Annotated in this window: 52 protein-coding genes and 2 pseudogenes (2 of these 54 running past the window's edge); 32 read left to right on the plus strand and 22 right to left on the minus strand. The window is 71.4% G+C overall.

Going from position 1 to position 56,205, the window contains the following annotated elements; all coding sequences use genetic code 11:
• Together K7G59_RS12950 and K7G59_RS12955 are read right to left on the minus strand one after the other, a co-directional pair.
• Window positions 1–8, minus strand: the 5' end (the start) of a protein-coding gene (locus K7G59_RS12950) for a DUF4232 domain-containing protein (protein WP_225833632.1). 598 nt of this gene lie to the left of the window's left edge; 8 of the gene's 606 nt are visible here — the first part of the coding sequence; its start codon is at window positions 6–8; the stop codon falls past the left edge of the window.
• Window positions 9–78: 70 nt separating this feature from the next.
• The gene (locus K7G59_RS12955) at window positions 79–1,665 is read right to left on the minus strand and encodes an alpha/beta hydrolase (protein WP_225833634.1); all 1,587 of its coding nucleotides are present in this window, start codon (window positions 1,663–1,665) and stop codon (window positions 79–81) included.
• Window positions 1,666–1,946: 281 nt separating this feature from the next.
• On the opposite strand from K7G59_RS12955, the pseudogene K7G59_RS35005 reads away from it, so the two are divergent.
• The 5 genes and pseudogenes from K7G59_RS35005 to K7G59_RS12985 form a co-directional block, all read left to right on the plus strand.
• A pseudogene (locus K7G59_RS35005) lies at window positions 1,947–2,513 on the plus strand (chaplin); the annotation flags it as partial.
• A 27-nt stretch (window positions 2,514–2,540) separates the two neighbouring features.
• Window positions 2,541–3,188, plus strand: a complete 648-nt coding sequence (locus tag K7G59_RS34695; protein ID WP_374114223.1) for a chaplin — start codon at window positions 2,541–2,543, stop codon at window positions 3,186–3,188.
• Between the two features lie 240 nt (window positions 3,189–3,428).
• Window positions 3,429–4,289, plus strand: coding sequence for a GNAT family N-acetyltransferase (locus tag K7G59_RS12975; RefSeq protein ID WP_225833635.1), 861 nt, complete (start codon window positions 3,429–3,431; stop codon window positions 4,287–4,289).
• Between the two features lie 72 nt (window positions 4,290–4,361).
• Window positions 4,362–5,149 (plus strand): annotated as a pseudogene (locus K7G59_RS12980) (GNAT family N-acetyltransferase).
• A 150-nt stretch (window positions 5,150–5,299) separates the two neighbouring features.
• Window positions 5,300–6,754 carry an immune inhibitor A gene (locus K7G59_RS12985; protein ID WP_225833637.1) on the plus strand — a complete coding sequence of 485 codons (1,455 nt, stop codon included), beginning with the start codon at window positions 5,300–5,302 and terminating at the stop codon, window positions 6,752–6,754.
• A 346-nt stretch (window positions 6,755–7,100) separates the two neighbouring features.
• On the opposite strand, the gene K7G59_RS12990 is transcribed toward K7G59_RS12985, so the two are convergent.
• A complete protein-coding gene (locus tag K7G59_RS12990) occupies window positions 7,101–7,538 on the minus strand; it encodes an SPW repeat protein (RefSeq protein WP_225833639.1) in 438 nt (145 codons plus the stop codon).
• 496 nt (window positions 7,539–8,034) lie between these two features.
• Between K7G59_RS12990 and K7G59_RS12995 the strand changes: the two genes are divergently transcribed.
• The 3 genes from K7G59_RS12995 (at window position 8,035) to K7G59_RS13005 (ending at window position 10,878) form a co-directional block, all read left to right on the plus strand.
• The gene (locus K7G59_RS12995; protein WP_225833641.1) at window positions 8,035–9,357 is read left to right on the plus strand and encodes an aldehyde dehydrogenase family protein; all 1,323 of its coding nucleotides are present in this window, start codon (window positions 8,035–8,037) and stop codon (window positions 9,355–9,357) included.
• 50 nt (window positions 9,358–9,407) lie between these two features.
• On the plus strand, window positions 9,408–10,313 hold the full coding sequence (locus tag K7G59_RS13000; protein ID WP_225833643.1) for an aldo/keto reductase: 906 nt from the start codon (window positions 9,408–9,410) through the stop codon (window positions 10,311–10,313).
• Window positions 10,314–10,497: 184 nt separating this feature from the next.
• On the plus strand, window positions 10,498–10,878 hold the full coding sequence (locus tag K7G59_RS13005; protein ID WP_225833645.1) for a BlaI/MecI/CopY family transcriptional regulator: 381 nt from the start codon (window positions 10,498–10,500) through the stop codon (window positions 10,876–10,878).
• A 129-nt stretch (window positions 10,879–11,007) separates the two neighbouring features.
• Here K7G59_RS13005 and K7G59_RS13010 read toward each other — a convergent pair whose 3' ends face one another.
• On the minus strand, window positions 11,008–11,889 hold the full coding sequence (locus tag K7G59_RS13010) for a GNAT family N-acetyltransferase (RefSeq protein ID WP_225833647.1): 882 nt from the start codon (window positions 11,887–11,889) through the stop codon (window positions 11,008–11,010).
• Window positions 11,890–12,745: 856 nt separating this feature from the next.
• Between K7G59_RS13010 and K7G59_RS13015 the strand changes: the two genes are divergently transcribed.
• Both K7G59_RS13015 and K7G59_RS13020 read left to right on the plus strand, forming a co-directional pair.
• Window positions 12,746–13,186 carry a VOC family protein gene (locus K7G59_RS13015; RefSeq protein WP_225833649.1) on the plus strand — a complete coding sequence of 147 codons (441 nt, stop codon included), beginning with the start codon at window positions 12,746–12,748 and terminating at the stop codon, window positions 13,184–13,186.
• Entirely contained in the window at window positions 13,183–14,253 is a 1,071-nt protein-coding gene (locus tag K7G59_RS13020) for an adenosine deaminase (protein WP_225833651.1), read from the plus strand. The genes K7G59_RS13015 and K7G59_RS13020 overlap by 4 nt, the downstream gene beginning before the upstream one ends.
• Here K7G59_RS13020 and K7G59_RS13025 read toward each other — a convergent pair.
• Both K7G59_RS13025 and K7G59_RS13030 read right to left on the minus strand, forming a co-directional pair.
• Entirely contained in the window at window positions 14,235–14,750 is a 516-nt protein-coding gene (locus K7G59_RS13025) for a DinB family protein (RefSeq protein ID WP_225833653.1), read from the minus strand. The genes K7G59_RS13020 and K7G59_RS13025 overlap by 19 nt on opposite strands.
• A 52-nt stretch (window positions 14,751–14,802) precedes the next feature.
• Entirely contained in the window at window positions 14,803–15,711 is a 909-nt protein-coding gene (locus K7G59_RS13030; protein WP_225833655.1) for a LysR family transcriptional regulator, read from the minus strand.
• 110 nt (window positions 15,712–15,821) lie between these two features.
• Between K7G59_RS13030 and mgrA the strand changes: the two genes are divergently transcribed.
• On the plus strand, window positions 15,822–16,814 hold the full coding sequence (gene mgrA, locus K7G59_RS13035; protein WP_225833657.1) for an L-glyceraldehyde 3-phosphate reductase: 993 nt from the start codon (window positions 15,822–15,824) through the stop codon (window positions 16,812–16,814).
• 59 nt (window positions 16,815–16,873) lie between these two features.
• Here the strand turns inward: mgrA and K7G59_RS13040 are convergent, their stop codons facing one another.
• A complete protein-coding gene (locus K7G59_RS13040; RefSeq protein WP_225833659.1) occupies window positions 16,874–17,257 on the minus strand; it encodes a nuclear transport factor 2 family protein in 384 nt (127 codons plus the stop codon).
• Window positions 17,258–17,581: 324 nt separating this feature from the next.
• Here K7G59_RS13040 and K7G59_RS13045 point away from each other — a divergent pair, with 324 nt between their 5' ends.
• On the plus strand, window positions 17,582–17,992 hold the full coding sequence (locus K7G59_RS13045; protein WP_225833661.1) for a hypothetical protein: 411 nt from the start codon (window positions 17,582–17,584) through the stop codon (window positions 17,990–17,992).
• A gap of 543 nt (window positions 17,993–18,535) precedes the next feature.
• Here K7G59_RS13045 and K7G59_RS13050 read toward each other — a convergent pair.
• The gene (locus tag K7G59_RS13050) at window positions 18,536–19,819 is read right to left on the minus strand and encodes a streptophobe family protein (protein ID WP_225833663.1); all 1,284 of its coding nucleotides are present in this window, start codon (window positions 19,817–19,819) and stop codon (window positions 18,536–18,538) included.
• Window positions 19,820–20,253: 434 nt separating this feature from the next.
• On the opposite strand from K7G59_RS13050, the gene K7G59_RS13055 reads away from it, so the two are divergent.
• The 3 genes from K7G59_RS13055 (at window position 20,254) to K7G59_RS13065 (ending at window position 21,690) form a co-directional block, all read left to right on the plus strand.
• Complete coding sequence (locus tag K7G59_RS13055; RefSeq protein WP_225833665.1) at window positions 20,254–20,706, plus strand: ATP-binding protein; 453 nt, start codon at window positions 20,254–20,256, stop codon at window positions 20,704–20,706.
• Between the two features lie 14 nt (window positions 20,707–20,720).
• Complete coding sequence (locus tag K7G59_RS13060; protein ID WP_225833667.1) at window positions 20,721–21,077, plus strand: helix-turn-helix domain-containing protein; 357 nt, start codon at window positions 20,721–20,723, stop codon at window positions 21,075–21,077.
• Window positions 21,078–21,207: 130 nt separating this feature from the next.
• Window positions 21,208–21,690, plus strand: a complete 483-nt coding sequence (locus K7G59_RS13065) for a VOC family protein (protein WP_225833669.1) — start codon at window positions 21,208–21,210, stop codon at window positions 21,688–21,690.
• Window positions 21,691–21,699: 9 nt separating this feature from the next.
• Here K7G59_RS13065 and K7G59_RS13070 read toward each other — a convergent pair whose 3' ends face one another.
• The 4 genes from K7G59_RS13070 to K7G59_RS13085 form a co-directional block, all read right to left on the minus strand.
• The gene (locus K7G59_RS13070) at window positions 21,700–22,584 is read right to left on the minus strand and encodes a geranyl diphosphate 2-C-methyltransferase (RefSeq protein WP_225833671.1); all 885 of its coding nucleotides are present in this window, start codon (window positions 22,582–22,584) and stop codon (window positions 21,700–21,702) included.
• A gap of 45 nt (window positions 22,585–22,629) precedes the next feature.
• Window positions 22,630–23,787 (minus strand): family 2 encapsulin nanocompartment cargo protein terpene cyclase, encoded by a 1,158-nt coding sequence (locus tag K7G59_RS13075; protein WP_374114217.1) that lies wholly within the window; start codon window positions 23,785–23,787, stop codon window positions 22,630–22,632.
• Window positions 23,788–23,803: 16 nt separating this feature from the next.
• Window positions 23,804–25,246 (minus strand): family 2B encapsulin nanocompartment shell protein, encoded by a 1,443-nt coding sequence (locus K7G59_RS13080; protein ID WP_225833673.1) that lies wholly within the window; start codon window positions 25,244–25,246, stop codon window positions 23,804–23,806.
• Between the two features lie 287 nt (window positions 25,247–25,533).
• Complete coding sequence (locus K7G59_RS13085) at window positions 25,534–26,541, minus strand: zinc-binding alcohol dehydrogenase family protein (RefSeq protein WP_225833675.1); 1,008 nt, start codon at window positions 26,539–26,541, stop codon at window positions 25,534–25,536.
• A gap of 286 nt (window positions 26,542–26,827) precedes the next feature.
• Here K7G59_RS13085 and K7G59_RS13090 point away from each other — a divergent pair, with 286 nt between their 5' ends.
• The 6 genes from K7G59_RS13090 (at window position 26,828) to K7G59_RS13115 (ending at window position 33,118) form a co-directional block, all read left to right on the plus strand.
• On the plus strand, window positions 26,828–27,622 hold the full coding sequence (locus K7G59_RS13090) for a VOC family protein (protein ID WP_225833678.1): 795 nt from the start codon (window positions 26,828–26,830) through the stop codon (window positions 27,620–27,622).
• 46 nt (window positions 27,623–27,668) lie between these two features.
• On the plus strand, window positions 27,669–28,364 hold the full coding sequence (locus K7G59_RS13095) for a ribonuclease H (protein WP_225833680.1): 696 nt from the start codon (window positions 27,669–27,671) through the stop codon (window positions 28,362–28,364).
• A 918-nt stretch (window positions 28,365–29,282) separates the two neighbouring features.
• Window positions 29,283–30,812, plus strand: a complete 1,530-nt coding sequence (locus tag K7G59_RS13100) for an MFS transporter (protein WP_225833682.1) — start codon at window positions 29,283–29,285, stop codon at window positions 30,810–30,812.
• Window positions 30,809–31,405 carry a TetR family transcriptional regulator gene (locus K7G59_RS13105; protein ID WP_225833684.1) on the plus strand — a complete coding sequence of 199 codons (597 nt, stop codon included), beginning with the start codon at window positions 30,809–30,811 and terminating at the stop codon, window positions 31,403–31,405. The genes K7G59_RS13100 and K7G59_RS13105 overlap by 4 nt, the downstream gene beginning before the upstream one ends.
• A gap of 76 nt (window positions 31,406–31,481) precedes the next feature.
• Window positions 31,482–31,973 carry a DUF6328 family protein gene (locus tag K7G59_RS13110; RefSeq protein ID WP_225833686.1) on the plus strand — a complete coding sequence of 164 codons (492 nt, stop codon included), beginning with the start codon at window positions 31,482–31,484 and terminating at the stop codon, window positions 31,971–31,973.
• A 485-nt stretch (window positions 31,974–32,458) separates the two neighbouring features.
• Window positions 32,459–33,118: a formylglycine-generating enzyme family protein gene (locus tag K7G59_RS13115; RefSeq protein WP_225833688.1), complete on the plus strand. Its 660-nt coding sequence runs from the start codon at window positions 32,459–32,461 to the stop codon at window positions 33,116–33,118.
• Between the two features lie 373 nt (window positions 33,119–33,491).
• On the opposite strand, the gene K7G59_RS13120 is transcribed toward K7G59_RS13115, so the two are convergent.
• Both K7G59_RS13120 and K7G59_RS13125 read right to left on the minus strand, forming a co-directional pair.
• Entirely contained in the window at window positions 33,492–34,460 is a 969-nt protein-coding gene (locus tag K7G59_RS13120; RefSeq protein ID WP_225833690.1) for a threonine/serine dehydratase, read from the minus strand.
• Window positions 34,461–34,732: 272 nt separating this feature from the next.
• Window positions 34,733–35,272, minus strand: a complete 540-nt coding sequence (locus K7G59_RS13125) for a DUF6817 domain-containing protein (protein WP_225833692.1) — start codon at window positions 35,270–35,272, stop codon at window positions 34,733–34,735.
• A gap of 312 nt (window positions 35,273–35,584) precedes the next feature.
• Here K7G59_RS13125 and K7G59_RS13130 point away from each other — a divergent pair, with 312 nt between their 5' ends.
• Window positions 35,585–36,280, plus strand: coding sequence for an alpha/beta hydrolase (locus tag K7G59_RS13130; protein WP_225833694.1), 696 nt, complete (start codon window positions 35,585–35,587; stop codon window positions 36,278–36,280).
• Between the two features lie 311 nt (window positions 36,281–36,591).
• Here the strand turns inward: K7G59_RS13130 and K7G59_RS13135 are convergent, their stop codons facing one another.
• Window positions 36,592–37,557 carry a YafY family protein gene (locus tag K7G59_RS13135; RefSeq protein ID WP_225833696.1) on the minus strand — a complete coding sequence of 322 codons (966 nt, stop codon included), beginning with the start codon at window positions 37,555–37,557 and terminating at the stop codon, window positions 36,592–36,594.
• A 63-nt stretch (window positions 37,558–37,620) separates the two neighbouring features.
• On the opposite strand from K7G59_RS13135, the gene K7G59_RS13140 reads away from it, so the two are divergent.
• From K7G59_RS13140 to K7G59_RS13150, 3 genes are all read left to right on the plus strand, one after another.
• Entirely contained in the window at window positions 37,621–38,007 is a 387-nt protein-coding gene (locus tag K7G59_RS13140; protein ID WP_225833698.1) for a VOC family protein, read from the plus strand.
• A gap of 134 nt (window positions 38,008–38,141) precedes the next feature.
• A complete protein-coding gene (locus K7G59_RS13145; protein WP_225833700.1) occupies window positions 38,142–38,834 on the plus strand; it encodes a CatB-related O-acetyltransferase in 693 nt (230 codons plus the stop codon).
• A 35-nt stretch (window positions 38,835–38,869) separates the two neighbouring features.
• Entirely contained in the window at window positions 38,870–40,375 is a 1,506-nt protein-coding gene (locus tag K7G59_RS13150) for a carboxylesterase/lipase family protein (protein WP_225833702.1), read from the plus strand.
• A 934-nt stretch (window positions 40,376–41,309) separates the two neighbouring features.
• Here the strand turns inward: K7G59_RS13150 and K7G59_RS13160 are convergent.
• Together K7G59_RS13160 and K7G59_RS13165 are read right to left on the minus strand one after the other, a co-directional pair.
• The gene (locus tag K7G59_RS13160) at window positions 41,310–41,987 is read right to left on the minus strand and encodes an AIM24 family protein (protein WP_225833704.1); all 678 of its coding nucleotides are present in this window, start codon (window positions 41,985–41,987) and stop codon (window positions 41,310–41,312) included.
• Window positions 41,988–42,025: 38 nt separating this feature from the next.
• Complete coding sequence (locus K7G59_RS13165) at window positions 42,026–43,228, minus strand: serine hydrolase (protein WP_225833706.1); 1,203 nt, start codon at window positions 43,226–43,228, stop codon at window positions 42,026–42,028.
• 311 nt (window positions 43,229–43,539) lie between these two features.
• Between K7G59_RS13165 and K7G59_RS13170 the strand changes: the two genes are divergently transcribed.
• The gene (locus K7G59_RS13170; RefSeq protein ID WP_225833709.1) at window positions 43,540–45,321 is read left to right on the plus strand and encodes a M4 family metallopeptidase; all 1,782 of its coding nucleotides are present in this window, start codon (window positions 43,540–43,542) and stop codon (window positions 45,319–45,321) included.
• Window positions 45,322–45,520: 199 nt separating this feature from the next.
• On the plus strand, window positions 45,521–46,741 hold the full coding sequence (locus K7G59_RS13175) for an SGNH/GDSL hydrolase family protein (RefSeq protein WP_225833711.1): 1,221 nt from the start codon (window positions 45,521–45,523) through the stop codon (window positions 46,739–46,741).
• A 200-nt stretch (window positions 46,742–46,941) separates the two neighbouring features.
• Here the strand turns inward: K7G59_RS13175 and K7G59_RS13180 are convergent, their stop codons facing one another.
• On the minus strand, window positions 46,942–47,235 hold the full coding sequence (locus tag K7G59_RS13180; RefSeq protein WP_225833713.1) for a hypothetical protein: 294 nt from the start codon (window positions 47,233–47,235) through the stop codon (window positions 46,942–46,944).
• Between the two features lie 35 nt (window positions 47,236–47,270).
• On the opposite strand from K7G59_RS13180, the gene K7G59_RS13185 reads away from it, so the two are divergent.
• From K7G59_RS13185 to K7G59_RS13195, 3 genes are all read left to right on the plus strand, one after another.
• Window positions 47,271–48,137, plus strand: a complete 867-nt coding sequence (locus K7G59_RS13185; protein WP_225833715.1) for a universal stress protein — start codon at window positions 47,271–47,273, stop codon at window positions 48,135–48,137.
• Window positions 48,138–48,410: 273 nt separating this feature from the next.
• Complete coding sequence (gene ctaD / locus K7G59_RS13190) at window positions 48,411–50,129, plus strand: cytochrome c oxidase subunit I (RefSeq protein ID WP_225833717.1); 1,719 nt, start codon at window positions 48,411–48,413, stop codon at window positions 50,127–50,129.
• On the plus strand, window positions 50,126–50,473 hold the full coding sequence (locus tag K7G59_RS13195) for a cytochrome C oxidase subunit I (protein ID WP_225833719.1): 348 nt from the start codon (window positions 50,126–50,128) through the stop codon (window positions 50,471–50,473). The genes ctaD and K7G59_RS13195 overlap by 4 nt, the downstream gene beginning before the upstream one ends.
• 103 nt (window positions 50,474–50,576) lie before the next feature.
• On the opposite strand, the gene K7G59_RS13200 is transcribed toward K7G59_RS13195, so the two are convergent.
• Window positions 50,577–51,323, minus strand: a complete 747-nt coding sequence (locus tag K7G59_RS13200) for an MBL fold metallo-hydrolase (RefSeq protein WP_225833721.1) — start codon at window positions 51,321–51,323, stop codon at window positions 50,577–50,579.
• A gap of 84 nt (window positions 51,324–51,407) precedes the next feature.
• Entirely contained in the window at window positions 51,408–52,037 is a 630-nt protein-coding gene (locus tag K7G59_RS13205) for an alpha-ketoglutarate-dependent dioxygenase AlkB (protein WP_225833723.1), read from the minus strand.
• Window positions 52,038–52,193: 156 nt separating this feature from the next.
• Between K7G59_RS13205 and K7G59_RS13210 the strand changes: the two genes are divergently transcribed.
• Both K7G59_RS13210 and K7G59_RS13215 read left to right on the plus strand, forming a co-directional pair.
• Window positions 52,194–52,823 (plus strand): TetR/AcrR family transcriptional regulator, encoded by a 630-nt coding sequence (locus K7G59_RS13210; protein ID WP_225833725.1) that lies wholly within the window; start codon window positions 52,194–52,196, stop codon window positions 52,821–52,823.
• Between the two features lie 35 nt (window positions 52,824–52,858).
• Window positions 52,859–54,532, plus strand: coding sequence for an FAD-binding dehydrogenase (locus K7G59_RS13215; protein ID WP_225833727.1), 1,674 nt, complete (start codon window positions 52,859–52,861; stop codon window positions 54,530–54,532).
• Between the two features lie 14 nt (window positions 54,533–54,546).
• Here K7G59_RS13215 and K7G59_RS13220 read toward each other — a convergent pair whose 3' ends face one another.
• The gene (locus K7G59_RS13220) at window positions 54,547–54,900 is read right to left on the minus strand and encodes a DUF488 domain-containing protein (protein ID WP_225833729.1); all 354 of its coding nucleotides are present in this window, start codon (window positions 54,898–54,900) and stop codon (window positions 54,547–54,549) included.
• A gap of 659 nt (window positions 54,901–55,559) precedes the next feature.
• Window positions 55,560–56,205 carry the 3' end of a glycogen debranching N-terminal domain-containing protein gene (locus tag K7G59_RS13225; protein ID WP_225833731.1) on the minus strand. Its footprint extends 1,412 nt past the window's final position, so 646 of the gene's 2,058 nt are visible here — the last part of the coding sequence; the start codon falls outside the window, past its right edge — the gene reads right to left on this strand; its stop codon occupies window positions 55,560–55,562.

Genomic DNA, 56,205 nt, shown 5'->3' on the forward strand with positions numbered 1-56,205 from the left:
ATGGTCATGGTCACGTTCGGTACGGCGGCCCTCCGGAACTGAGGTGTCCGTCGGCCGGCAGGCGTCGGTGACAGCGCTTCAGTAGTTCCTGTCCACCGGACAGGAACTGCCGTTCGCGGGCAGGGAACCGTACAGCAGGAAGTCGTTGATCTTGCGGTGGACGCACTTGGAGGACGAGTAGCCGGTGTGTCCCTCACCCTTGTTGTCGAGCACGACCGCCGACGAGCCGAGCCTCCGGGCCGTCTCCACGGTCCAGCGGTACGGGGTCGCCGGGTCGCCGCGCGTGCCCACCAGCAGCATCCGGGCCGAGTGGACGTTCTTGACCCGGTTTCGGATGAAGTTCGTGCCCTTGGGACGGCCGTAGCACATCAGCAGTTGGGTGAGCCGGTAGCGGCCGAAGACCGGGGAGGCCTCCTCGTACGCGGCCCGCAGGCTCGTCAGGTCCTTGGTGATCTGCGTGGCGGCGGGCCGGTCGGGGTCGTCGGCGCAGTCGATCGCCATCAGCGCGGCCGGGAGGTTGTCCATCGGGACGTCCTGCGCGTCGACGAGTCCGCCGTCCGACCGGTGCCGGCTGCCCTCGCCGTGCCGCGGGTTCATGCCGGCGGAGGAGAAGCTCAGCACGCCCCGGGTGTCACCGTCCTGGACCAGCGAGGCCAGCGCGCGTTCCAGCGACGGCCACAGATCCCTGCTGTAGAGGGCCTGCCCGATGGCCCCCACCAGGTCCTGCCCGGAGAACGAGCCACCGGCGTCCGAGGGCACCGGGTTCTCGTCCAGCGAGCGTACGAGCCCGACGACCTGCTGCCCGGCCGCGCGCCGGTCCTGTCCGAACGGACAGGCGATGTCCGTCGCACACCAGTCCAGGAAATCGTCCAGCGCGGTCTGCTGCCCCTCGGCGGCCGCGATGCCCTGCTCGGACAGCGGCTCGGTCAGGGTGTCCACGCCGTCGAGAGCCAGCCGCCCCACCCGGTGCGGGAACTGTGCCGCGTACACCGCGCCGAGCCGGGTTCCGTAGGAGAACCCCAGGTAGTTGAGCTTCTTGTCGCCCAGTGCCTGACGGATCACGTCCAGGTCGCGGGAGGCGTTCACGGTGCCGATGTGCGGCAGCACCGTTCCGGAGTTCCTGGCGCACACCTGGGCGGCCTGCCGCAACTGCCGGAGCAGGGCCTGCGGACGGCCGGCGTCAGGGGGCCCGGTTCCGGCGGCGGTCGCCTCGTAGGCGCCTTCGCCGCAGCTCACGGGGGAGGACCGGCCCACTCCGCGCGGGTCGAAGGTGACCACGTCGTAGTTGTTCGTCAGGTCCATGTACGGCTTTCCGTCGGTGGCGAGTCCGCTGATGCCGGGGGCGCCCGGACCGCCGAAGTTCAACAGCACCGAGCCTCGTGAGGGGCCGGTGGCGCGGTAGCGCGCCAGCGCCACGTCGAGCGTGCCCGCGGCAGGCCTGGCGTAGTCGAGCGGGACGGTCACCTTCGAGCACTGGAGGTCCTTGGGCATGTCCGGGCCCTTGCAGGCCGCCCAGGTGATCTTCTGCCGGTAGAACCGGGACAGGTCGGCCTGCGGCCGCCCGGCAGCCGCTGCGGGCAGCCCGGCCGCGAGCAGCGCCAGGGTGAGTGCTCCCGCGCTCGCGCAACGTCGCGCGGCGGGCCGTGTGGATAGCGTGACCAGCATCGATCGCACCTCCCGGGCGCTCGCTGCGGACCGGGACGGCGCCCTCGGATCACCATAAGGGGGCCCTGGGCGGCCCGCCTCCCGGCGAGCGGGACGGCACCCGGTGCCGTACTCTTTGCCCGCCCCATCCCCGTAAATGCTCATTAAGCATCTTTACGGTGCGTTCGATAACTCTGTCACTCGGCGGGGTGAAAGGTCGATCAGCCATAACTCGGATGGTTTCTCCCGCGTTTTATGCGTGCGGGTGAGTGCCCGCGTCTATGTCTGGAAGGCAGGAATCAATGAGACGGGCTACCCGAAACAGCGTGATCGCCGTCGCCGCCGCCTCCGGCGCGCTGGCCGTGGCGATTCCGGTGTCCGCGGCCTTTGCGGCCGACGGCGCCGCCGCCGACGGCTCCGCGGCCGGCTCGCCCGGGCTGATCTCCGGCAACACGGTCCAGGTCCCGGTGCATGTGCCGGTGAACGTGTGCGGCAATACCGTGGACGTGGTGGGGTTGCTGAATCCGGCGGCGGGCAATGCCTGCGGGAACGGTAATGGGGGGACGGGCGGATCCGCCACGTCCGGCGGCGCGACTGCGCAGAGCGAGGCGAACGACTCGCCCGGCGTGGTCAGCGGCAACACGGTCCAGGTCCCGGTGGATGTGCCGGTGAACGTGTGCGGCAACAGCGTGGATGTGGTGGGGTTGCTGAATCCGGCGGCGGGCAATGCCTGCGGGAACGGTAATGGGGGGACGGGCGGATCCGCCACGTCCGGCGGCGCGACTGCGCAGAGCGAGGCGAACGACTCGCCCGGCGTGGTCAGCGGCAACACGGTCCAGGTCCCGGTGGATGTGCCGGTGAACGTGTGCGGCAACACCGTGGATGTGGTGGGGTTGCTGAACTCGGCGACGGGCAATGCCTGCGCGAACGGCGGTGGGCAGACGGGCGGAACCGCCACGCCAGGCACCGCTACCGCGCAGAGCGAGGCGAACGACTCGCCCGGCGTGGTCAGCGGCAACACCGTCCAGGTCCCGGTGGATGTGCCGGTGAACGTGTGCGGCAACACCGTGGATGTGGTGGGGTTGCTGAACCCGGCGACGGGCAATGCCTGCCCGAACGGCAGGACGGGCGGATCCGCCACGTCCGGCACCGCGACGGGGCGGAGCGAGACGAGCGACTCGCCCGGCGTGGTCAGCGGCAACGGCATCCAGCTCCCCGTTCACCACCCGGTGAACGTCAGCGGGAACTCCGTGGGCGTGGTCGGCGTGTCCCACCCGGTCCAGGGCAACACGTCCGTCAGCACCCCCGGCGACCAGCCCAGCACCGATCATCCCCGCGCCCACCACCCCGCCACCCACAGGCCGCAGGCTCCCGCCAGGTCCCACCACCCGGCCCCGCGGTCCCCGCACCTGGTTGCGCCGCCCACGGCCAGCCTGGCCCACACCGGGACGGACATGACGGTCCCCGCGCTGGCCGGCAGCGCGGCCTTCCTCCTCGGCGGCGCGATCCTCTACCGCCGCTTCCGTCCGATGCGCCGCCACTGACCCAGCGGCGCCTGCATTGCCAAAGCCCCACCGGACGCCGGACCGGTGGGGCCCCTGACACCGGTGGAACAGCCGGTGCGCCATGGCGGCCTGGCCGGCCGGACGTTGCCCCGCGCGGTATGGGCGAGCCGTGGCCGAACCCCTCATGGCGCGGCCCCCGTTGATCGGGAAGGATGCTGCGGGTCCAGTGCGGCACCCGGCGCACCGACCCGTGCAAGCCCAGCGAAAGGGAGCGTAGTCATGACCTCTCCGGCCCCCCAGGACCTTGTCATCACGCGGGCCGCCATCGAGGACTGGCCGGTGATCAGCGAGTGGGCGGCGGCGGAGGGCTGGAATCCCGGGCTGTCCGACGGTCCCGCCTTCTTCGCCCAGGACCCCGACGGGTTCTTCCTCGGCCGGATCGACGGGGAACCCGTATCGGCCGTATCCGTCGTCAACTACGGCACCGACTACGCATTCCTCGGCTGCTACCTCGTCCGACCGGGCCTGCGCGGCCACGGACACGGCCTCACCACCTGGAAGACCGCCCTGGCTCACGCCTGCGAGCGCACCATCGGCCTGGACGGAGTCGTCGCCCAGCAGGACAACTACCGCCAGTCCGGCTTCGAACTCGCCTACCGCACCATCCGGTTCACCGGCATCGCGCCCGAGAGCTCCGGGGGGAGTCCCGAGGGGGTCCGGCGCGCCGCGTCCCATGACTTCGCCGCGATCTCCGCCTACGACAGCGCCTGTTACCCGGCCGACCGTCCGCGCTTCCTCGCCGAGTGGCTCACCACCCCCGGCCACCGCACGTACGTCCGCCACGACGGCTCCCGCCTCACCGGCTACGGAGTGATCCGCCCCGCCCGTGACACCCTCCGCATCGGACCGCTGTTCGCCGACACCGCCGACGACGCGCGAGCGCTGTTCACCGCCCTCACCGCCGACGTCGCCGGACACGCGGTCGCCATCGACGTACCCGAGCCCAACACCGCCGGCACCGCCCTCGCCGAACAGGCCGGACTCACCGCCTCCTTCGAGACGGCCCGCATGTACACCGGTCCGGTCCGCGCCCACGCCCAGGAGCGCGTCTTCGGTGTCACCACCCTCGAACTCGGCTGACCGGCGCCGATACCGCTGCCGGCGGCGGGCGATCCCGTTGCCCGGCCGCGCCGTCGGTGCTGGAGTGAGCACATGGACCGCACCTCTCTGCTCGCCCTCTACGACCGTGCCATGCGCGAGGGCGCCCGGCCCGACGGGCCCGGGGCCCGGATTTTTTCGAGCGGGCCGGTGCGGTGGTGCGCCAGGTTGCCGATGCCCAGGGGTGGAACGGTGTCCTGTGGTCCGGCCTGGACGAGGCGGGAGAAGACGCGGACCGGGTGATCCACGAGCAGATCGCCCGTTTCACCGCGCTGGGCCGGGACTTCGAGTGGAAGCTGTACGGGCACGACCGGCCGGCGGATCTCGGCTCGAGGCTCGCCGCCGCCGGGTTTCGGGCGGAACCGGAGGAGGCGCTGCTGGCCGGCGAGACCGCCAGGATCGCCGTGGACGCCGAACCGCCGTCCGGCATCCGCCTCGTACGGGTCATCGATCCGGCCGGCGTCGAACTCGTCGTGGACGTGCACGAGAAGGCCTTCGGCACCGACGGCACCCGGCTGCGCCACCGGCTGCGTGCCCGGCTGGCCGACGACCCCGGCACGGTCGTCGCCGTGGTCGCGCTCGCCGGGGACGAGCCGGTGAGCGCGGCCCGTATGGAGCTGGTGCCCGGCACCCCGTTCGCCGGACTGTGGGGCGGCGGCACCGTCGAGGCCTGGCGCGGCCGGGGTGTCTACCGCGCCCTGGTGGCCCACCGCGCCCGGGTGGCCGCCGCCCGCGGCCACCCCTACCTCCAGGTCGACGCCTCGCCCCTGAGCCGCCCGATCCTGGAGCGCCTCGGATTCCACGCGCTGAGCACCACGACCCCCTATTTGTACAAGGTTTGACGGTAGCGGACGCAGTCTCTCTGTTCACCGGACCGTCATGCCATGTACCTTTCAATAAATCGACGCGTGTAGAACCCTCTAGCACGTTCTACGCGCGCAGAATTGGCGCCCGCACCGCCTCTCCCCCACCCCTCATGGAGGTTCGTCCGGATGCTTGGATCCAACAGGTCCAGCCGCAGATTCACCACCGCCCTGGCCGGGTTCGGGCTGCTCCTCGGCGGAGCCGCCCTCCAGCTCGGCACCGGTGCCGCTCCCGCCCACGCGGCGACCACACACCGGGTCCTGTTCGACAACGCCCACGCCGAGACGGCCGGCAACGCCGACTGGATCATCTCCACCAGCCAGCCCGACCCGCTCGGCCAGAACGCCACGCCCTCGGCCGAGACGGACTGGACCGGCGCCCTGTCCTCCTGGGGCGTGGACCTGCAGAAGACCGGCAGCTACAGCCTGAAGACGCTGCCGTCGGGGTCCAGCCTCAGTTACGGCGGCACCTCCTCGACCGACCTGTCCAACTTCGACACGCTGGTCCTGCCCGAGCCGAACACGCTGTTCACGGCCGCCGAGAAGACGGCGATCATGAACTTCGTGAAGAACGGCGGCGGCCTGTTCATGATCTCCGACCACACCGGGGCCGACCGCAACAACGACGGCTACGACGCGGTCGAGATCCTCAACGACCTGATGAGCAACAACAGTGTCGACTCCACAGACCCGTTCGGCTTCTCCATCGACTCGCTGAACATCGCCTCCGACCACCCGGCGGCCATCAGCGACAGCACCAACCCGGTACTGCACGGCTCCTTCGGCAACGTCACCAAGAGCCTGATCGCCAACGGCACCACCGCCACGCTCAAGCCCGCCGACAACTCCTCCGTCAAGGGCCTGCTCTACCGCACCGGTTACTCCGGCAACACCGGCGCCTTCTTCCTGACCAGCACCTTCGGTGCGGGGCGCGTCGCCTTCTGGGGCGACAGCTCGCCCGTCGACGACGGCACCGGCCAGTCCGGCAACACGCTGTACGACGGCTGGAACGACTCCACCGCCACCAACGCCCCCCTCGCCCTCAACGCCACCGCGTGGCTGGCCGGTGACGGCACCACCAGCGGCGGCGGAGGCGGCGGCACGGGCACCTACACCGCTGCGCAGCTCCTCGGCAACAACGGCTTCGAGTCCGGGAACACCGTCTGGAGCGCCTCGAGCGGTGTCATCACCAACTCCACCGGCGAGTCGCCCCGCACGGGCTCCTACTACGCCTGGCTCGACGGCTACGGCAGCGCCACCACCGACACCCTCTCGCAGTCGGTGACCATCCCGTCCGGCTGCGCCAGCGCCAACCTCAGCTTCTACCTGCACGTCGACACGGCGGAGACCACGACCACCACGGCGTACGACACGCTCAAGGTGCAGGTGCTCAACAGCTCCGGCTCCGTGCTGAGCACCCTGGCGACCTACTCGAACCTCAACGCCGCCAGCGGATACACGCAGCGCAGCTTCAACCTGAGCAGCTACGCCGGGCAGACCGTGACCCTCAAGTTCACCGGCACCGAGGGTTCCACGCTCCAGACGTCGTTCGTCCTGGACGACACGGCGCTCAACGTCAGCTGAGGCCCCGGGCCCGGCCTCGAGGCCGGGCCCACCCGGTTCACGCCGCCGGCAGTGTCCGATCCGGCGTGTTCCAGCCGGAGTCCGCACGCCGGGCCGCGCGGCTCGTACGGATCGGCCGTCCGGCAGGTCGCGGTCCGTGTCACCGATTCGCCCGCGAGCACGTGATCACCCCGCTGCTCTGCGGGTGGTGTCTGAGCTGGACACCAGGGTCAGCCCGCCGTCCTGCGCGCACGACGGCCCGCGTGCCGTCGAGGCGGGCGTGAGGAAGGCCGGTCCACCCGGGTGGACCGGCCTTCGTGTTTGCCTGTCTCTTACTGATCGGTCTTCCTTTCCTCGTGTCTTGTCTTCATGGCTGGGGAGCGCGCTTCGCCGCCGTGCCGGCGCACATCAGCCCGAGGATGAAGGCCAGCCCGCCGATGATGACGTTGTTGATGATGACGCCCGCGTCCGGGCTCGTGCCCACGACCCACGGTGCGATGACCATCCAGACACCCATGGCGCACATGGCCCAGCTCAGGCCGTACATCCGCTCGGGGGCCCTGGTGAATCCGAGTGCCAGCAGGCCGATCGCGATGCCCATGATCAGGTTGTGGGTCACGAGCGCCGGCTGGCTCGTCGTGTAGTGCAGGATCCACGGAGATGCCGCGCAGTACAGGCCGAGCAGGAACACCGGCCCGTCCACGAGCGCCACATCACGGCCGCCGAGCATGCGGGCGTAGCGTGCCCGCATTTCGGAGACATCGGGGTGGCTTGTTATGTCACCCCTGTGTGAGACGTTGGCCATGACTCGTCTCCTTTGACTTGTGCAGGCAGCGACCGCATCTTGTGCGGTATGCGGTAAGCGCCGCTTAGCGCCCATTGTGCCCTTATTTCTTGTTTATGTGTAGGGGTCGGTGTCTGTGGTGAGGGAGCCCCGGCCGGGCGCGTTCCGGCCTTCGGCGTGCGTCGCCGTGACGGGGCACGCGCGTCGCCGTCGCGTCGCCGGTACCGTCCCCGTCGCCCCGGATGCCGTAGGGCCGCACGGCCTGGCGTGTCCGGCCCGCGGCGCCATCGCCCGTGGTGCACGCCGGTTTCCGCGCCCCGGCCTCCCGTGCGCACCGTCGGCTCCCGTCGCCGTCGCACCCTCCCGGGCCGTTCGTCGCCGCGTCCGGGCGCGCTGTGAGCCGCGTCACGAGATCGCCGGAATTTACTTGAGTGCATGAAAGGTTGCTGACTGCATCTGATCTGTCGAGACCCTGCGTCCGGGCCGCACCAGCCCGTGCGCCACCAGTGAGGCACCCGTGAACCACTCCACCCCCGAGCGGCCCGCCGACATCGTCGCCCGGCTGCGCGCCACCTTCCGCACCGGCCGCACCAAGCCCGTCCAGTGGCGTACCGGTCAGTTGCGACGCCTGCGCGCCCTGCTCACGGAGAACGGTGCCGATCTCGCCGCCGCCCTCCACGCCGACCTGGGCAAGAGCGGCACCGAGGCCCACCGCACCGAGATCGACTTCACCGTCCGCGAGATCGACCACACCCTGGAGCACCTGGCCGGCTGGCTGCGCCCCGAGCCCGCGCCCGTCCCCGCGTACCTCGGCGCCGACGCGACGGCCTGGACGCAGTACGACCCGCTCGGCGTCGTCCTCGTCATCGCGCCCTGGAACTACCCGGCCCAGCTGCTGCTCGCCCCCCTGGTCGGCGCGCTCGCCTCGGGCAACGCGGTCGTCGCCAAGCCGAGCGAGCTGGCCCCGGTTACCTCTGCCACGCTGGCCCGGCTGATCCCGGCCTACCTCGACACCGACGCCGTCGCCGTGGTCGAGGGCGGAGTCCCGGAGACCACCGCCCTGCTGGCCGAGCGCTTCGACCACATCTTCTACACCGGCAACGCAACCGTCGGCCGGATCGTGATGCGCGCCGCCGCCGAACACCTCACCCCCGTCACCCTCGAACTGGGCGGAAAGTCCCCGGCGTTCGTCGACCGGGGCACCGACCTCGCCGTGGTGGCGGACCGACTCGCCCGCGGCAAGTTCCTGAACGCCGGCCAGACCTGCGTCGCTCCCGACTACGTCCTGACGGACCCTCAGACCGCGGCGGATCTGGAAACCGCGCTGGCCCATGCCGTCCAGGGGCTGTTCGGCACCGACCCGGCGGCCTCGCCGGAGTACGGCCGGATCGTCAACGAGCGGCATTTCGACCGGCTCCGCGCCCTGCTGGGCTCGGGCCGTGTCGCCGTCGGCGGCGACAGTGACCGCAGCACCAGGTACATCGCGCCGACCGTGCTCGCGGACGTCGCCCCCGAGGCGCCCGTGATGCAGGAGGAGATCTTCGGGCCGATCCTGCCGATCCTCACGGTGACCGGCCTGGACGAGGCCATCGACTTCATCAACGACCGTGACAAGCCCCTCGCGCTGTACGTCTTCTCCGGGTCCGAGGAGACGCGCGAGCGCATCGCCGCCGAGACGTCCTCCGGCGGCCTCGGCCACGGCCTGCCTCTGGCCCATCTCACCGTCAGCGACCTGCCCTTCGGCGGAGTGGGGGAGAGCGGCATGGGCAGCTACCACGGCCGCTACTCGATCGAGACCTTCAGCCACCGCAAGGCGGTGCTCGACAAGCCGCTCGGCTGACCCCCGTAACCCGCCGCAGGGGCCGTCGGCAGGTGTGCGACACTCCGCCGATGACCGCTGAAACGATCACCGCAGACGCCTCCGGCACCTTCACACTCGGCGACCTGCCCGTCAGCCGCATCGGCTTCGGTGCGATGCGGCTGACGGGCAGCGCCGCCTTCCACCTCGGCACGCCCAGCGACCGCGCACGCTCGATCGCGGTGCTGCGCCGAGCCGTGGAACTCGGCGTCAACCACATCGACACCGCCGCCTTCTACTTCTCCGCCCTCCGCTCGGCCAACGAACTCATCAACACCGCGCTCGCCCCCTACCCGGACGACCTGCTGATCGCCACCAAGGTCGGCCCGTTCCGCGACTGCTCCGGCGAGTGGGCCACCTCCGCCCGGCCCGACCAGCTGCGCGGCCACGTCGAGGAGAACCTGCGCCAGCTCGGCCGCGACCACCTGGACCTCGTCTACCTGCGCCGCATGCGCCAGGACTCCATCGCCGAGCACTTCGGCGTACTCGCCGACCTGCGCGCAGCGGGCCTGATCCGGCACCTTGGCATCTCCGCGGTCGAACCCAGGCACCTGACCGAGGCGCTGCAGATCGCGCCCGTGGTGGCCGTGCAGAACCGGTTCGGGCTGGCCGCCGCCGACCCGGACGCCGACGAACTCCTGCGGATGTGCGGGGAGCGGGGCATCGCGTTCGTGCCCTTCTTCGCCATCGCGGGCGAGGGCGCCGACCGTGGTGCCACCGCTGCCCGGCAGCAGGACGAGGTGCTCGCCGTCGCCCACGCGCACGGCGTGAGCCCCGCGCAGGTCCGCATCGCCTGGACTCTGCACCAGGGCCCGCATGTGCTCGCCATCCCCGGCACCGGCAACGCCGACCACCTCGCCGACAACATCGCCGCGGGCGCCATCAGGCTCACGGAGGAGGAACTGGACCGGCTGGACGCCGTGCGCCGGGCCGCCTGAGCGCCTGCGCGGTGGCGGGGCCTGTCGATCAGCTCGTTCCCGGATGCGATGCGCACAAGGGTGCGCCGGCGCACCCCGGTGGACGGCAGCCCGCTGACTACAATCCAGTAGACGGTCTTCCCAGCCGTGGGCGGGGGCGGACGGGGCGCAGCGCCGTGGACGAAGACGGAGTGAGGAACGTTCCATGACCGAGGCCAAGGAAGAACGCCGGTCGGCCGGTGAACTCGAAGCGAGTGTCATGGCCGCGCTCTGGGCCGCCGGTACACCCCAGACGCCCGGCCAGGTCCAGCTGAGCCTCGGCGCCGGCCTCGCCCGCACCACGGTCACGACGATCCTCGCCCGGCTGCACGACAAGGGCGTGGTCGAGCGGGAGCGGCAGGGCCGCGGTTACGCCTACTACCCCGCCCGGGAGGCCAGGGACGCCCAGGGCCTCACCGCGCGCCGGATGCACAGCGAACTCGATCGCGACAGCGACCGTGAGACGGTCCTCGCCCGCTTCGTCGCCCAGCTCAGCCCCGACGACGAACGCATCCTGCGGGACCTGCTCGAATCCGACGACCGTTGACCGCGCTGCTTCTGCTCCTGCTCCTGGCCGCCCCCACCGGACCGACCTGGCGGTGGCCAGGGCGTGCCTCGAAGATGTCGACGGGCCGGACATGGGGGTGTCCCAGGTCCGGCCCGTCCCCGTGCGCCGCTAGACGTCGAGCTGGTGCTGGTGTGTCGTGTGCGTGGGTATGTAGCCGAGGCTGTCGTTGATCTGTCTCATGTGCGTGTTGCCGTCGGCGGTGTCGGTCAGGAGGCCGCCGAGGCCCGGATAACGGCCACAGGTCTGTCGGATCGACTCGGCCTTCATCCATCGCCCGAGGCCGTGTCCCCGGTGCTCGGGCAGCACGCCGGTGCCGTAGTGCTGGCCGTCGCCTGTGCCGTTGCCGGGGACGACGAGTTCGGTGAACCCGGCGATCGAGCCGTCCGAGGCGTCGACGGCGACGACGGTGTGCAGCTGGTCGCCGCGCTGTTCGACGGCCTTCGCCGCAGCCCGGACGCGATCCACGTCCCAGGTCACGGTGCCGTAGTCGGTGCCGTCCATGGGCATGTCGTCCATGGCGCGACGTGAGGCGGCGAACGTCTGGGCGAGGCCGTCGGGGACGGTTCCCTGCCAGGACACCAGCCGGTAGCCGGGATGCGGACGCTCGACGATCTCGTCGAGGGCGGTGGTGTCCACATCGGCCAGGGGCAAGCGGGAGAACCTCAGTGTGAGGACCTTACGGAAACCGCGCGCCGCCAGGAAGCGGTCGCCGGGCGATCCCGCCTCAGCCTGCGCGAGGACGCGGCGTCGGGCATCGTCCCGGGCGGCGGCCACGGCGGCGTCGAGGAGCCGGGAGCCGACGCCTCTGCGTCGCTCCACGGGATGGACACTCAGGGTCAGTTCGGCCAGGTGCTTCTGTCCAGGGCCGGTGAACAGCCGCAGAAAGGCCGTCCCGACCGGGATGGAATCGGCGTCGGACGCCAGCCATGCAAGACGCCGGCTGTGCGGCCCGTGAGCGGGGTCGGTCAGTGGGGTGATGCGAAGCGACAAGGTGACTCCGTCGTGAGGAGGTGGCAAAGGTCAGTACGCGGGCTCAACTGCTGGGCACTCCTGCGCATGTGCTCCACACCTCCTCGTCGACAGCGCCGGTCCGCAACAACACGGACGGCCGGCAGAATCTAGCTGGCCCGCCGGTTCCTCGGCAAAGGGTTAATGACCTGCTGGCCGGCGAGGTCGTCCCCGGGGCGGCTGCACCCCCTGCGCTCGGCCCCGCCGTACCGGCTGCTCGGCCACTCACGACAACACCGTCCGCCCGTTCTTCTCGCTGCTCGGGGAGCCGTCCGCGCCGGAGGCGGCCTCCCGCAGGACGAGGACGACGAGCGGTGGGGGTCGAACGCGCGAACGCGCGGATCAGTCGTCGAGCGCGGTGAGCGCGTGCGCGTACTGATCGCCGGTGACGGGCTCCAGCCAGGTGGTGCCGTCTCCCTTGCCGTCGCCGACGACCATGGCGATGTGCGCCATCTGCTGCTCAACGCAGCAGATCAACGGCCATCTGCCGGGCGACGGAAAGGCTGTCGTGACGACGCCCGGCGCAACCCGGTCCCCTGCCCGCCGTCCAGGGCGCCCACCGGACCCGGCGCCCGACCACCACCCTCCCGCCGGCCTGCATGGTCGTCTCCCGCGGCGGCCCCCGGTGACGGGCATGGCGGACGTCATCGCCGGGCCGAGGCCGCCGAGGGGGGAGGCGGGGCGCTGACCACCTGGTCGGCACCCCCTGCCCAGGCCGCCCACCACCCCGGCACCGGTCCTGCTCCCGCCGCACGCGGACGCGCGTAGACCAAGGACTGGCGTCCGTGAGGTTTTACGTATAACCTCACCCGCTAACCACCTCCACCGGAAGGTCCCGATGCGACGCGTTGCCCTGGTCGCCCTCGTGGTCGACGACTACGACGAGGCGATCCGCTTCTACACGGAGGCCCTCGGATTCCGGCTGGCCGAGGACACGCCCCGGCCGGACGGCTCCCGCTGGGTCGTCGTCGAGCCCGGTCCGGACGGCGCCGGTACCGGCCTGCTGCTCGCCCGCGCCAAGGGCGCAGAACAGCGCGCCCGGATCGGGGACCAGACCGGCGGACGCGTGGGGTTCTTCCTGCACACCGACGACTTCGCCCGCGACCACGCCCGTATGGCCGCCGCCGGCGTGACCTTCCTGGAGGAGCCGCGGCACGAGCCGTACGGCACCGTCGCCGTCTTCCGGGACCTGTACGGCAACCGCTGGGACCTGCTCCAGCCCGCCACCGACCGACCCACCGCCCACCCCGCACCATCTGCCGAGGAAGCACACCCATGACCGCGACCCGCATCGACACCGAGACCCTCCGCCGGCTTCCCAAGGCCGTCCTGCACGACCACCTCGACGGCGGCCTGCGCCCCGCCACCGTCGTCGAACTCGCGGCCGCGGTCGGCCACACCCTGCCCACCACCGACCCGGACGAGCTGGCCGCCTGGTACTTCGAGGCCGCCAACTCCGGCGACCTGGTCCGCTACATCGCCACCTTCGAACACACCCTCGCCGTCATGCAGACCCGCGAGGGCCTGCTGCGTACCGCCGAGGAGTACGTCCTCGACCTCGCCGCCGACGGCGTCGTCTACGCCGAGGTGCGCTACGCCCCCGAGCTGAACGTGCGGGGTGGGCTGACCATGAAGGAGGTCGTGGAGACCGTCCAGGAGGGTCTCGCGGCGGGCATGGCGAAGGCCGCCGCCGCGGGCACTCAGGTCCGGGTGGGCACCCTGCTGTGCGGCATGCGGATGTTCGACCGGGTCCGCGAGGCCGCCGACCTGGCCGTCGCCTACCGCGACGCCGGCGTCGTCGGCTTCGACATAGCCGGCGCCGAGGACGGCTTCCCGCCCGCCGAGCACCTGGACGCCTTCGAGCACCTGCGCCGCGAGAACGTGCCGTTCACCATCCACGCCGGCGAGGCGCACGGCCTGCCCAGCATCCACCAGGCCCTGCAGGTGTGCGGCGCCCAGCGCATCGGCCACGGCGTGCGCCTCACCGAGGACATCGTGGACGGCAAGCTCGGCCGCCTCGCCTCCTGGGTCCGCGACCGCCGGATCGCGCTGGAGATGTGCCCGACGTCCAACCTCCAGACGGGCTGCGCCACCTCGATCGCCGAGCACCCGATCACGGCGCTGAAGGACCTGGGCTTCCGGGTCACCCTGAACACGGACAACCGTCTGGTGTCGGGTACGACGATGACCCGCGAGATGTCCCTGCTGGTCGAGGAGGCCGGCTGGGGCGTCGAGGACCTGCGCACGGTCACGGTGAACGCACTCAAGAGCGCCTTCCTCCCGTTCGACGAGCGCAACGCCCTGATCGAGGACGTGGTCCTGCCGGGTTACGCCGCCGCGCTCTGAAGCAGTCCCTTGAGGTATGCGGCCTGTCCGACGTGCTGAAGGTCGTCGGACAGGACGCTCACCAGGCGCACCCCGAGGGTGACCGGCGGGTCCCAGCGCACGTCCACGATCCGCTCCAGGTCCTTCGCGGCGAGCGTGTGCAGGGCTCCGAGCGTCTGCTCGTGCACGGCGTCGTAGTACTCGGCGAGCGCGTCCGCCGACTCGACGCGCACCTCGGCGACTTTGGCGGGACTGTGCCCGTACCCGATGTCGTTGCGGGGCAGGCCGAGGCCGAACCGCTTCTCCCAGCCCTGGGAGAGCCACACCTGGTCGAGCTCGAAGGCGTCGGCGACGTGGTCGTCCTGTACCCGGGTCAGGTGCCAGACGAGCCAGGCGATGGAGTTGGCGTCGGGGGCCGGGCGGGCGTTCAGCTCCTTCGGCCCGAGGCCGTCGAGGGCGGCATGGACTTCTTCCTGGATGCGGCCGTAGCCGTCGATGAGGATGTCCTTCGCAAGCATGCTTCCACCATCGCGCATCACCGTCGCTCGTGCGTGCGCAATGCGCCGTCCGTCACGTCCCGCACGGCCGGGGCGGGGCCAGGCCCTCCGCTTCCAGCAGGGTGACCAGGGCACGGGCCGCCGGGCTGGTGGCCCGCTCCGGCGGCAGCAGCGCGACGGTCTCGTACTTCGGGTCGCCCGTGACCTCGAGCGGGAGCGCCGTGAGCGTGGGGCGCTTGTGCCGGAAGTGCCGGGGGACGACCGCGATGCCGAGGTTCTCCTCGACCAGGTCCAGCAGGCCGTGTACGTCGTTGACCTCCAGCGCGACCGTCCGCCGGACCCCGGACGCGGCGAAGGCGGCGTCCGTGATGCGGCGCGGGCCCCAGTCCGGCTGGAAGTCGACGAAGACCTCCCCGGCCAGGTCCGGCGGCGTGAGTACTGCGTCGGACGAGGCGAGGCGGTGGCCGCCGTGGCACAGGACGATCATCGGCTCGCTGGTCAGGGACAGCGAGCGCAGCTGGTCGGTGTCCGCCTGCGTGCGGTACGCGAAGGCCAGGTCGAGGCGGCCCGCCGTGACCTCGTCGGCCAGTGCCCCCGAACCTGCCTGCCGCAGCCGGATCTCCACATCGGGGTGCCGTCCCCGGAACGCCGCCAGCAGCTGTGCCACATGCACCCCGGCGATGCACTGCTCGGTGCCCAGCGCCAGCGTGCCGCGCAGCACGCCCTGCACCGCGGCGACCGCCTCGTGCGCCGAACGCACCTGGGCCAGGATCCGCTCGGCCTCCGCCAGCAGCGCGCGGCCCGCCTCGGTGAGCGTCACCCGGCGGGTGGTACGCACGAACAGCGGCGCCCGCAACTCCCGCTCCAGCGCCCGGATGGAGGCGGACAGACCCGACTGGGACACCATCAGGCGTTCGGCGGCCCTGGTGAAATGCTGGTCCTCGGCGACCGCGACGAAGTGCTGAAGATGGCGCAGTTCCATGATTGAGAAGCCTAACCGCTGAATTCCATCGGATTCTCCTGTTGGACCGCTGCCCGCGTCCCAGGAAAGAGTGGGCCGGTAGACCATGTGCCAACCCCTCTGGAGTCGCGTTGTACACCGCCCACCCCGACCGCTACGCCGGCATGCCCTGCCGGCGCGCCGGACGCAGCGGCCTGAAGCTCCCCGTCCTGTCGCTCGGCCTGTGGCACAACTTCGGCCCCGACCGGCCCGTCGAGGCCCAGCGCGCCATCCTGCGCCGCGCGTTCGACCTCGGCGTCACCCACTTCGACCTGGCCAACAACTACGGCCCGCCGCCCGGCGCCGCCGAGTCCGCGCTCGGCGAGGCGCTGAAGGCGGACTTCGCGCCGTACCGTGACGAGCTGATCATCTCCACCAAGGCGGGCTATCTGATGTGGCCCGGCCCGTACGGTGAAGGGGGCTCCCGCAAGTACCTGCTGTCCTCGCTGGACCAGAGCCTGCGGCGGATGGGCCTGGAGTACGTCGACATCTTCTACTCGCACCGCTTCGACCCGGACACTCCGCTGGAGGAGACCATGGGCGCCCTGCACTCCGCGGTGCAGCAGGGCAAGGCGCTCTATGTCGGTGTCTCCAACTACTCGGCGGAGCAGACCCGTGAGGCCGCCCGCATCCTCGGCGAGCTGGGCACCCCGTTGCTCATCCACCAGCCGCGCTACTCGATGCTCGACCGGCGCCCCGAGGACGAGGGCCTGCTCGACGCGCTGGACGAACTCCAGGTCGGCTCGGTCGCCTACTCCCCGCTGGAGCAGGGTGTGCTCACCGGCCGCTACCTCGACGGCATTCCCGAGGACTCCCGGGCGGCGAGCGACAGCCCCTTCCTGCACTCGGACGCCGTCACCGAGGAACTGGTGGGCCGGCTGCGCGCCCTGGACCAGATCGCCAAGTCCCGCGGCCAGAGCCTGGCCCAGCTCGCCCTGGCCTGGGTGCTGCGCGGCGGCCGGGTCACCTCCGCCCTGGTCGGCGCGAGCAGCGCGCGGCAGATCGAGGACAGCGTCGGGGCCGTCGGCAACCTGGACTTCGACACCGAGGAACTGGCGCTGATCGACGCGCTCGTGCGGCCGTAGGACGGCGGCAGCCGCGGGCGAAGGGGTGCGTCGCCCTCCGCCCGCTGTGCGTACGCCTCTCAGGCGCCGGCCGGCACCCGGTCCAAGAACCCCAGCACCTGCCGGATCCGGCCCTCGTCGTCCAGCGTGACCACGTCGAATCCGGCGACCGGTGCCGAGCCGTCGGCCTCGTTCACCAGCTCCCAGGCGAAGCGCGCGGTGTCGTGGTGCCCGTCCACCGCGCCGAGCGGCCGGAACACGAACCCCGGGAACTGCTCGTGGACCGCCGCGATCACCGCCGCGATCTGCTCGTGCCCCTGGACGTCGGCAAGCGGGTCGGTGTAGCCGCCGTCGGCGGTCCAGGCGGCTGCGACCGCCTTGGTGATGGCCTCCGGCTGGGTGGCATTCCAGGCCTCGAAGTAACGGGCCGCGGCGATCTCGTAACGGTCGGTGTTCACGGACATGGTGAATCAGCCTCCATCGAGGATGTATCTGCTGGTCAGGAGCCGGATCTCAGGGTTCGTCGATCCGGTGTGACCACCATGCCCGAGCCGCGCGGGGCCGGTCGATTACCTCCGGCGTAATCGGCGGAGCCCCTATGGCACCCGACCAGCCTGCGCGAATCCGCCCAGAACGGGCGGTGAATATGCCAAGAGTGTGGCCGGAAAGTCATGGTGACAGCGTTTCGGGAGTGTCGATACTCGAACTTCAGGGGCACTTCACCGCACAGGAGCCGCACCGGCAGCGAGGTCTGGTCGGCGTACCAGCGAGGCGACGGGGGAGTGAGCGTGCACGACGAATTCCTGTGCCACGTCACCGCGTACGGCACGTGCGGCGGGCAGCGCATCGGCGTACCGCTCGGCACGTACCGCGCGCCGACCCTGGCACTGGCCCTGTGGTGGCTGCGCGACCGGGCGTCATGGATCGCCGAGCGGCTCGACCCCACTCCCGAGGGCACCGTCTTCCCGGCGGGGGCGCTGGTCCCGGTCGCGGACACCGTCGCCGACGTCCCCACGCTGCTGCGGGCCTGGTGCGCCGACGGCGACCGGCAGGAGCAGGCCGCCGACGAGTTATCGGGCGGGCGGCTGGTGCGGATCGCCGCCAGTGACGACACCACCGAGTACGAGCTGCTCGCCGAGTCCGTCGACGCACTGCGCATGCAGCGCACCGTCCCGGCGCTCGTCGTCACCATGGCCTGACCGGCGTCGCCGGTGCCGCCCACGCCGTCCGCCGACCCCACGGGCGCAAAAGTGAGCGAATTGGTGGAATATCGGTGGAATTCCGGCCATGGTGGAGCGGCCGGCGGCACCGACGGCGCCCGAACTCGTCGAAGCCGGCGCCCGACTGACCGCCGTGCCGACACCACCGAGCCGGGGGTTTTGTCCCCCTCCTGTGGTCCCGCCGTGCGGCATGCCCGCCTGAGAGGCTCCCGACCCGGCACGCCCCCCTGCCCCCCTCGACACGCTGCCGCCGGTGCAGCTCGTGCAACGGCCCGGCGACGGGGGCCACATCCACTGCGCGGACGGCTGCCGCCTGGTCGCCGTCGGCGCCCCAGGACCCGCCCGCCACCGACGGCACCGACGCCGCCGCCGACCCGCGACGGCGGCCTTTCAGGGCCGGCCCTGCTGTTGGCCCGCCCACCAGTACGACGAGCCGCCCGCGCCGAGCGAGGCCCGCCCTGGCCTGGGCCGGGCCGCCACACCGGCTGGGCAGAACCCGTCCTCCGCGGGTGAGACCCGGCCTCAGAGCCCGGCCGACGCGACCCGGCGCCGTACCGGCACCGCCAGCAGACCGCCCACGAAACCGGCGGCCAGTCCCCACAGCGCCCCCAGGCCCACCGCCTGCCACAGCTGTGGTTTGAGGAAGAGTTCCCCGGACAGGCCGCCGCCCAGGTTTCCGATGCCGAGAAGGGACAGACCGTAGTGCGCCGAGACACGGCCCACGAGGCAGATCATGAGGACGGTCAGAGCGAGTGCGACGGCCAGGCGCAGGGCGTGCTGCCAGGTCCGCACGCCGGCCGGTGAGCGTACGGCCATCTGCACGGCGACCGCGAGCAGCAGCACCGCGTCGGCCACCACGAGCCACCACGCCCGGCCGTCGTAGCCGGCGAGCGTGCGCAGGTTCAGCGTGGAGACATCGGGGGCGCGCAGGACCGCGTCCAGCACATGCGGCATCGGCAGCCCGAACGGGCCCGCCACGCGGCCGTGCCAGGTCGCGCCCAGGCCCACGGTGAGCGCCGGCCACGCCAGATTGGGCAGCCCGAGCAGGATCAGCGCGCATGTCGTGGCGGGGTGCCCGCGCGTCGCCGCCGTCACCAGCCCGACGACCAGGGCGGCGACGACATAGGCGAGCAGCAGCACCACCATCGCGTGCGCGGCGGGGCGCACCGACTCCTGCAGGCGCAGCAGCCGCCCCGGCAGCGGCGCCCCGCGCGCGACCAGCAGGGTGAGCACCAGCACCCCGGCCAGCCACATCAGCCCGAACAGCACCGTCAGCGGCACGTTCGTCGTGAACCCGACCCGGGGGCCGGCGGCGAACAGGCCGGTGAGATCGGCGAGGATGCCGTTGCCCACGTCGACGGCGAAGGTCTGCCGGGCACCGAGGGCCAGGCCGATCAGCACGAGCAGCCACAGCGCCGCGATCCGCGCGGCCCAGCCCGCCAGCTCACCGGCCGAGGCGACCGCTCGGTGCCGCAGCGGCCGGAGGAAGCACGCCCCGATCACCAGCGCACCGGCCAGGGTCACCGACAGCGGGATCACGGTGAGACCGGCCCGGGTCTGCGCCAGCGCGCCCGCGTTGCCGGAGAGTTCGACGCTCCCCCCGACGGAGGCGGCCACGGTCGCGGCGACCACCCGGGGAAACGCCCCGTCCGGCAGGTCCGCCGCTCCGGCCGCCCACAGTCCGAGCGCCGCCGTCAGTGCCATGACGGCCAGCCCGGCCAGCACCGTGGCCACGGCCCGCGCCCAGCCGTGCCGGGCGACGGGCCGCTCGGGTACGGGCCGGGCGGGGACGGTCGGAGGGCTCACCCTGCCACGCTAGGCAGCGCCGGCGCAGCCCGCCCGCCGGGTGGGCCGTCCGCGTCGGCTTGCGGGCCCCTCACGATCGGCGCACACGATGGCCGTGGCGCCTCGACACGCCCCCACGTGACTTCCCTGACCAAAGCCGCGCGCTGCGACGGGTCTTCCGCGAGCCCGACCAGCACATCACGACGGGAAGGCGCGCTCGTGAGCGTCCGCGCCGTCCGGCGCCCCGGACTCGTGAGCGCCGTACGCTGTCTCACCGGACGCCCCGGACGCCCCGGACGCCCCGGACGCCCCGGACGCCCCGGACGCCCCGGACGGCGTGACGATCGCCGCTGTGCGCGCCCGGCGAACGCGTCCGGGACTGCCGGACCCTTGCCCGGGGTACGAGGACCGGTGCAACAGCCGACCGGCCGGACCGGGCTTCCGAGAGAGGCAGCATGACCGAGCACCTGGGTGGGGTGGTGGAACCGACTGGTATCGACGTGACCGTGGAGCCGCTGCGACGCGCGGCGCACTACACCGGCGAACCCGGATGCATCGCCGAGGCGCGGGATTTCGCCGCCCGCTTCCTTCAGCAGCTGCGGACCGAATGGTGTGCCACCATCGACGGCCGCACCCACGGTGAGCTGCTCCTGGTCGTCAGCGAGCTGGTCACCAACGCGGAACGGCACAGCAACGGCCCGTACATCCTCGATCTGGAGGGCACGGACTCCGCGGTCACGGTGGCCGTGTACGACAGCAGCTCCGCTCTGCCCCGCGTCTTCCCCAAGGACCCCCGGCGCATCGGGCGGCACGGACTGGAGATCGTGCACGCACTGGCCGCCGAGATCACGGTGGAACGCGTGCCCGTCGGCAAACGGGTGCGCGCACGCGTCGAGTTGAGGTGCTGAACTAGGCTGAGGGGATGAGCGACGAGGTGAGCGAAGCCCGAGTGATCCCTTTGCGACCCGACACGCCCGTGGCCAAGGAGCCGCTGTGGCGCGACCTGGTCGGTGATGTGCTGCGCCGCGAGCGGCAGGCGCAGGAGCGCACGCTCAAGGAGGTGGCGGAAGCAGCCCGGATCTCGCTGCCCTACCTCTCCGAGGTCGAACGTGGCCGCAAGGAGGCCTCCTCGGAGATCCTCGCCGCCGCGGCCCACGCCCTCGGCCTGGACCTCGGCGGTCTGCTGTCCCGGGTGCACAGCGAGCTGTCCCGGCAGACGAGCACGGCTCGCCGGCCCGCGCCCGCCCAGCCGTACAACGGCCTCTGCCTGGCCGCCTGACACAGTCGCCCGACGAACCCGCCGGACCGAGCCAGGGTCAGTGGTGCGTGTGGCGTCCGGACAGCCGATGGGTTCTGCGGCGAGGATCGGTCGAAACAGGTGACCGCGTTCCACGCTGCAGGAGGTCCTCATGGCCACCGATGGATTCACCACATGTCTCTGGTTCGACGGACAGGCCGAGGAGGCCGCGGATTTCTACGTGTCGGTGTTCAACAACTCCGGCATCGGCCGCGTCGGCCGCTACACCGAGGCCGGTCCCGGTCCGGCGGGCTCCGTGCTCGCAGTGGAGTTCACGGCCAACGGCCAGAAGTTCGTCGCGCTCAACGGCGGCCCGCAGTTCACGTTCAACGAGGCCGTCTCCTTCCAGATCCACTGCTGTGACCAGCAGGAGATCGACCACTACTGGAGCCGGCTCACGGAGGACGGCGGCGAGGGCGGCCCCTGCGGCTGGCTCAAGGACAAGTACGGCGTCTCCTGGCAGGTCGTCTACGACCGGCTGATCGACCTGCTCGGCGACCCCGACCCGGAGAAGGCCGCGCGCACCGCCCGGGCCATGCTGAGCATGGGCAAGCTGGACGTCGCCGAGCTGGAGCGGGCGTACGCCGGGGAGTGACCCCGGCCGTCAGACCCGGTCGGCCGCGATCAGCAGATACTGGAAGCTGCCATTGCGGTAGGCGTCCAGGAACGTGTCCTCGATGCCCGTGACCAGATGACCGGCCTGCTTGCGCAGCTTCCAGTAAGGGATCGCGGCGTCGGTCAGATCCTGTACGTGAACCGGCACCAAGCGGTGACGCGCCATCGCCTTGAAGTACTCCGAGCGCGGATGGATGTCGCAGATGTAGTGCGCGTTGATCAGCGACACCTCCCGCGAGGCCTGCCCGTACGTGTCGTCGTAGCAGCCGGTGATCACCACGTACCGTCCGCCGCGCCGCAGCAGCCGGGCGTGCTCGGCGAAGAGCAGGTCCAGTTCGACGTACATGGTCGACTCGTTGTTCCAGGACGCCGCGTACGCGCCCGAGGCGAAGCCGGTGTCGAGCATGTTGCGGTGGTGGTAGCGCACCTTGCCGTCGATGCCCCGGGCACGCGCCTGCTCGTTCGCGAACGCGGCCTGCTTGGTGGAGATCGTGACGCCGTCGGCGTGGCAGCCGTAGCGCAGGTGCGCCACGACGCTGCCGCCGCCCCGGCCGCAGCCGGCGTCGAAGACCCGGTCGTCGGGCGCGAGCGGGCCGAGATGGGAGGCGAGCAGCTCCGCCTGGGCGTGTTCCAGGCGGTGCAGCTCGTTGGTGATGCGGTCCCGACGCAGCTCGGGGTCCGGCTCGTCGAGCACCGACCAGTCGGCCTCTCCGATGCCGTAGTGGTGGTGGTACAGGTCGTCGATCCTGCCCAGTTCGAGGTTGACCGGGTTCTCCTCGGCGTTCCAGTAGTCGGCGACGCGGCTCTGGTAGGTCGACTGGGTCGGTACCGGTGCCGGTACCGGTGCGGTCCGCGTGACGGGGGCGGTGGTCAACGGTGACTCCTCTTGGTACATGTGACGGTGTGTCAGGGAAGCGGGTTACCAGTAGTCGGGAAGGTGGTAGCGGTGAGTGTTCGTGGCGTGCCACTCGTGGTTGCCGGACACCCAGGCCGCCAGTCCGCGGGCGTACCGCTCGATGAGCGGCGAGCCGGCGGACAGCAGGGCGGACTCCTCCTCGAAGGCCGACATGATCCGGTTGTGGATCTCTACCGACGTCAGGTAGGCGGCCTTCAGCCCGCACCGCTCGTTCGCGGCGACGACCTGCGGCAGGTTGAGGTGGGTGGGGTCGCTCGCCAGCTCCTTGGTGAAGGAGTACAGGTCGTTGACGATCGTCGTCGCGTTGCACGCGAGGGCGGTGATCCGCTGGATCTCGGGGCGGGCGTAGACCTGTTCGGGCAGCTCGTAGCCGTCCACGGCGTCCACGACGGACAGGCAGGGACGGAAGTTGTTGAACTGCCGCATCACCAGGTACTCCCAGACCCGCGGCACGTACCGGGTCTCCGCCCAGGAGGCCTCGGCCAGGTAGCCGAGGTGCAGCCGGGCGAGGTCGTGCACGAGCCGGTCGGTCTGGCTCGGCGTGGCGAGGCCGGCGAAGTCCCGCAGCGCGAAGTGGTACGAGCGCAGCGGACCGTCCGCGCGCACGCCCTGGCGCCACTGCGCCTCCAGTTCGGGAGTGCCGTGGTAGGGGTCGAGCGCCGACTGGGCCAGGACCAGCCGACCGCCGAGGCCGCGGCGTGCCCCTCCTCGGCCCTCGTCCTCCTCGCAGTAGCAGCTGTCGACGATGTTCTCGGCCAGCAGCAGCTCACCGGCGGCGGTGAGGCGGTCCAGGTCGACCGCGCCGGGATGCTGGAGCACCACGGCCCGGCCGAACTGGAAGCCTGCGAAGTCCCCGTGCCAGGCGGCCGGGAAGAGGTCCTCGGCACGGGCCCACGCCTCCAGGCGGCGGTCGATCTCCCGCACCTTCTCCGGGTCGGCAGGCACAGCGGGCCGGTACAGCAGACCGGGGATCACCCCGGTGCGGCGGTGGGCCCGCAGGCTCCGGGCCAGGTTCGGGGGCCCGGGTAGTGCATACGCCGTCGTGGACGGGGTCGTGGACAGGTCGGGTGCGGTCGTGGTCGCGGCGGGTGCGGTCGTGGACGGGTCGGGTGCGGTCGTGGACGGGATCGCCGTTGTGGACGGGGTCGTGGTGGTGGTCATGTGATGCTCCGGGCCGTCATTCGGGGAGCCGTCCGACCTGGACGTTCTCCAGGATCCCGGCCGCGTCGGGGACGAGGATGGCCAGCGAGTAGTAGGCGGTGACGAGGTAGTTGATGATCGCGGCCGAGTCGATGCCCATGAAACGGACGTTCAGGCCCGGCTGGTGTTCCTCCGGGATCCCCGTCCGGTAGAGGCCGATCACGCCCTGGTCGGCCTCGCCGGTGCGCAGCGCGATGATGCTGCTGGTGTGGTCGTCGCTGACCGGGATCTTGCTGCACGGGAAGATGGGCACGCCCCGCCAGGCCGGCACCTCGTGGCCGTCGACGTTCGTGGTGCCGGGCACCAGACCGCGCCGGTTGCACTGCCGGAAGAACGCGGCGATCGCCTTCGGATGGGCGAGGAACACCTTGGTCTTGCGCCGCATCGACAGCAGCTCGTCCATGTCGTCCGGGGTCGGAGGGCCGGTCAGGCTGCTGATCCGCTGCCCGTAGTCGACGTTGTGCAGCAGCCCGAACTCGCGGTTGTTGACGAGCTCCCACTCCTGGCGTTCGCGGATCTCCTCCACGGTCAGCCGGAGCTGCTGCGCGGTCTGGTCCATGGGGTCGTTGTAGAGGTCGGCGACCCGGGTGTGGACCCGCAGCACGGTCTGGGTGAGGGACAACTCGTATTCGCGCGGAGCGAGTTCGTAGTCCACGAAGCCACCGGACAGTGTCTGCTCGCCCACGTGGCCGGCCTGCACCGGCACCTCGGCCTCACCCTTGCGGTTCATGGGCCTGCGCTGCCGCTCGACATAGGCCCGCAGATGGGCCGCGAGGGACGGCACCCGGCCGCTGAACTCCTGGACGGCGTTCCAGGGCAGCGACAGCACCACGCCCGCTGTCTCGGCCCGCACCGAGGCCAGCCACAGTGGGTCGGACTGCCCGACCGCCTCGTCGCCCATCTGGTCGCCGTCGGTGACGACCCCGATGATCTCCTCGTCGCCGTACTTGCCGTTGGTGAACCGGGTGAAGCGGCCGTGGACGACGAGGTACGCCTCCGTGACGGGCTGGCCCGCCTCGAACAGCACCTGACCGGCGCGCACCTCACGGGGCTGGAAGCGGGCGGCGATCTCCCGCAGGACGTCGGTGTCGGGGTAGCCGCGCAGGATCGGCAGTTCGGTCAGCGTCTCGGGAATGACCCGGATGTCGTCGGCGCCGTTCTGCTCGAAGTGCACCCGGCCGCGTCCGGTGCGCAGCTGGAGACGGCGGTTGACCCGGTAGGTGCCGCCCCTGACATCCACCCAGGGCAGGGTCTTCAGCAGCCATCGAGAGGTGATGGCCTGCATCTGTGGTTCTGACTTGGTGGTCGTGGCGAGCTGGCGTGCCGCCCGGGTGCTCAGACTGGTGAGCTGTCCGTCGGCCGTGGGGTCGGGGGCGGGATCGTCGACGGCGGAACCGGTGGCGCCCTGCGGTGTGGACACATTCCCTCCAGCTGAGCGGTGAACGGGTGTGAGCGGACAGGAGTGACCGGATCGGTCGGTGGTGAACGTGTTGGCCGTGTGCCTGAATCCACCCAAACAGGCCTGGTGGGGGCTGCGGTACGGCGTGAAAGGGGCGGATCGGCACCCCGGGAGTCGTAAACCTGCCCTGGGGGGCGCGGACGGCCGGCGGCCCGCCCGCGCGCCGGTGGGCTGCTTCCGCGAGCCGGGTGAGCGAGCCGGGTGAGCGGGCCGGGTGAGCGGGCCGGGTGAGCGGGCCGGGGACGGGCTCAGGACAGGTCGTTCACCAGCACGGCCGCCCCGTCGAAGCGGTCGGCCTTGAGGTCCGCCAGCGCCCTGGGAGCCTCGGACAGCGGATAGGCGTGCGTGGTCGCGTGGACACCGTACTGGGCGGCCAGGGAGAGGAACTCCCGTCCGTCCGCACGGGTGTTGGAGGTGACGCTGCGCAGCTCCCGCTCGTAGAACAGCTCGCTCTCGTAGTGCAGGGGCGGTACGTCGCTCAGGTGGATCCCCGCGATCACCAGCACCCCTCCCCGGTCGAGGGCGCGCAGCGCGACCGGGACCAGCTCACCTGCCGGGGCGAACAGGATCGCCGCGTCCAGCGGCTCCGGCGGCGGCCCGGGAAGGTCGTGTGCGGAGGCGGCGCCCAGCTCCAGCGCCAGCCGCCGGGCCGCGGCGCCCCGGGTGACCACGTGCACCCTGGCCCCCTCGGCGAGCGCCACCTGCGCGCACAGATGGGCGCTGCCCCCGAAGCCGTACAGGCCCAGCCGGCCGCCGGCCGGCAGCCCGGCGCGGCGCAGCGCACGGTGGCCGATGATCCCCGCGCACAGCAGCGGCGCCGCCGCCACGTCGTCCAGGGCCCCGGGCATCCGGTAGGCGAAGCCGGCCGGGACGGTGGTGTACTCGGCGTACCCTCCGTCGGCGTCCCAGCCGGTGTACCGCGAGCCCGGGCACAGGTTCTCGGCGCCCCGCGCACAGTACGAGCACACCCCGTCGGTGTGCCGCAGCCAGGCCACGCCCACCCGGTCGCCCCCCGTGAAGTCCTGGACCCCGGCCCCGGCCCCAGCGACCACGCCGACGACCTCATGGCCGGGTGTCACCCCGGCCCGGTGCACCGGCAGGTCGCCCTCGGTGACGTGCAGATCGGTCCGGCACACCCCGCAGGTCCGCACGCGCACCAGCAACTCGTCCGGCCCGGGCACCGGAACCGGCCGCTCCACGAGCCGGAGGGGTCCGTCCTCGACCGGCCCCGGCCGCACCACCGACCACGCCCGCATGGCGTCCTCCGCCTTCCTTCGCGTCCTTGGCCCGTCCCTTCGTGTCTTCGGCCGTCCCTTCCGTCCCTCGGCGGTCCCTTCCCGTCCCTCGGGGGTTGCTTCCCGTCCCTCGGCCCCGTGCGCGTCTTGCGGTCGACCCCTCGTGACCCTCCGGCGGACCGGGCCGGTCGTCGCCCGCATCCCCAGTGTCCGCCGCGCACCCGTTCACCGCGCGGGCGGACGGCGGGCTGGCTAGCGTGAACAACCGGGGCAGAACCGACCGGCAGACAGACCAGGAGGCCGCGCCATGGCCGTGCTACCCGAAGGAGCCCCCTGCTGGGCCGACGCGATGTTCAGCGACGTCGAAGGGGCCAGGAACTTCTACGGAGAGGTCCTCGGCTGGACCTTCGGCGAGGCCGCGTCGGAGTACGGCAACTACACCCAGGCTTATGCGGACGGCAAGGCGGTGGCCGCCGTGGTCCCGCCCGTGCCCGGCCAGGAGGGCCAGTCGCAGTGGTGCCTGTACTTCGCCTCGCCGGACGCCGCCGCGACCGCCGCGAAGATCAGGGAGAACGGCGGCGAGGTGCTGATGGAGCCGATGCAGGTCGGTGACTTCGGCACGATGTGCCTGGCCCGGGAACCCGGCGGAGCCGTGTTCGGCGTCTGGCAGGCGGGCACCCACGAGGGGTTCGAGGCGACGGCGGTGCCCGGTGCCTACAACTGGGCCGAGATCTTCACCCGCGACCCCGAGCGGACGGACGCGTTCCTCACCGCCGTCTTCCCCTACACCGTGAAGCAGCTCGAGGACGACGGGGTCGACTTCCGGGTCTTCGACATCGGCGACGACACGGTCCTCGGCCGGATGCGGATGACCGAGGAGTTCCCGCCCGAGGTCCCGTCGTACATCAACGTGTACTTCGGCGTGAGCGACTGCGACGAGGCCGTCGCCCGGGCCACCAAACTCGGCGCCGTATTGCGCTTCGGGCCCACGAGCAGCCCCTTCGGGCGGTTCGCGGCGCTCAGCGACCCGCAGGGTGCGAACTTCTCGGTGATCGACGTCACGACCACCGAGGGCGAGATCCCGAGGTTCGCGGAGGCCTGACCGGGGGCCGGCCCCGGGCCGGACCGGCCCCCGGTCAGGCCATGGCATGATCGAGCACATGCGTGAACGTGTGGTGGCCGCGTGCGACGGGGCTTCGAAGGGAAACCCCGGACCGGCCGGATGGGCATGGGTGGTCTCGGACGACGAGGGGACACCGGCCCGCTGGGAGGCCGGTCCGCTCGGCCGGGCCACCAATAACGTGGCCGAGCTGACGGCGCTGGAGCGGCTGCTCGAGGCCGTCGACCCGGAGGTGCCGCTGGAGGTCCGGATGGACTCCCAGTACGCGATGAAGGCCGTCACCAGCTGGCTGCCCGGCTGGAAGCGCAACGGCTGGAAGACGTCCGCCGGCAAGCCGGTCGCCAACCAGGAGCTGGTGGTACGCATCGACGCGCTCCTCGACGGTCGCACCGTCGAGTTCCGGTACGTCCCCGCCCATCAGGTCGACGGCGACCCGCTGAACGACTTCGCCGACCGCGCGGCCAGCCGAGCGGCCTCAGTCCAGGAGGCGGCCGGCAGTGCGCTCGGCTCGCCCGAGCCGCCGCCGTCGCCCGACACCCCGAAGGCGGCGGCCCCGCGCCGGAAGGCGCCGTCCCGCCGCACCGGCGGCGCGGCGTCCTCGCGCACCATCAAGGCGAAGTTCCCCGGTCGCTGCCTGTGCGGCCGTTCCTACGTCGCGGGCGAGCCCATCGCCAAGAACGCGCAGGGCTGGGGCCACCCGGAGTGCCGTACCGCCGAGGCCTGACCCAGACCGGGTCCGACCGACGGGGGTCCGACCGACGGCGGTCCGACCGGGGCGCCGGTCAGGAGCCGAAGGTGCAGAACGCCCTGTGGTCGGTCGAGCAGGCCGACGGGGCGCACGCCGTTCCACGGCTTCCTCGTGTCGTTCAGGTCCACCGCGCCCCGGGTTCCGCCGGCCGGCACGTACGCGGCCTCGGGGTGTCGGACCTGCTGCTCGGCCGACAACTCGTCGACACAGGCGTGGTGCGGCCAGAACGCCGGGTGCGGCTACGGCTGCAGCGGCACGCACGGCACCTGCGTCGTCGAACGTTCCCGGAGACCCTCACCGACCTCGGCCTGGACCGGGCGGGCGGGCGAGGCCGACGGACCGGCGCTGCCGGAGAAGCTCTTCGCCGGCGTCCTGGAGGGTCATCCGCTCGTCTGCCGCCCCGGCGCACCGGAAGTCCGGGCGGGGGCCCACGCCATGCCGGCCGGGGCTCGTCCCTCCCTGGAGGAGCCGGCCGTACCTGACCGCGGACGGCACCGACACCTACGGTCGGCTGCGCCCCTGCGACCGGCTGCGCCCCTGCGACCGGCCGCGCCCCTCCGGCCGGCTGCTCGCCGAGGCGTTCCACAAAGGTTCGGCGGGTGCATGTGCCGCTTCGTCGGAGCTGCGCGAGTCGATGCCGACGGTGTCGGCGCTCGGCGACCGGGTCACGTCGGCGCTGACCGCCGTCGCCCTTGCACCCGCCTTCGACGGCATCCGGGACCACGCCATGCGCACCTGCCTGGCGGCCCTGGAGACGAACTTCGCCTGCGAGTCCATGGAGGGACGTCGTCGGTGGGTGGCGCAATCGGTACGGAGAGCTTGGGTGAATGGTCATTCACCGGATAAGGTGAATTGTTATTCACCATGTCTCCCGTGCCGTCCGCAGGAGTGCCGATGGACCAGCCCGCCCCGATATCCCGTCCGACGTCCCAGCCGCCCGGAGGACCCGCCGTGGAGCCCCGGCTGCGGGACCGGCTGACCATCCCGGTGCTGGCGTCGGGCGGCATCCTCATGGCGGTCATGCAGACGGTGGTCGTCCCCCTCCTGCCGGACCTGCCCCGGCTGACCGGGGCGTCCCCGGCTGCCGTCTCCTGGACGGTCACCGCGACCCTGCTGTCCGGCGCCGTCCTCACCCCGGTCCTCGGCCGCGCCGGCGACATGTACGGAAAGCGCCGGGTGCTCACGGCCGCGCTCGCTCTGATGACCGTCGGATCCGTGCTGTGCGCGCTCTCCTCCGACATCGGCGTACTCATCACCGCCCGCGCGCTGCAGGGCGCCGCAGCCTCCGTCGTACCGCTGTCCATCAGCATCCTGCGCGACGAGCTGCCCCCCGAGCGCCGGGGCTCGGCTGTGGCCCTGATGAGTTCCACGGTCGGTATCGGTGCCGCCCTCGGCCTGCCGCTGGCCGCGCTGGTCGTGCAGTACGCCGACTGGCACACCATGTTCTGGCTGACCGGCGCCCTGGGCGCCCTGGGCACGACGGCCACCTGGTGGGCGGTCAGGGAGTCGCCCGTGCGCGAGCCCGGCCGCTTCGACGTCCTGGGCGCGCTGGGACTGTCCGTCGCACTGGTGTGCCTGCTCCTCGGCGTCTCCCAGGGCGGCCAGTGGGGCTGGGACAGCCCGCGGATCCTCGGGCTGTTCCTCGGCGCGGCCGTCGTCCTCGCCCTGTGGTGGCGGCAGCAACTGCGTGCCGAGCGGCCCCTGGTCGACCTGCACCTGGCGACCCGGCCGCGGGTGGGCCTGTCGCATGTGGCGGCCCTGCTGACCGGGTTCGCCTTCTACGCCAACTCGCTGGTGACCGCCCAGCTGGTGCAGGCGCCCAAGGCCACCGGATACGGCCTCGGTCTGTCCATCGTCGCCACCGGTCTGTGTCTGCTGCCCGGCGGCGTCACCATGCTCCTGTTCTCGCCGCTCTCGGCCCGGATCTCCGCCGCCCGCGGCCCGCGGATCACGCTCGCCCTGGGTGCCGCCGTCATCGCCTGCGGCTACGCGGTGCGCATCGCCGACAGCCGCGACCTGTGGATGGTCATCCTGGGTGCCACGGTGGTGTCGACCGGTACGACCCTGGCCTACTCGGCGCTGCCGACCTTGATCCTGCGCGCCGTACCGGCCGGGCAGACCGCCTCCGCCAACGGCGTCAACGTCCTGATGCGCACCATCGGCCAGGCCACCTCCAGCGCGGCCGTCGCCGCGGTCCTCGTCCACCACAGCAGCTCGCTCGGCAGCCCAGCAGCCGGCGTCCCGGTGCCCACGCTGCACGGTTACCTGCTGGCCTTCGCCATGGCCGGCGCCGTGGCCCTCGCGGCCTGTGCCGCGGCCCTGACCATCCCCGGCGACACTCCCTCCGGCACCCCGTCCGACGCCACCCGGCGCGCCCGGAGCGGCACCCGGGGTGCCCGCGACGGGGCGATGGAGGGAGCATGAGTGCCGTGAGCACCCCACCCGCCCCCGAAGCGCCCGCCTCGGCGCGCCGTGACGCCGAGGCCACCAAGGCCGCCATCCTCAAGGCCACCCGGTACCTGCTGGCCCGGCACGCACGCGCCGACATCACCCTCAAGGCGGTCGCCGAACGGGCCGGTGTCAGCCCCCCGTTGATCCTGAAGTACTTCGGCAACAAGGACGCCCTGCTCGCCCGTGTGATGTCCTTCCACACCGACGCCGACGCCCTGCTGGACGCGCCGCTGGCCGACCTCGGCCGGCACATGGTCCGGCACGTCCTGTCCAGCCAGCGCGAACAGGGCACCGACCCGTTGCTGCGCATCGCCTTCGCCCCGCTGCACGGCGACCACGGCGACGTCGTGCGTGCCAACTTCCGTGCCCAGGTCACCGAGCGGCTCGCCGCCCGGCTCACCGGCCCCGACCCGGGACTGCGCGCCGAACTCGCCGTCGCCGGGCTCCTCGGCCTCGGCGTGATGTACGGCATTGCCCGCGGCCCGCACCTGCGCGAGACCGACGTCGAGGCCATCACGGACCGCTACGGCCCACTCGTCCAGGCACAGTTGACGCCCGGGGGCTGACCCGGCGCCGACAGCCGGTGCGGCCATCGGGCGGGCGTTCCGTTTGAACGCCCACCTCGGCGGTTAACCGCATCCCATGAGACAGGAGGGCAGACGCAGGGGGCGCGACGAGAGCGAGGAGGAGCGGGCCGACCGGATGTGGGGCGAACTCATCCAGGAGGTCCGCGTGGCCCAGACGGGCGTACAGATCCTGTTCGGTTTCCTGCTGACCGTCGTCTTCCAGCCGAAGTACGCGGGTCTCGCCCACACCGACCATGTCATCTACATCGTGACCGTCGTCCTGGGCGCCGCGGCGACCGGCGCCCTCATCGGCCCGGTGTCCCTGCACCGCCTCGTCGCCGGGCGGCGGGTCAAGCCGCGGGCGGTGCGCGTCGCGTCCCGGATGACGCTCATCGGACTGTTCCTGCTGCTCGCCACCATGACCTCGTCCCTGCTGCTGATCCTCCGGGTGGCCTCGCACGGCGGCTATGTGACGTGGCTGGTCGCGTTCGTCGTCGCCTGGTACCTGCTCTGCTGGTACGCGCTGCCCCTGTGGGTACGCCGCACGCACACCCGGTCCGAAGACTAGGCGGCTCACCGACCGGCGCACCGGCCGGTGAGCGCCGGTCGGTGCGCCGGCTCCCGTGGACGTCCGCAAGGACGTCTTCGGCACCAGCCGGTCGACGGCGTCGTCCCACGCCCCGGCCGAGGCGGTGAAGCGCAGCGAGAAGGTGGTGGCCCGCTCGGCGCCGACCCGCTGGTAGCCGGGGAGCCGTTCCAGGTCCGGTACGACGTCGTCCCCATGGGGCGACCGTGGCCGCGCGACGCTCGCTGTGGGTGACCGCCAGGACGGAGGGATCCGTCGCCCGCCCCCGGAGGTGACGCGATGGGGCCGGGCCCGTCACGCGCGTGGTGGCGAGCCGCTACCAGCCGTGCGGGGCACCACCGCACGGACCAGACGTGGCTCCACGGTGTACGCAGCTGACCTGGCCCCACCGCCGACCGGAAAGATCGGTAGAGCGGTGGGAAGACGCCGGTAGGGTGGCTGTTGTGGACGCGGGGGCAGGAAACGAGATGGTTGCGGTCCCGTCGGGACAGGTGACGCTGTCGGACCGGCGGACGCAGAGCAGTTGGCCGGTCGAGGTAGCGCCGTTTCAGATGTCGGCGTTCCCGGTCACGCAGTCCTGGTACGCACGAGTCGCAGGCCAACGGCCGAGCAGCGCCCAGGGCGAGCGGCTGCCTGTCGAGGGTGTTTCGTGGTGGGACGCGGTCCGGTTCTGTAACGCCTTGTCCCGACGGGAGGGGCTGACGCCCGCGTATCACCTGTGCGTCGACGCCGAGACGGCCGAATGGGACACCTCCGCAGACGGGTACCGGTTGCCGACCGAGGCCGAATGGGAGCACGCCTGCCGTGCGGGTACTACTGGCCCGCGGTACGGCCGGCTCGACGAGGTCGCCTGGTACCAGGGCAATTCCGACGGGCGGATCCACTCAGTCGGCGGCAAGCAGCCCAACGCATGGGGCCTGTACGACATGCTGGGCAACGTGTGGGACTGGTGCTGGGACGTCTACGACGCCGAGGTGTACGGGGCCTACCGGGTGCTCCGTGGTGGTGGATGGGCCGACGAGCACTGGAGCTGCCGGGCGTCGGTGCGGCGGCGCAGCCACCCGACCTTCCGGATCGACGACGTGGGATTTCGCATCGCGCGCTCCGCACCACTGCCTCGGCCGTAACAGCCTCATTCCGAATCGGTCAGCCGAGCGCGGGTGGCCGCATCCGAGGTCGGCCGACATGCCCTCTTCCGAGGCGATGGCTTTGCTGACCCGGGTTTGGGCGACGGTCCATTGCCGCCGCGAAGACCCCTTGGCCTCGGGCCCCGCGCCGTGCCCGGGCGACGCGGTCCCAGCGGGCAAAGACGGTGATCAGGCGGCGGTTCCTCCGGATCGTCCAGTGCCGCGGTCTCGAACTCGATCCACTGTCCCAGCCTGCCCATGAACGCGTCATGGGCAGGAAGGATGCCGACCGAGACCAGGATGGGCGCAAGTAGTCGACGGCCGGGTCGCGCTCAACGACTCCTGTCGGTTTCCGGCCGTTGGATCGAGGACATCACCCCAGATCGAAGCGGTCCGCCCAGCCCATGAGTTCGGAGGGTGCCGTGTTGCCGCCGCACACTACGAGCCCCATGCGGGCGCCGGAGCCGACCCGCTCCGCGATCTGCCGGGCCGCCGGCAGCAGACAGCCCGCGGCCGGCTCCGCCCACACCTTGGCGTGCTCGGCCAGGTCCAGACAGCCCTGGACTGCCTCGCGGTCCGGGACCACCAGCACCTCCTCGACCAGAGCGGACACATGGTCGTAGGTCAGCGGGGACACGGACGGCGCACTGAGCGTGGTGACCAGGGACGACACCGGTACCGGCAGCGGTCCGCCCGCCTTCAGCGCGGCCGACATCGCCTCGGCGCCCTCCGTCTCGACACCCCAGACCCGCACGTTGGGACACCGGGCGCGCAGGGCCGCCGCCACCCCGGCGATCAGCCCCCCGCCGCCGATGCTGACGACGACGTCCGTCAGCTCGGCGGCGTCAGCGGCGTCCTCGGCGAGCTCCAGGCCCACAGTGCCCTGTCCGGCGATCACCAGGGGATCGTCGAACGGGTGGACCAGCGTCAGCCCCTCGTCCCGCAGCCTCGTCACCAACTCGAAGGCCGTGTCCATGCCGTCGGTCAGCCGCACCGACGCCCCGGCCTCCTCCGCGATCCTGATCGACCGGGCGGGCGCCGTACGCGGCATGACCACGGTCGCCTTCACATCCAGGGCCGCTGCCATCACTGCCAGGGCGATGCCGTGGTTGCCGCCGCTGACCCCCACCACGCCTGCCGCCCGCTCGGCCTCGCTCAGTGACAGCAGCTTGGCCGCCGCACCGCGTGCCTTGAACGAGCCGGTGCGCTGAAGGAGTTCCAGCTTGGCGGTGACGGGGACGCCGAGCAGCGCCGTGAGGCCGGGACTGTGCACGGTCGGCGTCCGTACGACGTGTCCGGCGATCAGACGCGCGGCGGCTTCGATGTCCGAAATGCCGATCAAGGTGACTCACCCTTCCGGCGCGGGGCTGGGAACCGCGCCGTCCGCACCCTCACCTGACGGCATGCCCGAGGTCAACATCGTTTCGGCGGTTCGGCGTTACCGGCCTTCACGAACCGGTGTGAGCGGCCCCACCGGGCCCCGGGTCGCCCGTCGGACCCTGCCCGTCGCCGCCACCGCCCACCTCACGGCCCGCAACAGCGGGCTGACAGTGTCTGTCAGCCGCCCTGTCGACCCCCGCGAACGGGGCCCCGCACGGGGGAGGTGCCGGACGGTCAGTGGACGGCTCGGCCCAGCACGCTGCGGCAGTGCTCCCAGGCCGACCCGGACAGCAGTGGCCGCCACCGAGTGAACAGCTCGAGCAGGTCCGCCCCGTAGCGCGTGCGGACCTCTGGGCTGATCGCGGCGATGTCCAGCTCGTTGGCAGCGGTGAGTTCGGCGAAATCCTGACGTGCTTCGAGGCTCGGAACCATCCGTGTGCCGGTGAACCGGTCGACGAACGTACCTCGGTCATCGGTCAGGCCCCGGTAAGAGGACTTGCGGTCGCAGGAGGCGTAGAAGTACACGAGTGTTTCGGCCTCGACGCCGATCGCCTCGACCAGTTCCGCCCGGCGCCCCAGGTCCAGCAGGGCTACCGGGAACCCGTCGGTCCCGTAGAACGCGTGACACAGCCCGGCGGACACCAGCGCCGAGCGAGCGCCCCACGAGGCGAGAAGGGCGCTGACTCGCTGCAGGTGCGCCATCAGTGTTCCCCCAGGGTGCTCGATCCCTTCAGCTCCGGCCGCCTGCAAGATCGCCAGCGCTTCTGCGGTCATTTCTGCATCCCCCGTCCGAACGATCGCCGTCTGTCCTGAAGCACCCGTGATCGTAGGGCGGAAAACCTCCGATCACGGTGCGATCGCCTCGCCACGTTCGACCGACAGGCCGCGTTCGAAGCGTGCTCCGGCTCGGACGCGCAGGACGAGGTGGGCCCAGGTTGACGGTCCGCCAACAGGCCTGGGCGGCCTCGACGAGCATCGATGATCTTCGCGACGGCCTTGGGGCACCGTGAGCTTCTTCGAAGCCAAGCGTTCTGCTGACGGCCAACACTGTCGCGGCTGCGATGACATGAGCGCCAGAATCGTCACATGCAGCCGATCTTCGTTCTCGTGCACAGTCCGTCCGTGGGCCCCTCGACCTGGCGCCCTGTGGCCGAACACCTGACGGCGGCGGGATACCAGGTACGGGTGCCGTCCCTGCTGCACATCGGCGCCGGTGCTCCGCCGTTCTGGCCCCGCACCATCGATGCCGTCCGCGACGACCTCCGGCAGGTCCCGTCCGACAGCCCCGTCACGTTGGTGGCACACAGCAATGCAGGCTTGTTTCTCCCGGCGATCCGCTCGGGCCTCGACCATCCGGTGACCAGCTCCATCTTCGTCGATGCCGCGCTGCCGGCCCGAACCGGACCGACCCCGGTCGCATCACCCGAGTTGCTGGACTTCCTCCGCCCGATGGCCGTGAACGGCAGGCTTCCCCGCTGGACCGACTGGTGGGACGAGGCAGACGTCGCACCCATGTTCTCCGATCCCGTGGTGCGGCAGACAGTCATCGAGGAGCAGCCCACCCTGCCGCTGTCCTACTACGAGCAGCACGTCCCGGTCCCCGACGGCTGGGACGACCACCCCTGCTCCTACTTGCTGTTCGGCCCTCCGTACGACGACCTTGCCGCCGAAGCGCGCGGACGCGGCTGGCGTGTGGCACACCTGCCCGGCGCCCACCTCCATCAGGTGATCGATCCTGCCGGCACCGCCCGGCACCTCGTCGAACTCTCCACCACGACGTGATCCCCTGCCGGTACACGCCCTGCCGAAAGGCAGCGTGACCGAGCCGACAGGCAGTCCGCGACCTGACGTAGACCTGAGTCGAGCCGAGCCGGCAGTCCTCCCGCGCACCTGTGGAGGACGGCCCTGACGGAAGCTGCCCGAGGCTTCAGAACTGCCGTCGGGACCCCCACGCGGGCCGGCAGAACCACCCGATCGAAGTGGTGCCGAAGCACCTGGGACATGGACCGTCGAGCCGGACCGAGCAGCCGCTGTCCGCGGCGACCGGGCGCTCGACCGCATCGCGAAGCCGGCGCTCGTTCTCATGCGACGTCCTACTCGGACTGCCCGTGCTCGTTCTCTTCGAAGAGTTCCCGCGTACGGTGCAGCAGGGCTTCCCGGACCGTCTCGGGTGACAGGACACGCAGGGGCGTGCCCAGGCTGAGGAGGTACCTGGCGAGCCCGTCCGCATCGGGCCCGCCGATGTCGACGACCGTGGCGTCGGCGCCGTCGGGACGGTGGGTGCCGACTGTCGACGGGATCAACCGCAGGGCCTGGTCCATGGGCATCGGAAGGCGGATCGTCGCATGGAACGGGTAGGGGCCGGTCGCGATGGAGCGGGAGACGAGCAGCGCCGGGTCAGGTGGGTCGATGAGTTCCACCGGGTGCCCGGTGGGCTGTAGTCGGTCGACCCTGTCGGCCCGGAAGGTCCTCCATTGGCCCTGCGCCACGTCCCGCGCGACGAAGTACCACCGGCGTCCGGTGTGGACGAGGCGGTAAGGATCCACGTCTCGGAGCGTGGCCTTTCCTGCCCAGTCGCGGTACGCAAGGCGGGCGCGCTCGCCCCGGCGGCACGCGGCGGCCAGTTCCAGCAGCATGCCGGGGGTGATCTGCGGTCCGTGGGCTCTGGGGGTCTGCACGAAGGCGGCGTCCATCTCGCCCAGTCGCTGGGCGATCCGCTGCGGCAGGACCTGCCGCAGTTTCAACAGCGCCGACAGCGCGGCCTGGTCGCCGCCGAGAGCGCCACTCATCGCCGCCTCGCGCAGCCCGATGGCCACGGCGAGTGCTTCTTCGTCATCGAGGATCAGCGGCGGTACCCGGGATCCGGCACGGAGGCGGTAGCCGCCCCAGGGACCGGGATCCGACTCGATGGCGTAGCCGAGTTCCCGGAGCTTGGCGATGTCCCGCCGCACGGTGCGGTCCGTGACCGCCATCCGGTCAGCCAGCTCGACACAGGTCCACGACGGCCGGGCGGCCAACAGGGAGACCAACCGCAACAGGCGGGCGGACGCGCTGATCATGTTCTGAAGTGTTCCACATGACCAGGACCGAAACTGTCCTGGTCCCGTCATAGTGTCTCCGTCATGAACACGGAGAACACTTCTGCAACGGCGTTCCGGTACTCGGCGGTCACCTTCGACTGCCCGGACCCCGCGGAACTGGCACGCTTCTACAGCGAGGTCCTCGGCCTCCCCGTGGTCTTCTCCACGGACCACTTCGTCCTGCTCGGCCAGGAGGGCGCGGCCGGACTGGGTTTCAACCGGCTGGCCGACTACCGCCGTCCGACCTGGCCGGACCCCTCCCAGGAGAAGCAGGCGCATATCGATCTGGGCGTCGACGACTTGGATGCCGCCGAAACCCGCCTGCTGGCCCTCGGGGCCGTCAAGCCCGAGTTCCAGCCGGACCCCGACCGGTGGCGGGTCCTGCTGGACCCCGCAGGCCACCCGTTCTGCATCTCCACCCTGGCCTGAGCACGATCGGCGCCCTCCCCTCAGCCTCGTTCAGCAGCGAGGCTGAGGGTTCCGGTCGCTGTGCCCGTCTTCGTCGCGTCGGCGGCCGGGGACTCATCCCGGCCAAGACTGCTTCAGGAAGGAAACAACCGGCGATGTCGCCTGTTCCCGCCGACCCGGCCGTGGTGCATCCGATGCCCGAGCAGCCGCGGGTGGCGCTGCTGAAGCCGCTGATCACCTCACCGCTGATCGAGGTCGGAGAGTTCTCCTACTACGACGACCCTGATGACTCGACCGCCTTCGAGACCCGCAACGTGCTGTACCACTACGGGCCGGAGAAGCTGGTCATCGGGAAGTTCTGCGCGCTGGGCGAGGGCGTGCGGTTCCTCATGAACGGCGCCAACCACCGCATGGACGGCCCCTCGACCTTCCCATTCCCGATCATGGGTGGTTCCTGGGCCGAGCACTTCGACCTCATCACCGGCCTGCCCGGACGCGGGGACACCGTGGTGGGCCATGACGTCTGGCTCGGGTACCGGGCCATGGTGATGCCCGGCGTCCGCATCGGCCACGGAGCGATCATCGCCTCCGGCTCCGTCGTCGTCGACGACGTACCCGACTACGGCATCGTCGGCGGCAACCCCGCCCGCCTCGTCCGCCGCCGTCACAGCGACGCCGACATCGACCGCCTCCTGGCCCTGGCCTGGTGGCACTGGCCCCTCCAGCACATCACCGAACACATCCGCACCATCATGTCCGGCAGTATCGACGACCTGGAGAACGCGGCGCCCGGGCCCGGGGGAAAAGCACCTCAAGACCCAACGCCCCGCAGCGCCACGGGCCGTTGAACGGTTCCGGCACAGAACGAGTGGAGAGGAAGCCCGTGGACATCCGCAAGACGAAAGACGGTTTGGTCCGGGGCCATCGGCCGGCCCCCGATATCGTGGCGTTCCTCGGTATTCCCTATGCCGCGGCGCCCTTCGGGATCAACCGTTTCAGAGAGCCGCGCCCGGTCCAGGCGTGGGAGGGTGTCCGTGAGTGCCAGGACTTCGGGCCGGTAGCCCCGCAGTCGGCGCGGCTTCCCGGGGCGCCGTCCTGGTCGCCCGGCGACGAGGACATCCTCACGCTGAACGTCTGGGCTCCGGCATCCGACAGTGGCCCGCTGCCGGTCCTGGTATGGATCCATGGTGGTGCCTACACCTTCGGATCTTCCGCGCAGCCGGACTTCGACGGCACCGCCCTGGCTGCTGCCGGGCTGGTGGTGGTGACCTTCAACTACAGGCTCGGTTTTGAAGGCTTCGGTCACATACCGCCCGGTGCCGAGCCGCCGTACCCGGAGAACCGGGGCTTGCTCGACCAGATCGCCGCGTTGCAGTGGGTGCGCGAGAACATCGCCGCCTTCGGTGGCGACCCGGCCAATGTCACGGTGGCGGGGCAGTCCTCCGGGGCAGCCTCGGCTGCCTGCCTGATGGTGATGGACCGCGCACGCGGGCTGTTCCGCCGCGTTATCGCCCACAGCGTGGTCGGCCCTTGCTACTCCGTCGAGCTCGCAGCCGAGACCACCCGGAGGGTTGCTGCGGCGGCCGGCATCCCCGCCACCCCCACACACCTGACGGCCGCGCCCCCGCACGAACTGGTCGCGGCCGGCGATCGTGTCGTCGACAGCTACCGGCAAGATCCGGGTTCCGGACTCCGTCACTACAACCCTGTGATCTACGGTCCGGTCGCCGACGGAGACGTCCTGCCCGGCGATCCCCTGTCCGCGACGGCAGCCGGATCGCCACAGGAGGTGGACCTTCTGGTGTGCCACACCACCGAGGAGTACTGGCTGATGAACGCCGTCGGCAGCAGTGCCGACGTCACCACCGAGGAACAACTGGCCCGCCTCGCCCAGGATGTGCACTTCCCCGATGACCTGTTGCCGGGCTACCGGGAGCTGATGCCCGACGCCCCGGCCCTCGACGTCTGTCTTGCGATCCTCGGCGACCTGCTCTTCAGCGAGTACACCAGCCGGCTGGCAGAGCGGCACGCTCGAGCCGGTGGCCGAGCGTTCACGTCTTGCTTCGCCCGCCACCGCAAGGGCCCCGGGGGAGTCGTACGCGCCTGGCACTGCGCCGACATCCCCTTTGCCTTCGGCAACCTCACCCGTGAAAGTGTCGAGTTCCTCATCGGAGGTCCCCCCAGTACCGCAGACCATGAGCTGTCCCAGCGCATGATGGGAGCGTGGGTCAGCTTCGCCACCACCGGTGACCCCGGTTGGTCCCCCCTCGACGGCCCGGCGACAACCCCCCATGTCTGGGCCACCGCAGACAGCACTGCTGCTGGGGCGCGGAACACCACGGCCCGTGCCTTGTGGCGCCACGCAGACTTCCCACCCCTTCGGCCCTGAAGACCTGAAGACCTGAAGACCTGAAGACCTGACCTGAAGACCTGAAGACGTGAGGTCCGGCCGCCGAGCGGGTTCCGCGCCCGAGATCATCCCACTGCCTCTGTTCCCTCACCTTGGCCGGACCCGAACAGGGCGTGGGGCGGGGCCAGGTCGGGTCGACGTCCGCATGTCGTCGTGGAGCGGCGAGAAGACGTCCACCGGCTCCGCCGCGACCGCCTCGGGCAGCACGGTCCGGCCGTCCGCACCCACCGCTTCAGCATCGAGCACCGCCGGCGCCTGCCGTACGCCCTTGCCGTCCGCCTCGGCGGCGGCCGCCCCGCCGGCCCCGGAGAGGCGAGCGCACTGACAGGTTCATCTCCCGGCAGGTCGCCTCGCCCGGGACAGCGGCTCGAGTGCCCGCCCGGTGTCGCCGTCGCGCACCGGGACGATGTCCGCGAGCCGCGCCGGTCCTCGGCGTGCTCGGCCCGCTCTGCCCGAGAAGAGCGGTACGCCCTGGGATGCTCCCCGGTGTTGCGGTTCGTCTGCGCGATGCCTTCCATCGGCCGCGCGCGAGCAGCCACCGGGGCAGCGGGAACGCCCGGCGTTGCCGGGCGAGTCGCCGCCGCTCCACGGGGCCCACGCCGCCGCGGCGGTGTCCCCGGCCTGCCGGGTGACCGGTGACTCCCTTTCCAGGCCCGGCCGGCCTCCCGGACCCGGCCGACCGGCGGTGCCCAGCGGCGACGACGAGTCCGCGGCGGGCGGCTTCGCCCGGGCCGCGCGCCCGTTCGGCCTCGGCGCAGCCGCTCGGGTCCTGCGGCCGGCGCATCGGCCAGAGGACGTGTGCAGCATGCCGACACGTGCCCTGGCCCGTGGGCCAGGGCGTGGTCTGCTGAAGGTCAGGAGGCCGGGACGGTCGGGCGGGTTGCCTGTACGGTGCGGATCACCTCATGGCATGTCAGTGCTGCTGCGTCTTCTGCGGGGTGAGTTCGCTCGGCCGTACCACGACGAAGCCCTCGCCCTGGAGCACCAACTGCACCGCCTCCCCGGAACCGCCGCGCAGCATCGAGCCGATGGACTGGGAGCGATGCAGCGAGGTCTGCAGATGGGCGGTCCAGCCGACCACGGCGTCCGTGTCGACGTACACCGGGTGCTGCGCGGAGACCGGTATGACCAGCGGGTTGCCCTCGCAGATCAGCCCCAGTCGGCCCTGCCCGCTGAACACGCTGTTGAACAGGCCCCCGCCGGCGATGCCCGAGCCCTTCACGGTCTTGATGTCGTACGACAATGAGGCGTCGAAGCACAGCACGTTGCGACCGTTGACGGTGAACTGGTCGCCCGGCTCCACCTCGACGATGAAACAGTTCTGCGCCTCGTGCGCGAACCAGGCCTCGCCCTGCCCGCGCACCGCCATGAGGGGCAGCCCCTCGCCGGTGACCGCACGCTTGAGCATGCCGCCGACGCCCTGACCCTTGCGTTCGAACTGGAGGCTGCCGCGGTAGGCGACCATCGCGCCCTGGCGGGCGTACATCTCACCGTTCACCGCGTACCTGATGCACTTGGCGTTCTCGACGGTCATGCCCGGCTCGACGGCGGGCTGCACCACGTGCTGGCTGGAAAAGAGATCACCCTTCATACGGGCATGGTGTCCCGGAGGCTTCCGTTCCGCCAAGATCACGGAATGTCCGAGTTCCGTTCCACGAGTGCAGGCCCCCGCGCCGCTTTGCCTGGCTTGCCGCAGAACGCCGAGTCCAGGGCGCCCGCCAGGGTGTTGAGGAGGCTGGTGTTGTTGGAGGCGTTGGCGACGGCCGTGAGGCTGCGGCCGCCGTCCTTCGTGGTGAAGGCGTAGGTGTAGTAGCCCTGGACGGCGCCCGTGTGGCCGTACACCGAGATGCCGCAGGACAGGTCGCGGCGGCGCAGTCCGAGTCCGTACGCCGTCGTGCTGTTGACCCGCGTCCAGTGCTCCATCGCCGCCAGGCGTGCCGGGGAGAGCAGCCTGCCGCTGAGGAGCGCCGAGTAGAAGGTGTTCAGGTCCCGGGCGCTGGAGATGATCGCGCCCGCGCTCTGGGCCCACGACACGGTCTGGGCGGTCGCGTCGACGAGGGGCGCGCCGGACCTGTCGGGCGTGAGGTAACCGCGGGCGTACCGGCCGGGGATCCCGGCCTCCGGGTGGACGTAGAACGTGTCCCGCAGCTGCAGCGGCTTGAAGATGCGGTCCTCGTACGCGGTCCGCACCGACTGCCCGGTCAGCTTCTCGATGAGCATGCCGGCGACGACGAAGTTGGTGTTCGAGTACGCGTAGGCGGCGCCCGGCGCGTTGGTGCGGGGCTTCATCAGTGAGAGGGCGACCAGCTGTCGGTAGGTGAACACCTTGCCGCGCACCGCCTGGAAGCCGGACACGCTGTGGGCGAACAGGTCGTCGGTGTAGTCGTACAGGCCGCTGCGATGACTCAGGAGGTGCCGCACGGTGATGCGGTCGTCCGGCAGGAGCCCGGGCAGATAGCGGTTGACCGGGGCGTCCAGGTCCAGCCGGTGTTCGTCGGCCAGTTGCAGCAGGACCACGGCCGAGAACGTCTTGGTGACGCTGCCGACGCGGAACCGGTCGCCGGTGGTGATGGCGCGCCCTGCGGCGCGGTCGGCGACCCCGTAGGTGACCCGGTACGTCCTGCCGTGGTCGTCGATGCGTGCCAGGGCACCCGGTGCGCCCTGGTGCACCGCCGAGCGCAGCACCCCAGCCAGTGCCGTGGTGTCGGGCGCAGGCAGCGCCGTCGCCGCCGGTGTGTCCGGCTCGCCGGTCGCGGCCTTGGCGGGAACCGCGAGCAGCGACAGCACGACCGCTCCGAGGACTGTGCCCCTGCCCCTCGTTGCTGACCTCATCCGCCATGCACTCCCATCCGTAAGGCTCCTGATGCGACATCGGTCACAGTCAGGCCTGGGAACCTAGGGGATTCGGGCTCCGTCTCCCCAGCCGACACACAGTTGGTCATCTTCTGATCACCCTGTGGCGAGCTTTTGTAAAGGATTGTCAACGAAAGCCGCGAAATGGATCATTCCACCTTTACGTGTGCATGACTGATCCGAAAGGGTGACCCAGGAGGCCCGACCAGCCTCCATGGCGCGGACCAACAGCGCCATTTCTCAAGGCGGTTGGGGACTCCGGCTGCCTTTGAACGAAGGAACCCTGATCAGTGCGTAGACCGCACATACGTACCCTGGCGGTCGCCGTCGCGGTGACGACCGCTGCCACCGGCCTGGCCGGCACGGCCTTCGCGGGTCCCTCCACGGGGGTGGAGAAGGTGGCCGCGTCCTCGGCCACGAACGCCTCGCTGCTGGTGGAGGCCGCCCGTACCGCGGCCGTCGACCACGCGTCTGCGACCGGCCTCGTCAAGGGTGACGAACTCGTCGCCCAGGACGTCATGATCGACCCCGAGGGTGCCCGGCACGTCCGGTTCGTCCGCACCCACGACGGGATGCCGGTCCTCGGCGGCGACCTCGTGGTCCACCTCGACCGGAACCTGGCCTACACGGGTGTCACCCGTGCGGCCGACCACTCCGTCAAGCCGGCCAGCACCAAGGCCAAGCTGAGCGCGAGCCAGGCCGAGGCCAAGGCCGCCCAGGTCGCCAAGGGCGACGCGGGTGACGCCCGCCTCGTCGTGGACGCCCGCGGTGCTGCCTCCGCCCTCGCCTACCAGGTGACGGTCACCGACAACGGCGCCGCCAGCACCGTCGTCATCGACGCCCTCACCGGCAAGGTGCGCAGCAACACCCCCGTCGCGGACGAGTTCCTGTCGCCGAGGGTGCTCGACACCCTGCGCAAGCGCGGCGAGACGATCGACCCGGCCACCGGCCTCGGCGGCTCCGGCCTGCTCGGCGCCACCACCCCGGCCCCCTCCGGCGTCACCTACCCGACGACCGCGCACGGCACCGGCAAGACCCTGTTCGTGGGCAGCGTCGGCCTGACCACCACGGCGACGTCGGCCGGCCACTACCTGCTCAAGGACCCGAGCCGGTACGGCACCGAGACCCGCGACGCCAAGGGCAGCACCACGGAGAGCTTCAGCCGCGGCACGAAGTTCACCAACACCACCAACATCTGGGGCAACGGCACGACCTCCAGCCGCGCCAGCGCCGCCGCCGATGCCCAGTACGGCGTGACCAAGACCCTGGACTTCTACAAGGGGACCTTCGGTCGCAAGGGCATCCGCAACGACAGCAAGGCCGCCCACGCGATGGTCCACTGGGGCAACAAGGTCGCGAACGCCTTCTGGGACCCGACCTGCAACTGCATGCTGTACGGCGACGGCGACGGCTCGATGTTCAAGAAGCCGCTCGTCGTGCTCGACGTCACCGGCCACGAGCTGACCCACGGTGTGGTCGAGGCGACCGCCAATCTGCAGCCGACGTACGTCGACAACGACGGCAACCAGTACGGCGAGCCCGGCGCGCTGAACGAGTCCCTCGCGGACATCTTCGGCTCCAACGTCGAGTTCTACGCGAACAACGCGAAGGACACGCCGGACTTCCTGATCGGCGAGAAGCTCGGCCTGGAGCAGAAGTTCCTGCGCCGTCTGGACCACCCGTCGCTCGACAAGCTCGAGGGCACGATCGACTACTGGTCCTCGGACACGTACTACACCGAGGTGCACGCCGGGTCCGGTGTCTCCTCGCACGCGTACTACCTCCTCGCCGAGGGCAGCGGCTCGAAGACGATCAACGGCGTGAACTACTACTCGCCGACGTACAACCACTCCACGGTCACCGGCATCGGCCGGGGCAAGGCGACCAAGATCTTCTACCGTGCGCTGACCCGCTACATGGTCTCCACCACCGACTTCCACCAGGCGCGCATCGCGACGCTGAAGGCGGCCAAGGACCTGTACGGCTCGACCAGCACCGAGTACAAGACGGTGAACAAGGCGTGGGCCGCGGTGAACGTCACCGCCGCCAACACGCCGGCCGACCGCCACTGACGGACGGCCGCACACACCCGCACCACCGGATGCCCCGCCCCCGCGCGGGGCATCCGCATGTCCGGTCGCTTCCCGGGGTGCGCAGTCGCCGTGCCGGCGGGACCATGATCTGCGTGGGGTACGCAGCTGCGTCCCGGACGGCCCGCCGTCGCGGACCCGGCGCGCCCGTCGCACCGCGGGACCGACCGGTGACCGGCCGATGACCGGCCGGTCGGCGCGCCTGCGCCGTCTTGCCGGAGTGGTGCTGACGTTCGTCGCCTGCCAGGCCGCCCCCGCGCAGGCGGCCGGCCGGATGCCCGAGGCCGTCACCCGGGCCGGCGGGGTGGTCACCTGGGCGGCGAGCGCCGACCGCATGGGCTTCGGGAGGGCCGGCCAGGGCTACCGGCTCGTCGTGCACACCAGCGTCGGTGGCACCGACCTGCGTGTGCACCTCTCCAACGTCTTCGGTGACCACCCGCTGACCCTGGACAGCGTCTACGCGGGCCTGCGCGGCCGGGGAGCCGCGCTGCGGCCGGGCAGCAACCGGCCCCTCAGCTTCGCCGGCAGGCGCACGATCACGATCCCGGCGGGCGCCGCCGTCTGGAGCGACCCGCTGTCCGGCCGGATCCCCGCCGACACCGACCTGGCCGTCAGCCTCCACACCCTCCGCGCGGAAGGCCCCGCCACCGGCCACCTGCTGGCCCTGCAGACGTCGTACACCGGCCGGGGCGACCACACGGCGGAGGACAGCGCCGCCGACTGGACGGGGACCACCGACTCCTGGTGGTACCTCGACGCCGTCACCGTACGACCGCCGCGAGCCGCCACCGGCGCCGTCGCCGCGCTCGGCGACTCGATCACCGACGGCCTGGAGTCCACCATCGACCTGGACCACCGCTGGCCCGACTACCTCGCGAGGCGCCTGAGCACCTCCGGCGCGGCCCTCCAAGGCGTCGCCGACGAGGGGATCTCGGGCAACAAGGTGCTCTCCGACAGCGAGGGCCCCAGCGCGCTGCACCGGCTGGACCGGGACGTGCTCGCCCAGCCCGGGGTGCACACCGTCCTCCTCTTCGAGGGGGTGAACGACATCAAGGCCCGTACCGGCGTCACCGCGCGGGATCTCATCGCCGGATACCGGCAGATCGCCCGCCGGGCGCACGCGGCCGGAAAGTGCGTGGTCGCCGGCACCCTGAGCCCGTTCAAGGGCTGGCAGGAATGGGATCCGGCCGCCGAGGCCGTACGCCGTGAGGTGAACCGGTTCCTCCGCACCAGCGGGGAGTTCGACGCCGTGGCCGACTTCGACCGCGTGCTGCGCATTCCGCACGACGGCGAGCGGCTGCTGCCCGCCCTCGACAGCGGCGACCATCTGCACCCGAACGACAGGGGCATGCGGGCCATCGCCGACGCCGTCGACCTCGGCCGCCTCGACTGCGCCCGCTGAAGAATGAACCGGCCCTCGCCCGGCTCGCCGGTGTGCGGTCGCGGGCGCGGTCGCGTGCCGGGCGGGGGAGTCGTCGCAGCAGCCGATGTGCCCGCACCGCGCGCAGCGGCGGAGACGGGAACCACCGGCCGCCGGTCACCTCGCACGCCACACAGCCGGTGCCGCTCGGCGGGACACCCGGTCGATGGCGTCGGCGTCGGTCATACGGCCTCCTCCGTGGATGTACCGACGGTCAGGGGTGCCTCGGCGGCCGGTGGCCCCGCAGTACCTGGAAGCGGGTGCCGCCGGGCACCGGGGGCGCGCACCGAGATGTCCGGCACGGGCCCGTCGAGATCCACGGACCACGAGACGGTCGGGACGGCCTTGTCGCGGCGGCTTTCACGCATCCCGTTGCTCAGCCTGCGGGCCCCTGTCCGCCGAAGATCGTGCGCCGGCCGGCCGACGAGGTCGTCGTGAACGTGCGCGAGGGTGGCCCACAGGCCGATAGTGGGCACGGAACCACCAGTCGACACACCGAGGAGACCCGCGCATGGCACGTCCGATCACGGCAGGAGTGGACGGTACGGAGGAGAGCCTGGCCGCGCTCCACTGGGCGGCCCGGGAGGCCGTACGGCGCGGGCTGCCCCTGTGTGTGGTGCACGCGTGGCGCTACGACGAGACGGTCGCCGCGGCGGACCGGGACACCCAGCAGGGGTGGGCCTCGGACGGTGTCACGCAGGCCGTGCACACCGTCCGCGAGCGGCATCCGGAGCTCTTGGTGAGCGTCGACGTGGTGGAGAGCGGCGCGGCGGAGGCACTGGACCGGGCGGCGGCGGACGCCGAGATGCTGGTGCTCGGGTCGCGCGGGCACGGGCCGGTGATGGGTTTCCTGCTGGGCTCGGTCGGTCAGCAGGTGATCGCCACGGCGACCCGGCCGGTGGTCCTGGTGCGGGCAGGGGACCGGCCGGCGGCGGAGGTGGCCGGGCGGGATGTCGTCGTGGGAGAGCAGGGCGACCCGCAGGACAGCGCCGCCGCACTGGAGTTCGCGTTCGAGACCGCCGCGGCACGCGGCGCCACCGTCCGGGCCGTCCGCGCCTGGACCCTGCCGCCGGTGTTCGCCTACAGCCCCGGCTCGATGCAGCTCCTGGACGAGGCCGGGGGCCTCGAACCCTTCGAGAAGAAGGCGCTGTCCGAGGCGCTCCGGCCGTGGCGGGAGCGGTTCCCCGACGTGCCCGTGGCCGAGCACGTCGAGATGGGCAGCGCGGGCCAGGTGCTGCTGGCGCAGGCCGACGGCGCCCAGCTGGTGGTCGTCGGACGGCGGGCGCACCGTACGGCGGTGGGGGCACGGATCGGCTCGGTCGCGCACGGGGTGCTGCACCACGCCGAGTGCCCGGTGGCCGTCGTCCCGCACGACTGAGTCGGTCGGTTGCGGTGGGCTCCAGGGGCGTACGCGCCTCACGGGCAGGACGTTCTCGATGCAGTCCGCCACCGCGGCGTCGAACCCGGTGCGTGCCGGCCGCGCTCGGACAGGGCCGCTCCAGGCCCGCGTAGCGGGTGCCGATGTCGTGGCCGAAGTCCCCCGATCGGCCGTGTGTCGCAGAGCGCCGCTGGTCCGCGTGCGCCACCAGGATGGCGGATGGCCCACACCGTTCCCGTGGGCGAACGGCGAGCAGTGGGAGACAGAGGTCTTGTGAACATCGGCAATGAACCGAAGGCTTTGGCGGCGGAGGAGCCGTACGCCGACGAGGTGCCGCTGAAGGGGAGGCGGCCCGGCAGTGTCGTGGTGAAATGGCTGACGACCACCGACCACAAGACCATCGGCACGCTGTACCTGACGACGTCGTTCGCGTTCTTCGTCATCGGTGGCGTGATGGCGCTGCTCCTGCGCGCCGAGCTGGCCCGGCCGGGCCTGCAGATCATGTCCAACGAGCAGTACAACCAGGCGTTCACGATGCACGGCACCGTGATGCTGCTGATGTTCGCGACGCCGCTGTTCGCGGGCTTCGCGAACTGGATCATGCCGCTGCAGATCGGCGCCCCGGACGTGGCGTTCCCCCGGCTGAACATGCTCGCCTACTGGCTGTATCTCTTCGGTTCGCTCATCGCGGTAGGAGGCTTCCTCACCCCGCAGGGCGCGGCCGACTTCGGCTGGTTCGCCTACACCCCGTTGTCGGATGCGAAGTTCTCCATCGGGCTGGGCCCTGACATGTGGATCATGGGTCTGGCCTTCTCCGGCTTCGGGACCATCCTCGGCTCCGTCAACTTCCTCACCACGATCATCTGCCTGCGCGCCCCGGGCATGACCATGTTCCGCATGCCGATCTTCACCTGGAACGTGCTGCTGACCGGTGTCCTCGTCCTGCTGGCCTTCCCGCCCCTGGCCGCCGCGCTGCTCGCCCTGGAGGCGGACCGCAAGTTCGGCGCCCACATCTACGACCCGGCCAACGGCGGCCCCATCCTGTGGCAGCACCTCTTCTGGTTCTTCGGCCACCCAGAGGTCTACATCATCGCGCTGCCGTTCTTCGGTATCGCCACCGAGATCATCCCGGTCTTCTCCCGCAAGCCCGTGTTCGGCTACGTGAACCTGATCGCCGCGACCATCGCGATCGCCGGTCTGTCCGTGACCGTGTGGGCGCACCACATGTTCGCCACCGGTGCCGTCCTGCTGCCGTTCTTCTCCTTCATGACCTTCCTGATCGCCGTGCCGACCGGTGTGAAGTTCTTCAACTGGATCGGCACCATGTGGAACGGCTCGGTGTCCTTCGAGACCCCGATGCTCTGGACGACGGGCTTTCTCGTCACCTTCCTGTTCGGCGGTCTGACGGGCATCATCCTGGCTTCACCGCCGATGGACTTCCACGTCACGGACTCGTACTTCGTCGTGGCCCACTTCCACTACGTGGTCTTCGGTACGGTCGTCTTCGCCATGTTCGCCGGCTTCCACTTCTGGTGGCCGAAGTTCACCGGCAAGATGCTGGACGAGCGCCTCGGCAAGATCACCTTCTGGACGCTGTTCTTCGGCTTCCACGGCACCTTCCTGGTCCAGCACTGGCTGGGCGCCGAGGGCATGCCGCGTCGTTACGCCGACTACCTGGCGGCCGACGGCTTCACCGCCCTGAACACCGTCTCGACCATCAGTTCCTTCCTGCTCGGCCTGTCGATGCTGCCTTTCCTGTACAACGTGTGGAAGACGGCCAGGTACGGCAAGCCGGTCGGCGTGGACGACCCGTGGGGCTTCGGCCGTTCGCTGGAGTGGGCGACCTCCTGTCCGCCGCCGCGGCACAACTTCGTCACCCTGCCGCGGGTCCGCAGCGAATCCCCGGCGTTCGACCTGCACTACCCCAATCTCGCGATCACGGAGCACGAGGCCCAGGCAGCGTCAGCCATGACCGAGCGGGGGGGCGCATGAGCGGTCTCAAGCATGACCTCGGAGTGGACGGCACGCTGGCCGACGAGGTGGAGGAATACCTTCTGTGGCAGGCCAGGATCGCGGAGGCGGAGCAGCGCGCGCGGGACTTCACCGATTCCATGGAATGGCTGACGACAGCGCAGAGGGCAGAGATCGAGCGGCGCTACGTCTCGGACGATCTGCAACGGGCCGAGGGGGACCTGAAGCGCCTCGCGGCTCGGTGCCTCTCGCTGCAGGCCGAGTACCAACACCGCTACCACATGCTGCGCAGGCGCTGCGTGGGCATCGCGCTCGCCGTGACCGCCGGCTGCACCTACCTGACCGTGCTGCTGTGGCTCCTGTGACCCCGGCAGCGTGATCGGCGCGTGTCCGGGTCCGCCCAGCCGCCGGTACGGCGGCTGGGCGCGGCAGTGACACCCGCACCCGCCCGCGGCACCCCAGGCCGGACTACGACGCCCGCTCCCGGGCCAGTTCCGCCGCCGCGCGCACGGAGCCGCGGTGCACCGGGCCGTGTCCGGGCAGCAGGGTGTCGCCGTCGAGCGCCCCGATCGTCTCCAGCGAGGCCAGCGCCTGGCCGCGCTCGTGGTGGAAGAAGTCCAGGAGCAGCTGCGGTCCCTTGACCCGTGAGGTCGCGTGGCCGCTGACCAGGGCGTCGCCGGAGATGACGATGCCGGCGTCGGGCAGGTGGTAGACGCAGTGGCCGTCGGTGTGGCCGGGGGTGTGCACGGGCACGGGGCGGCCGGGCAGGTCGAGCGGACCCTGGCCGGGGAACGGCTCCGGGGCGGTGACCGGGTTGTGCCGGAGACCGCCCACGCGCAGCACGTGCACCGTCCACGGCACGACACCGGGCCGCCAGATGTTGCGGACCACGTCCCCGATGTTCGCCTGCTGGAGGAAGTCCCGGCGGGCGTGCGGGACTTCCGCGGGATGCAGGTGGACCGGGGTGCCGTGGGTGCTGCGCAGGTACTCGGCCGAGCCGATGTGGTCGTTGTGCGCGTGGGTGATCAGTACGGCGGCGACGGCCTCCGGTGAACTGCCCACCTGCGCCAGGGAGTCGAGCAGCCCCTGCCGGTCCCCGGGATAGCCGGTGTCCACCAGGGTGACGGCGTCGCCGTCCTTGAGGATGACCCAGTTGGTGTGGTGGCCGTGCACCAGAAAGGTGTCGTCGGCGACCTGGCGTACGTCTGCCTGCATGATCTCCCCGAGGCCCGGAGCGGCTGATGTCCGGGGCACAGCCAACCAGATGTGCCACCCTCCTGTGCAAGTGGGCGGGGCGTGTCAGCGCACGCCGTGCGGGCGGAACTGGACGCTGATGCGCGGTCCGGCGGCGCGGGCGGTCTTGGGGACGCAGTGCTCCCAGGTGCGCTGGCAGGAGCCGCCCATCACGATGAGGTCACCGTGCCCGAGCGGCCGCCGCACGGTGGCGCCGCCCCCGCCCGTGGGGCGCAGCAGCAGATCCCGGGGTGCGCCCACGGAGAGGATCGCGACCATCGTGTCCTCGTGTGCGCCGCGCCCGATCCGGTCCCCGTGCCAGGCGACGCTGTCCCGGCCGTCGCGGTAGAAGCACAGCCCGGCGGTGGCGAACGGCTCGCCCAGTTCCCCGGCGTAGTGCCGCGACAGGGCGGTGCGCGCCTCGTCGAGCACGGGGTGGGGGAGGGGGTCGTGGGCGGCGTAGTGGGCGAGCAGCCGGGGCACGGCGACCACGTTGTCGTACATGGTGCGGCGCTCCGCCCGCCACGGCACGTCCGCCGCGAGCCGTTCGAACAGGGCGTCGGCGCCGCTCAGCCAGCCCGGCAGCTCGTCGATCCAGGCCCCTGCCCCCAGCTCGGTCCGGTGCAGCCCGTCGAGTGAACCGAGCCGCAGTTCGTCGGTCTGGTCGAACAGGGAGCCCTGCAGGTGCATGGACATGGGTCCAGCGTACCCCCCTCAATCGAAAATGTGTTCCCATGTCTGCCTGTTTGTCTCCTGGTCATCGTCGGGATCCCGCCTGCGGGGGCTTTCGATACATCGATGTATCGGATACGTTCTTGCATCGAACCGAGGGGACAAGGAGGACGGGCGTCGATGGAGGAGTCCCCCAAGCGCGTCACCCGGCGCCGGATGCGTACCCGGGCCCGGCTGCTCGACGCCGCGTTCGCCGTGTTCGCGGCGAAGGGGTTCGGGCGGGTCTCCATCGAGGAGATCTGCGAGGCCGCCGACTACAGCAGGGGCGCCTTCTACTCGAACTTCGCCACCCTCGACGAGCTGTTCTTCGCCCTCTACCGGGCACGCGCCGACCTCATCGCCGCCCAGGTCGCGGACGCCCTCGCCCAGGACGGCCCCGACCTCGACGTTCCGGCCGCTGTCGACCGGGTCACCGAGGTGCTGCTGCTGGACGTCGACTGGCTGCTGGTGAAGACCGACTTCCTGGTGCACGCCGCCCGGGACCCGGCCGTCGCCGAGGCCCTCCTCGACCATCGCGCCCGGCTCCGGCAGGCCGTCGCCGACCGGCTCCTGCGGGCCCGCGCCCACACCGAACTGCCGGCCGTGCTCGGCGACGTGGACGGCGCCGCCCGCGCGGTGGTCGCCGCGTACGACGGAGTCACCACCCAGCTGCTGCTGGACAAGGACGTCGACGCGGCCCGCAGCTGGCTCAAGCAACTGCTCACCGCCCTGCTGACGGACGGCAGCGGCACCCCCGTACGAGACGTATGAGACCTGCGAGTCGCCAGAGGGAAGGAAAGGACGCCATGGACGCGGACGTCATCGTCGTCGGATCGGGCCTCGCCGGCCTGGTCGCGGTGCACGAACTCACCAGCCGGGGACGCCGGGTGGCCCTGGTCGACCAGGAGAACGCCGCCAACCTCGGCGGGCAGGCGTTCTGGTCCCTCGGCGGGCTCTTCCTCGTCGACTCGCCCGAACAGCGCCGCCTCGGCATCAAGGACTCCTTCGACCTCGCCTGGAACGACTGGCGGGGCAGCGCCCGGTTCGACCGGCTGGAGGACGAGGACTCCTGGGCGGCGCGCTGGGCCCGCGCCTACGTCGAGTTCGCGGCCGGCGAGAAGCGGTCCTGGCTCGCCGGGCACGGTATCGAACTGCTGCCCACCGTCGGCTGGGCCGAACGCGGCGACCTGCGCGCCGACGGCCACGGCAACTCCGTGCCCCGCTTCCACATCAGCTGGGGCACCGGCACCGGCGTGGTCGAACCCTTCGTCCGGTACGCCCGGCAGGCGGCGCAGGACGGACTGCTCGTCTTCCACCACCGCCACCGGGTCGACGAGCTGGTCGTCGAGGACGGCAGGGTGCGCGGGGTGCGCGGCACCGTCCTGGCCGCCGACGACTCCCCGCGCGGCGTCGCCTCCAACCGCGACCGCGTCGGCGACTTCGAACTCACCGCCCAGGCCGTGATCGTCACCACCGGCGGTATCGGCGGCAACCACGACATCGTCCGCCGCTCCTGGCCCGAACGCCTCGGCACACCTCCGGCGCGGATGGTCACGGGCGTTCCCGCCTACGTCGACGGCCGCATGCTCGACATCAGCGCGGCGGCTGGCGTACGGCTCGTCAACCGCGACCGCATGTGGCACTACACCGAGGGCCTGCAGAACTGGGATCCGATCTGGCCCGGCCACGGCATCCGCATCCTGCCCGGCCCGTCGTCCATCTGGCTCGACGCCCTCGGCCGCCGCCTGCCCGACCCCTGCCTGCCCGGCTACGACACCCTGAGCACCCTCGAGTACCTGCGCACCACCGAGGACATCGCCGGGTACGACCACTCCTGGTTCATCCTCACCCGGAAGATCATCGAGAAGGAGTTCGCGCTCTCCGGCTCCGAGCAGAACCCGGACATCACCGCCAAGGACCGCAAGGCCGTCCTGCGTGACCGGCTGCTCGGCAAGGGGGCCCCCGCCCCCGTGCGGGCCTTCCTCGACAAGGGCGCCGACTTCGTCACCGCCGGCAACCTCGAGCAGCTGGTGCCGAAGATGAACGCGCTGACCGGCAAGCCGCTGCTGGACGCGGCCGAGGTCCGCCGGCAGATCGAGGCCCGCGACCGGCAGATGTCCAACCCCTACAGCAAGGACTCCCAGGTCCAGGGCATCCGCAACGCCCGCCGCTACATCGGCGACCGGCTCGGCCGGGTGGCCGTGCCGCACCGGATACTCGACCCCGCTGCCGGCCCGCTGATCGGCGTCCGGCTGCATGTGCTGACCCGCAAGACCCTCGGCGGTATCCAGACCGACCTCGACTCCCGTGCGCTCGGCGCCGACGGCAGCCCGATCGGCGGACTGTACGCGGCCGGAGAGGTGGCCGGCTTCGGCGGCGGTGGCGTCCACGGCTACAACGCCCTGGAGGGCACCTTCCTCGGCGGTTGCCTGTTCTCGGGTCGCGCGGCCGGCCGGGCGGCGGCGAAGCAGACGGGCTGAAGCAGCAGCTGACGTCAGTCCTTGCCCTTCAGCAGCTCCGCCAGCACCGAGGCGTGGCTCTGCTCCGGCGTCTTGGACGCCGTCAGCAGCGTCACCGGCCCTTTGCGGGCCGACTTCCGGAGACCGTCGAGCAGGCCGGCGGCTTCGGGCGCGTCCAGCTCGGCCTCGTAACGGTGCCGGAACTCCTCGTAGGAGCCCCCGCCGTGGAACCACTTACGCAGCTCGTTCGACGGCGTGAGCCCCTTGGGCCACTCGTCGACGTGCGCCGCGTCCTTGGCGAGCCCGCGCGGCCACAGCCGGTCCACCAGCACCCGCAGGCCGTCGTCGGGCTCGGGCTCTTCGTAGATCCGGCGCACGCGCACGCTCACGGTCGGCCCCTTCTCGGCTCATGGACGGTCCAGTGAGCGTACTGCGGCCCTCCCGCCCACCGGCCGCGACGCGGCGTGAGGTGGGCTGAAGGCGGGCGGCCCACCCAGGTGTCGCCGACCCCGAACCAGACGCCGTCGAGGAGCTTGACCGGCGGCGACACAGATGCCGCCCATCTCGCCGCCGGTGTGCCAGCCCATGGCGTCGTAGCGTCCGTTCGCCGTGCCCACCTCGTACGCGCGGGTGCCGGCCGCGACGCATCGCCGGTCGGCCAGCCGGTCGGTGACCGACAGCGCCGAGCCTCCGGGGCCTCGGGGATGCGCCGTCGGCGCACCGTGCGGTTCCCAGGACGAACGGCACCGCGGCGACGAGCGCGGTACCGAGGGTGATCAGGCGACGCATGCACAACCTCCTGTCGGGACGACGTGATCTGCGGTGGTGCCGGCCGACCCGACGGTGGTCACGCGGGGGTGCCCGGGGGCGCGGGCCGTGTCGCTGTGCCGGCCTCGGACACGGGCATCGCGCGCTGCGCCGGTGTGCCTGGGGAGCATGTGAACGCCCTTTGAAATCCCGGAGCGTTTGAACGTTCATATCGCTTGCTCGTATCGCTTCTACCCAGCGCCTCCTGGGGTGTCAAGCCACCTGGGACGGTCCGTTCCGGTCAGTTCTCGACGCGCAGCGCCGCGGGCGCGCCGAGGAGACGGCCGCGACCCTGCTCGTCCACGCCGACGCGGATCTCGGCGGTGCCCAGCCGCAGACCGGTGACCTGCAGACCCCGGGCCGGGCCGACCGGCAGCGGACGCAGCACCACCCGTCCCGCGGGGACATCGGGCCGCAGCCCGGTCAGGCTGGTCAGCAGGCTCACCGCGGTCGCGGCGGCCCACGCCTGGGGACGGCAGGACGAGGGGTACGGCGTCGGCCGCGCCCCTGCCACGCGCTGGTGGCCGCCGTGCAGTTCCGGCATGCGGTAGTCGAACGCCGCCGCCGCGTCGAGCAGGCCGTCCAGCAGGACGGCGGCGGCCTGCGGATGCCCGGCCCCGGCCAGCCCCGCGACGGCGATCGCCGTGTCGTGGGCCCATACCGAACCGGTGTGGTATCCCAGCGGGTTGAACCCCCGGCAGTCGGCGCTCATGGTGCGCAGGCCCCAGCCGCTGTCCATGTCCTCGCCCGTCAGACGGTCCGCCACCAGGGCGCACTCGGCAGCGTCCAGGAGGCCGGTACCCAGCAGGTGCCCGGGGTTGGAGGACACCGCGTCCACCGGCCGCTTGTCCGCGTCCAGCGCGATGGCCACGTACGGCCCCCGCTCG

It is taken from the genome of Streptomyces sp. NK08204, from assembly GCF_020400585.1.
Taxonomy (GTDB): domain Bacteria; phylum Actinomycetota; class Actinomycetes; order Streptomycetales; family Streptomycetaceae; genus Streptomyces.

Coding starts and splice junctions, on each gene's coding strand:
- K7G59_RS12955 (WP_225833634.1), bottom strand. CDS start 1,665: ATGCTGGTCACGCTATCCACACGGCCCGCCGCGCGACGTTGCGCGAGC.
- K7G59_RS12975 (WP_225833635.1), top strand. CDS start 3,429: ATGACCTCTCCGGCCCCCCAGGACCTTGTCATCACGCGGGCCGCCATC.
- K7G59_RS12985 (WP_225833637.1), top strand. CDS start 5,300: ATGCTTGGATCCAACAGGTCCAGCCGCAGATTCACCACCGCCCTGGCC.
- K7G59_RS12990 (WP_225833639.1), bottom strand. CDS start 7,538: ATGGCCAACGTCTCACACAGGGGTGACATAACAAGCCACCCCGATGTC.
- K7G59_RS13000 (WP_225833643.1), top strand. CDS start 9,408: ATGACCGCTGAAACGATCACCGCAGACGCCTCCGGCACCTTCACACTC.
- K7G59_RS13005 (WP_225833645.1), top strand. CDS start 10,498: ATGACCGAGGCCAAGGAAGAACGCCGGTCGGCCGGTGAACTCGAAGCG.
- K7G59_RS13015 (WP_225833649.1), top strand. CDS start 12,746: ATGCGACGCGTTGCCCTGGTCGCCCTCGTGGTCGACGACTACGACGAG.
- K7G59_RS13020 (WP_225833651.1), top strand. CDS start 13,183: ATGACCGCGACCCGCATCGACACCGAGACCCTCCGCCGGCTTCCCAAG.
- K7G59_RS13025 (WP_225833653.1), bottom strand. CDS start 14,750: ATGCTTGCGAAGGACATCCTCATCGACGGCTACGGCCGCATCCAGGAA.
- K7G59_RS13030 (WP_225833655.1), bottom strand. CDS start 15,711: ATGGAACTGCGCCATCTTCAGCACTTCGTCGCGGTCGCCGAGGACCAG.
- K7G59_RS13040 (WP_225833659.1), bottom strand. CDS start 17,257: ATGTCCGTGAACACCGACCGTTACGAGATCGCCGCGGCCCGTTACTTC.
- K7G59_RS13055 (WP_225833665.1), top strand. CDS start 20,254: ATGACCGAGCACCTGGGTGGGGTGGTGGAACCGACTGGTATCGACGTG.
- K7G59_RS13060 (WP_225833667.1), top strand. CDS start 20,721: ATGAGCGACGAGGTGAGCGAAGCCCGAGTGATCCCTTTGCGACCCGAC.
- K7G59_RS13065 (WP_225833669.1), top strand. CDS start 21,208: ATGGCCACCGATGGATTCACCACATGTCTCTGGTTCGACGGACAGGCC.
- K7G59_RS13075 (WP_374114217.1), bottom strand. CDS start 23,787: ATGACCACCACCACGACCCCGTCCACAACGGCGATCCCGTCCACGACC.
- K7G59_RS13085 (WP_225833675.1), bottom strand. CDS start 26,541: ATGCGGGCGTGGTCGGTGGTGCGGCCGGGGCCGGTCGAGGACGGACCC.
- K7G59_RS13090 (WP_225833678.1), top strand. CDS start 26,828: ATGGCCGTGCTACCCGAAGGAGCCCCCTGCTGGGCCGACGCGATGTTC.
- K7G59_RS13095 (WP_225833680.1), top strand. CDS start 27,669: ATGATCGAGCACATGCGTGAACGTGTGGTGGCCGCGTGCGACGGGGCT.
- K7G59_RS13100 (WP_225833682.1), top strand. CDS start 29,283: ATGGACCAGCCCGCCCCGATATCCCGTCCGACGTCCCAGCCGCCCGGA.
- K7G59_RS13105 (WP_225833684.1), top strand. CDS start 30,809: ATGAGTGCCGTGAGCACCCCACCCGCCCCCGAAGCGCCCGCCTCGGCG.
- K7G59_RS13110 (WP_225833686.1), top strand. CDS start 31,482: ATGAGACAGGAGGGCAGACGCAGGGGGCGCGACGAGAGCGAGGAGGAG.
- K7G59_RS13115 (WP_225833688.1), top strand. CDS start 32,459: ATGGTTGCGGTCCCGTCGGGACAGGTGACGCTGTCGGACCGGCGGACG.
- K7G59_RS13125 (WP_225833692.1), bottom strand. CDS start 35,272: ATGACCGCAGAAGCGCTGGCGATCTTGCAGGCGGCCGGAGCTGAAGGG.
- K7G59_RS13130 (WP_225833694.1), top strand. CDS start 35,585: ATGCAGCCGATCTTCGTTCTCGTGCACAGTCCGTCCGTGGGCCCCTCG.
- K7G59_RS13135 (WP_225833696.1), bottom strand. CDS start 37,557: ATGATCAGCGCGTCCGCCCGCCTGTTGCGGTTGGTCTCCCTGTTGGCC.
- K7G59_RS13140 (WP_225833698.1), top strand. CDS start 37,621: ATGAACACGGAGAACACTTCTGCAACGGCGTTCCGGTACTCGGCGGTC.
- K7G59_RS13145 (WP_225833700.1), top strand. CDS start 38,142: ATGTCGCCTGTTCCCGCCGACCCGGCCGTGGTGCATCCGATGCCCGAG.
- K7G59_RS13160 (WP_225833704.1), bottom strand. CDS start 41,987: ATGAAGGGTGATCTCTTTTCCAGCCAGCACGTGGTGCAGCCCGCCGTC.
- K7G59_RS13165 (WP_225833706.1), bottom strand. CDS start 43,228: ATGAGGTCAGCAACGAGGGGCAGGGGCACAGTCCTCGGAGCGGTCGTG.
- K7G59_RS13175 (WP_225833711.1), top strand. CDS start 45,521: ATGACCGGCCGGTCGGCGCGCCTGCGCCGTCTTGCCGGAGTGGTGCTG.
- K7G59_RS13185 (WP_225833715.1), top strand. CDS start 47,271: ATGGCACGTCCGATCACGGCAGGAGTGGACGGTACGGAGGAGAGCCTG.
- K7G59_RS13195 (WP_225833719.1), top strand. CDS start 50,126: ATGAGCGGTCTCAAGCATGACCTCGGAGTGGACGGCACGCTGGCCGAC.
- K7G59_RS13200 (WP_225833721.1), bottom strand. CDS start 51,323: ATGCAGGCAGACGTACGCCAGGTCGCCGACGACACCTTTCTGGTGCAC.
- K7G59_RS13205 (WP_225833723.1), bottom strand. CDS start 52,037: ATGTCCATGCACCTGCAGGGCTCCCTGTTCGACCAGACCGACGAACTG.
- K7G59_RS13210 (WP_225833725.1), top strand. CDS start 52,194: ATGGAGGAGTCCCCCAAGCGCGTCACCCGGCGCCGGATGCGTACCCGG.
- K7G59_RS13215 (WP_225833727.1), top strand. CDS start 52,859: ATGGACGCGGACGTCATCGTCGTCGGATCGGGCCTCGCCGGCCTGGTC.